Origin of the sequence: Xanthomonas nasturtii (assembly GCF_001660815.1) — a bacterium.
GTDB classification, from domain to species: Bacteria; Pseudomonadota; Gammaproteobacteria; order Xanthomonadales; family Xanthomonadaceae; genus Xanthomonas; species Xanthomonas nasturtii.
Map to the genome: position 1 here is coordinate 1 of NZ_LYMI01000012.1, position 57,671 is coordinate 57,671.

The 57,671-nt window shown below is 65.7% G+C and carries 38 protein-coding genes and 1 pseudogene (1 of these 39 running past the window's edge); 32 read left to right on the forward strand and 7 right to left on the reverse strand.

What is annotated here, in order from left to right; all coding sequences use genetic code 11:
* A partial coding sequence (locus A7D16_RS23880; protein WP_204377168.1) for a hypothetical protein occupies positions 1-194 on the forward strand: 194 nt, incomplete at its 5' end.
* Positions 195-297: 103 nt separating this feature from the next.
* Here the strand turns inward: A7D16_RS23880 and A7D16_RS05760 are convergent.
* Complete coding sequence (locus tag A7D16_RS05760) at positions 298-798, reverse strand: hypothetical protein (protein WP_064630701.1); 501 nt, start codon at positions 796-798, stop codon at positions 298-300.
* A gap of 187 nt (positions 799-985) precedes the next feature.
* Here A7D16_RS05760 and A7D16_RS05765 point away from each other — a divergent pair, with 187 nt between their 5' ends.
* The 20 genes from A7D16_RS05765 (at position 986) to A7D16_RS05860 (ending at position 25,147) form a co-directional block, all read left to right on the forward strand.
* The gene (locus A7D16_RS05765) at positions 986-2,458 is read left to right on the forward strand and encodes a hypothetical protein (protein ID WP_064630703.1); all 1,473 of its coding nucleotides are present in this window, start codon (positions 986-988) and stop codon (positions 2,456-2,458) included.
* A gap of 78 nt (positions 2,459-2,536) precedes the next feature.
* Positions 2,537-5,194, forward strand: a complete 2,658-nt coding sequence (locus tag A7D16_RS05770; RefSeq protein WP_064630705.1) for a TonB-dependent receptor domain-containing protein — start codon at positions 2,537-2,539, stop codon at positions 5,192-5,194.
* Between the two features lie 158 nt (positions 5,195-5,352).
* Positions 5,353-6,171, forward strand: a complete 819-nt coding sequence (locus A7D16_RS05775) for a type II secretion system protein N (RefSeq protein WP_064630707.1) — start codon at positions 5,353-5,355, stop codon at positions 6,169-6,171.
* Complete coding sequence (gene gspD / locus A7D16_RS05780) at positions 6,168-8,258, forward strand: type II secretion system secretin GspD (RefSeq protein ID WP_064630709.1); 2,091 nt, start codon at positions 6,168-6,170, stop codon at positions 8,256-8,258. The genes A7D16_RS05775 and gspD overlap by 4 nt, the downstream gene beginning before the upstream one ends.
* 4 nt (positions 8,259-8,262) lie before the next feature.
* Entirely contained in the window at positions 8,263-9,750 is a 1,488-nt protein-coding gene (gene gspE / locus A7D16_RS05785) for a type II secretion system ATPase GspE (RefSeq protein WP_064630711.1), read from the forward strand.
* Positions 9,737-10,939 carry a type II secretion system inner membrane protein GspF gene (gene gspF / locus A7D16_RS05790; protein WP_064630713.1) on the forward strand — a complete coding sequence of 401 codons (1,203 nt, stop codon included), beginning with the start codon at positions 9,737-9,739 and terminating at the stop codon, positions 10,937-10,939. Before gspE ends, gspF begins: the two co-directional genes overlap by 14 nt.
* A 27-nt stretch (positions 10,940-10,966) precedes the next feature.
* Positions 10,967-11,431: a type II secretion system major pseudopilin GspG gene (gene gspG, locus A7D16_RS05795; protein ID WP_064630716.1), complete on the forward strand. Its 465-nt coding sequence runs from the start codon at positions 10,967-10,969 to the stop codon at positions 11,429-11,431.
* A gap of 48 nt (positions 11,432-11,479) precedes the next feature.
* Positions 11,480-11,944 carry a GspH/FimT family pseudopilin gene (locus A7D16_RS05800; RefSeq protein ID WP_064630718.1) on the forward strand — a complete coding sequence of 155 codons (465 nt, stop codon included), beginning with the start codon at positions 11,480-11,482 and terminating at the stop codon, positions 11,942-11,944.
* A complete protein-coding gene (gspI, locus tag A7D16_RS05805) occupies positions 11,928-12,308 on the forward strand; it encodes a type II secretion system minor pseudopilin GspI (RefSeq protein WP_064630724.1) in 381 nt (126 codons plus the stop codon). Before A7D16_RS05800 ends, gspI begins: the two co-directional genes overlap by 17 nt.
* A complete protein-coding gene (gene gspJ, locus A7D16_RS05810) occupies positions 12,305-12,907 on the forward strand; it encodes a type II secretion system minor pseudopilin GspJ (RefSeq protein ID WP_064630726.1) in 603 nt (200 codons plus the stop codon). Before gspI ends, gspJ begins: the two co-directional genes overlap by 4 nt.
* Complete coding sequence (gene gspK / locus A7D16_RS05815; protein WP_064630727.1) at positions 12,904-13,896, forward strand: type II secretion system minor pseudopilin GspK; 993 nt, start codon at positions 12,904-12,906, stop codon at positions 13,894-13,896. The genes gspJ and gspK overlap by 4 nt, the downstream gene beginning before the upstream one ends.
* Entirely contained in the window at positions 13,893-14,978 is a 1,086-nt protein-coding gene (gene gspL, locus A7D16_RS05820; RefSeq protein ID WP_064630729.1) for a type II secretion system protein GspL, read from the forward strand. The genes gspK and gspL overlap by 4 nt, the downstream gene beginning before the upstream one ends.
* Entirely contained in the window at positions 14,975-15,436 is a 462-nt protein-coding gene (gspM, locus tag A7D16_RS05825) for a type II secretion system protein GspM (RefSeq protein WP_064630731.1), read from the forward strand. The genes gspL and gspM overlap by 4 nt, the downstream gene beginning before the upstream one ends.
* Entirely contained in the window at positions 15,433-16,149 is a 717-nt protein-coding gene (gspN, locus tag A7D16_RS05830; RefSeq protein ID WP_064630734.1) for a type II secretion system protein N, read from the forward strand. Before gspM ends, gspN begins: the two co-directional genes overlap by 4 nt.
* A 426-nt stretch (positions 16,150-16,575) precedes the next feature.
* Positions 16,576-17,298 (forward strand): GntR family transcriptional regulator, encoded by a 723-nt coding sequence (locus A7D16_RS05835; RefSeq protein WP_181920451.1) that lies wholly within the window; start codon positions 16,576-16,578, stop codon positions 17,296-17,298.
* A gap of 43 nt (positions 17,299-17,341) precedes the next feature.
* Entirely contained in the window at positions 17,342-18,619 is a 1,278-nt protein-coding gene (locus tag A7D16_RS05840) for a sugar MFS transporter (RefSeq protein WP_064630738.1), read from the forward strand.
* Positions 18,620-18,659: 40 nt separating this feature from the next.
* A complete protein-coding gene (locus A7D16_RS05845; protein ID WP_064630952.1) occupies positions 18,660-19,727 on the forward strand; it encodes a LacI family DNA-binding transcriptional regulator in 1,068 nt (355 codons plus the stop codon).
* Between the two features lie 6 nt (positions 19,728-19,733).
* Complete coding sequence (locus A7D16_RS05850; protein ID WP_064630740.1) at positions 19,734-20,762, forward strand: SIS domain-containing protein; 1,029 nt, start codon at positions 19,734-19,736, stop codon at positions 20,760-20,762.
* A 2-nt stretch (positions 20,763-20,764) separates the two neighbouring features.
* Positions 20,765-21,919 carry an N-acetylglucosamine-6-phosphate deacetylase gene (nagA, locus tag A7D16_RS05855; RefSeq protein WP_064630742.1) on the forward strand — a complete coding sequence of 385 codons (1,155 nt, stop codon included), beginning with the start codon at positions 20,765-20,767 and terminating at the stop codon, positions 21,917-21,919.
* Positions 21,920-22,477: 558 nt separating this feature from the next.
* Positions 22,478-25,147, forward strand: coding sequence for a TonB-dependent receptor (locus A7D16_RS05860; RefSeq protein WP_064630744.1), 2,670 nt, complete (start codon positions 22,478-22,480; stop codon positions 25,145-25,147).
* A 387-nt stretch (positions 25,148-25,534) separates the two neighbouring features.
* Here A7D16_RS05860 and A7D16_RS05865 read toward each other — a convergent pair whose 3' ends face one another.
* Both A7D16_RS05865 and A7D16_RS05870 read right to left on the reverse strand, forming a co-directional pair.
* The gene (locus A7D16_RS05865; RefSeq protein ID WP_064630746.1) at positions 25,535-26,773 is read right to left on the reverse strand and encodes a multifunctional CCA addition/repair protein; all 1,239 of its coding nucleotides are present in this window, start codon (positions 26,771-26,773) and stop codon (positions 25,535-25,537) included.
* A gap of 456 nt (positions 26,774-27,229) precedes the next feature.
* Complete coding sequence (locus A7D16_RS05870) at positions 27,230-29,203, reverse strand: transglycosylase SLT domain-containing protein (protein WP_064630748.1); 1,974 nt, start codon at positions 29,201-29,203, stop codon at positions 27,230-27,232.
* 259 nt (positions 29,204-29,462) lie between these two features.
* On the opposite strand from A7D16_RS05870, the gene A7D16_RS05875 reads away from it, so the two are divergent.
* Complete coding sequence (locus A7D16_RS05875; RefSeq protein WP_064630750.1) at positions 29,463-32,342, forward strand: TonB-dependent receptor plug domain-containing protein; 2,880 nt, start codon at positions 29,463-29,465, stop codon at positions 32,340-32,342.
* A 540-nt stretch (positions 32,343-32,882) separates the two neighbouring features.
* Positions 32,883-33,074, forward strand: a complete 192-nt coding sequence (locus A7D16_RS23605) for a hypothetical protein (RefSeq protein ID WP_153043134.1) — start codon at positions 32,883-32,885, stop codon at positions 33,072-33,074.
* 41 nt (positions 33,075-33,115) lie between these two features.
* On the opposite strand, the gene A7D16_RS05880 is transcribed toward A7D16_RS23605, so the two are convergent.
* The 3 genes from A7D16_RS05880 to A7D16_RS05890 form a co-directional block, all read right to left on the reverse strand.
* Positions 33,116-36,070, reverse strand: a complete 2,955-nt coding sequence (locus A7D16_RS05880; RefSeq protein ID WP_064630752.1) for a valine--tRNA ligase — start codon at positions 36,068-36,070, stop codon at positions 33,116-33,118.
* Positions 36,071-36,278: 208 nt separating this feature from the next.
* Positions 36,279-36,704, reverse strand: a complete 426-nt coding sequence (locus tag A7D16_RS05885; RefSeq protein ID WP_064630754.1) for a DNA polymerase III subunit chi — start codon at positions 36,702-36,704, stop codon at positions 36,279-36,281.
* 114 nt (positions 36,705-36,818) lie between these two features.
* Positions 36,819-38,300, reverse strand: coding sequence for a leucyl aminopeptidase (locus tag A7D16_RS05890; protein ID WP_064630756.1), 1,482 nt, complete (start codon positions 38,298-38,300; stop codon positions 36,819-36,821).
* 107 nt (positions 38,301-38,407) lie between these two features.
* Between A7D16_RS05890 and lptF the strand changes: the two genes are divergently transcribed.
* From lptF to A7D16_RS05905, 3 genes are all read left to right on the forward strand, one after another.
* Positions 38,408-39,490 (forward strand): LPS export ABC transporter permease LptF, encoded by a 1,083-nt coding sequence (gene lptF / locus A7D16_RS05895; RefSeq protein ID WP_064630758.1) that lies wholly within the window; start codon positions 38,408-38,410, stop codon positions 39,488-39,490.
* Positions 39,487-40,593, forward strand: coding sequence for an LPS export ABC transporter permease LptG (gene lptG, locus A7D16_RS05900; protein ID WP_064630760.1), 1,107 nt, complete (start codon positions 39,487-39,489; stop codon positions 40,591-40,593). Before lptF ends, lptG begins: the two co-directional genes overlap by 4 nt.
* Positions 40,594-40,694: 101 nt before the next feature.
* Complete coding sequence (locus A7D16_RS05905) at positions 40,695-40,892, forward strand: hypothetical protein (RefSeq protein WP_064630762.1); 198 nt, start codon at positions 40,695-40,697, stop codon at positions 40,890-40,892.
* Between the two features lie 258 nt (positions 40,893-41,150).
* Here A7D16_RS05905 and A7D16_RS05910 read toward each other — a convergent pair whose 3' ends face one another.
* Positions 41,151-41,612, reverse strand: coding sequence for an RDD family protein (locus tag A7D16_RS05910; protein WP_064630764.1), 462 nt, complete (start codon positions 41,610-41,612; stop codon positions 41,151-41,153).
* A gap of 104 nt (positions 41,613-41,716) precedes the next feature.
* Here A7D16_RS05910 and xerD point away from each other — a divergent pair, with 104 nt between their 5' ends.
* The 6 genes and pseudogenes from xerD to A7D16_RS05940 form a co-directional block, all read left to right on the forward strand.
* On the forward strand, positions 41,717-42,688 hold the full coding sequence (gene xerD, locus A7D16_RS05915; protein ID WP_064630766.1) for a site-specific tyrosine recombinase XerD: 972 nt from the start codon (positions 41,717-41,719) through the stop codon (positions 42,686-42,688).
* Positions 42,689-42,987: 299 nt separating this feature from the next.
* Positions 42,988-43,791 carry a DsbC family protein gene (locus A7D16_RS05920; RefSeq protein WP_064630768.1) on the forward strand — a complete coding sequence of 268 codons (804 nt, stop codon included), beginning with the start codon at positions 42,988-42,990 and terminating at the stop codon, positions 43,789-43,791.
* Between the two features lie 298 nt (positions 43,792-44,089).
* On the forward strand, positions 44,090-48,181 hold the full coding sequence (gene purL / locus A7D16_RS05925; protein ID WP_064630770.1) for a phosphoribosylformylglycinamidine synthase: 4,092 nt from the start codon (positions 44,090-44,092) through the stop codon (positions 48,179-48,181).
* Positions 48,182-49,473: 1,292 nt separating this feature from the next.
* Positions 49,474-49,812: pseudogene (locus A7D16_RS23705) on the forward strand (PPC domain-containing protein); the annotation flags it as partial.
* 539 nt (positions 49,813-50,351) lie between these two features.
* The gene (locus A7D16_RS05935) at positions 50,352-56,906 is read left to right on the forward strand and encodes an ESPR-type extended signal peptide-containing protein (RefSeq protein WP_064630774.1); all 6,555 of its coding nucleotides are present in this window, start codon (positions 50,352-50,354) and stop codon (positions 56,904-56,906) included.
* A 233-nt stretch (positions 56,907-57,139) separates the two neighbouring features.
* A protein-coding gene (locus A7D16_RS05940) for a diffusible signal factor-reguated S8 family serine peptidase (RefSeq protein ID WP_064630954.1) crosses the window boundary here: on the forward strand, positions 57,140-57,671 show its 5' end (the start). 1,352 nt of this gene lie beyond the right edge of the window; 532 of the gene's 1,884 nt are visible here — the first part of the coding sequence; the start codon lies at positions 57,140-57,142; the stop codon falls past the right edge of the window.

Below are 57,671 nucleotides of genomic sequence, written 5' to 3' on the forward strand. Positions count from 1 at the left end.
GTGCGTATGTGGACTCGACGTTCTCCATCGCTCCAAAGCACAACACACCGCGCGCGGCGCACCAAAGCGGCGTTGCCGTGACGCTTGCGCATCACCGCCTCCAATTCAGCACGCTGTTGGATCGTCAACTTCGTTCTTTGCATGACACACTACCTGGGGATCATGCATCCGATTTCAATGATTCAGTGGACTAGGACTCGACACCCAGTCACAAGGGGCCGACCCAAGAGTTGGGACGGGTCATCTTCAGCAAAATCGTCAGGCACGTCGCAACTGCGTACGCGTTGATCGCCGCCCTCAGCCAGGCATGCGCACTGCGCGCTCGCGCAACCACTTGGTGGCTACCCATTTTTCACCGGCCAAAACAGGTGCGCCGGCGTGCAGGCTACGCGTCATCGGATGCGGGCGGTCGTAGTCCACGGTGCGCGAGCGCGCCAGGCGCGGTTGTGCCAGGGCAATCAATGCATCGCATTCGGCATCGGAAAGAAAACCGCCCAGCACCACCACGCGCGGTAGCAACAGGCTGACCAGTACACGCACCTCGCGGTCGCCCAAGGTCAGCAGCGAGGCATCGTCGCTCTGTTGCAACGCAGGCACGCGCACCGGCACCGGCAAGCCGTTTGCCTGCGCATGCTGCTGGATGTGTGCACGCACCAGCGTCTCGACCGCATCGATGGCGTCCTGCTCGCTCCAGCCTCGATCCAGCAGCGGCTGTAGCGCCTGCTCGGGTGGGTAGCCGGCGACGGCCTGCGCCACGATCCAGTCGGCCAGCGCGGTGGGGATATCGGTATGTGTCATCGCTCTACAGTGCATGCCGGCGTGTGGCCGTTGTATGTCAACTGTGTCGCGGTAAGACAAGTGAAACAGACGCTCGCTATAAAAGTGACGGGGATCTTGAACGTGCTCGCCACTGCAGTGCGCGGAACGCCACCAATTCTTGACGACTCCTCTTCATACCGGACCCTTTGACCTGGAGATCAGCCGCATGGCCGTTCGCAACAGCAGCAAGACACTTCTCATGACGTTTGGTACCGCACTGGCGCTGTCGGCCTGTGGTGGCGGTGCCGACCGTGTCGCATCGCCGGGCGAAGGGGCGTTTCCGCCGGCACCTGCACCCGCGCCGACGCCGGCACCCACGCCTGCACCGACCCCGGCACCCGCACCGACCGGCCCGGCCGCCGATTGCCCGACCGGTTTTTCCAATGTCGGCACCATTGCCAACAACACGCTGCGCGCCTGCCAGTTGCCGGAAACCATCACCGGCAATCTGGTGGTGCCGGCACGCGCGGGCACCGCGTATTCGATCAGCGGCCGCGTCAATGTGGGCACCGACCGCGGCGGCAATGCCACCGCTCCGGCGGCCGGCAGCACGCAGGGCATCCTGACCATCGAGCCGGGCGTGACCCTGTTCGGTTCGGCCGGTAGCGACTACATCGTGGTCAACCGCGGCTCGCAACTCTTTGCCGAAGGCAGCGCGACCGCGCCGATCGTGTTCACCGCGCGCCAGGCACTGGATGGCACGGTCAGCGCCAACACCATCGGCCTGTGGGGCGGCATCGTGGTGCTGGGGCGCGCGGCGATCAACAACTGCCCGGGCACCACCGTGTCCGGCACGCCGGAATGCCAGGCGCAGGTGGAAGGCACCAACGCGTTCTATGGCGGCAACAACGCCACCGACAACAGCGGTTCGATGCGCTACCTGCGCGTGATGTATTCGGGCTTCGAAATTTCGCCCAACAACGAGTTGCAGGGCATCACCCTGGCCGGTGTGGGCAGTGGCACGCGTCTGGACTACGTGCAGATCCATAACAGCTCCGACGACGGGATCGAATGGTTCGGCGGCACGGTCAACGGCAACCACCTGGTCATCACCGGCGCCGACGACGATTCGCTGGATACCGACGCCGGCTGGAGCGGTGCACTGCAGTTCGGCATCGTGGTGCAGCGCGCCGGAGGCGGCGACCGCATGAACGAATGGAGCAGCCTGCGTCGCCAGCCGTATTCGCGCCCGAAGGTGGCCAACTTCACCTACGTGGGCAATGCGCGTGCCGGTGCGGCGATCATGCTCAACCAGGGCACCCAGGCGGCGTTCTACAACTCGGTGGTCACGCGCCCTGCCGGTGGCACCGGTGATGGTCTGGTGTGCTTCAACCTGGCCGATGCCGACACGCTCGGGACCTTCCACTCGGTGTTTTTCGCCTGCCCGACCGCATTCGGCAGCGACGCGCGTGCGGCCACCCAGTTCGCGGCCGGCACCAACAACGTCGCCAACGGCGTGTCCACGTTGCAGAACACCTTCGTCAATGGCGCCAACGAAACGGCCGTGCCGGCGTTCCAGGGCTTGAACGGGGTGAGCAGCTTTTTCCAGCAGGTGAACTACATCGGTGGCGTGCGTGATGCCAACGATACCTGGTGGCAGGGCTGGACCTGCGGCCTGACCGCCGATCGTCCCTGCTGAAGGCACGGCATCGCAAGGCAACCGATCGTCGCCTTGCGATGCGTCCAGCGTCATCTTTCTGTTGCCAGGGCTCCCACGATGCGAACCTCTGCTGTTGCCCGTCTTTCGCGGACGGGCTTGTCTCTTTCCATTTCCACCTTGCTGATGTCCGGCGCCGCCATGGCGCAGTCGACCGGCAGCGATGCGGCCGGCGGCAGCAGTAGTTCCAGCGCTGCCGCCAACAGTGCACCCAAGCAACTCGACCAGGTCGTGGTGCGCGGCGACTACATTCCCGAACCGATGCTGCAGACCTCGGAAGTGGCCTCGTTCGTGACGCGCGAAGACATGGAGCGCACCGGCGACAGCAGCGCGGCGGTGGCGCTGACGCGTGTCACCGGGCTGAGCCTGTCGCGTGGCAAGTATGTGTATGTGCGCGGCCTGGGCGAGCGTTATTCCTCGGCCTTGTTCAACGGCTCGCCGCTGCCCAGCCCCGAGCCGATGCAGCGCGTGGTGCCGCTGGATCTGTTTCCCAGCGACGTGCTGCAAAGCGTGACCGTGCAAAAGACCTATTCGGCCGATTATCCGGGCGAATTCGGCGGTGGCGTGATCGATCTGCAATCGATGGCGATCCCCGACAAGCCGTTCCTGTCGTTGACCGTGGGTGGCGGCGCCAATAGTGTCAGCACCGGCGAAAAGGGCCTGACCTATTACGGTTCCGGCGATGACGAGCGGGGCTTTGATGATGGCACCCGCAAGCAGCCTGCGGCCTTGCGCGATGCGATCAAGACCGGCCGCCGGGTCGATCTGGGTAGCTTCTCGCGCGAGGACATCCGCCGGATCGGGCGCAGTTTGAACAATGCCAACCTGTATGTGCTGCAGGAAAAGGACAGCATCGACCCGGACGTCAACGTGGGTGGCAGTGCCGGCTACAGCATGGAAGTGGGCGAAGCCAGGCTGGGCATCATTGCCGTGGCCAGCTACGACAACGAGTGGCGCACGCGCACCGGCAAACAGCAGGACGGCATCTTTGTCGGCGACAGCGTGGAGTTCAATTCCAATTACGATTTCGCCACCACCCGCAACAACGTGCGCAGCAACGGCATGTTGGGGCTGGGGTGGGAATACGGTCGCCACACCATCGGCTGGACCACGTTGTACGTGCACGACACCTTGAAAGTGGCGCGCAGCCGTGCCGGCCGCGACGAACTGGCCGGCTTCGATGTGCGCGACGACAACACCGAGTGGTACGCGCGCCAGTTGATCAACAACCAGCTGCGCGGCACGCACGCCTTCGGCGAATACGACGATTTGAAGATCGAATGGCGCGCGGCAGTGGCCAACGCCAGCCGCGATGTGCCGTATGAGACCGGCATTCGCTACGAGCTGCTGGATGGTTACTGGGCGCACGACGCCTCGCGTGTGCAGAACTACACGCGCTTCAGCAAGGTCGACGACACCGTCGCCAGTGGTGGCGTGGATGTCACCTGGCGCTTGCCGATGGAGCACGAGCTCACTGTCAAGGGCGGCCTGGCCTATCTGGACAACGACCGTAGCGCGTGGAGCCGCGAATTCCGCTTCCTGGCGCTGGATGGCCCGCTGCCGTTCTTGAACCAGTACCAGCGCGTGGATTATCTGATTTCCGACTACAACCTCAGCAACGATCTGCTGCGTCTGCGCGAAACCACCGGCAGTTTCGGTGCGGCGGCGTATGACGCCACCTTGAAGGTCAAGGCAGCGTATCTGCAGGCCGAAGGCGAGATCGTGCCGACGCTGCGGGCCACCGTGGGGGTGCGTTACGAAGATGCCACCCAGGCGGTGCATCCGTACGACATCTTCAGCGGCACGCGTCAGGACGGCGTGGCACCGTTGGAGAACAGCTATGCGCTGCCGTCGGCCACGGTGACCTGGAATTTTGCCGAGAACCAGCAGCTGCGCTTTGGCGCGTCCAAGACCATTGCCCGCCCGCAGTTCCGCGAAATGGCGCCGCAGCAATATCTGGACCCGGATATCGACCGCCAGTTCTTCGGCAACCCGTTCCTGATCGACAGCGAGCTGGTCAATCTGGATGCGCGCTACGAATGGTTCTTCGAGCCGGGCCAGTACGTCACCGTCGGCGCGTTCTACAAGAACATCGACAAACCGATCGAAGCCATCGTCAACGACGCGCCCGGTGGCGGCATCGTGCAGAGCTTCATCAATGCGCCCAAGGCCACGCTGTACGGTGTGGAGCTGGAGGCCAAGAAGTATCAGGACCTGCCGATCGCTGCCGATTGGTGGGGCGACAAGCGCGTGTTCGTCTCCGGCAATTACACGCGTACCACCTCGGAGGTAAGCGCCAGCGCCGGCGACACGGTGCAGCCGTTCGGCTTCAGCGCACCGGTGCAGGCCAACCTGTTCATTCGCGATGGCTCTGCGTTGCAAGGCCAGTCGGATGACATTGCCAACCTGCAGATTGGCGTGGAAAGCGAGAGCACGCACAGCCAGGCCACCTTGATTGCCAATTACGTGGGCGAGCGGGTGTCGGCACGTGGTCGTCCGGGGCAGCCGGATTACATCGACAAGCCCGGCACTTCGCTGGATCTGGTGATCAAGAAGGGCCTGGTGTGGTCGGGCGATACGGTGTCGGTGAACGTTGCCGCACGCAATCTGCTCAAGACCAAATACCAGGAGTATCAAAAGCTGGGCAGCAACCGGGTGGACCTGTACACCTACCAGCCCGGCATCAGCTATGACATCAGTGTGACAGCGCGCTTCTGATCCAGCGCATCGTCGGCAGTAGCGCAAACGCCCGCTGTGCATCGCATGGCGGGCGTTTGCGTTTTCTCGCGTGGCGCCGTGTGTCGGCCTGTGTCATCAATTTCTTCGAACTGACACATTGCCGCCGCATTCTGTCATCCAATCGAAATCCGCGACGGATGTCCGCTTTGCAGCGCGCCTGGCCCTCATTGAATTCCTTGTTGCTGGCGCCGGGCGTTCGCACTGCGGTGGCGTGCTGCACGATCGCACTGCTGGCGCTGCAGGGCGTGCGCTTGCTGTGGCTGGTACTCACGCCGATCGGGCCGCTGGGCACGGCGCAAACTGGTTCGCCCGGCACTGCCGACGTGTCTGCGCTGAGCCGCGATGTGTTCTATCGCAACGTGTCCGCTGCCACTAGCGAGGGCCTCGTGTTGCACGGCGTGCGCGCTGGTGGCACGCAGGCGGCCGCCTATCTCAGTGGCAGCGATGGCCGGCAAGGCGCATACCGCGTCGACGACACGCTGGCGCCCGGTGTGGTGGTGCAGGCGATCGCAGCCGACCATGTGGTGCTGCGTGACGGCGGCGGTGTACGTCGAATCGCATTGACTGAATCTGCTGCTACGGCGGCACCGCTAGCGCCTGCATCGACGAGCGCCACCGCGCCGGCCGCTGCTGCCGCGGCAGTGCACTCGAATGTCGCAACGGCAGCAGGCGCGACCGCAGCCGCAGCGGTCGATCCGCAGCAGTTGCTCGCCAGTGCCGGCCTGCGCGCAAGCGCCGACGGTGGCGGCCTCACCGTCATGCCGCGCGGCGATGGTGCATTGCTGCGTCAGGCCGGCCTGGCGCCGGGCGATGTGCTGACCCAGATCAACGGCCGCACGCTCGATGCAGAGCATCTGCGCGAGCTGCAGGACGAATTGCGCGATGGCCAGAGCGCCACGCTGACCTACCGCCGCGACGGCCAGACCCACACCATGACCTTGAAGCGCCCGCAATGACTGCTGTTCGCCCGCTCTGGCTGCTCTCGGCCACGTTGTTGCTCGCACTGCCTGCGCTGCCGACGACGGCACTGCATGCTGCCGATGCGCCGGCAGTACGCCTGCAGGACGTGGACCTGCGCGCCTTCATCCAGGACGTCTCGCGCGCCACCGGCATCACCTTCATCGTGGATGCGCGCGTGCAGGGCTCGGTCAACGTGGCGCGTGCGCAGGCGATGTCGGAAGAAGACCTGCTTGGCATGCTGCTGGCGGTGCTGCGCGCCAATGGCTTGATTGCGGTGTCCAGCGGGCCGGCGACCTACCGCATCATTCCCGACGACACCGCCGCGCAACAGCCCGGCAGTGCGGCCAATGGCAATCTGGGATTTGCCACGCAGGTGTTCACCCTGCAGCGCGTGGATGCGCGCAGCGCGGCAGAAATCCTCAAGCCGCTGATCGGGCGCGGCGGAGTGATCATGGCGATGCCGCAAGGCAATAGCCTGTTGATTGCCGACTACGCCGATAACCTGCGCCGCATCCGTACCCTGGTGGCGCAGATCGATACCGACCGCGCGGCCATCGATACGGTGACGCTGCGCAACAGCTCGGCGCAGGAACTGGCGCGCACCTTGACCATGCTGTTCGGGCAAGGCAGCGAGCGCAGCAATGTGCTGTCGGTGTTGCCGGTGGACAGCAGCAACTCGTTGATCGTGCGTGGCGACCCCGCACTGGTGCAGCGGGTGGTGCGCACCGCAGTAGACCTGGACGGGCGCGCCGAACGCCGCGGCGATGTCAGTGTGGTGCGGCTGCAACACGCCAGTGCCGAGCAATTGCTGCCGGTGTTGCAACAGCTGGTCGGGCAGACCCCGGGCAATGAGGCGCAGGCCGGGCAGGACACGCGCTCCACCGCGGTGGATGTCGCCAATGCAGCCGGCGCCGCACAGACCCAGGTGATCACGCCGGCAGCAGGCAAGCGCCCGGTGATCGTGCGCTACCCCGGCTCCAATGCCTTGATCATCAATGCCGACCCGGAGACCCAGCGCGCCTTGATGGATGTGATCCGGCAGCTGGACGTGCACCGCGAGCAGGTGCTGGTGGAAGCGATCGTGGTGGAGATCTCCGACACCGCTGCCAAGCGCCTGGGCGTGCAGCTGCTGCTGGCCGGCCGCAACGGCACCGTGCCGTTGATCGCCACGCAGTACAGCGGCGCATCGCCGGGCATGGTGCCGCTGGCCGCTGCGGCGGCGGGCACGCGCAGCGGCAATACCGACGACGATTCGGTGCTGGAACAGGCGCGCAATGTGGCCGCGCAATCGCTGCTGGGCCTGAGCGGCGGTTTGATCGGGCTGGCCGGGCAAAGCAACGATGCGGTGTTCGGCGTGATCATCGATGCGGTCAAGAGCGACACCGGCTCCAACCTGTTGTCCACGCCCTCGATCATGACCCTCGACAACGAACAGGCACGCATCCTGGTCGGCCAGGAAGTGCCGATCACCACCGGCGAAGTGCTGGGTGCGGCCAACGACAACCCGTTCCGCACCATCCAGCGCCAGGACGTGGGCGTGGAACTGGAAGTGCGCCCGCAGATCAACACCGCTGGTGGCATCACCCTGGCGATCAAGCAGGAAGTCTCGGCCATTGCCGGGCCGGTCAGCGCGCAATCCTCGGAGCTGGTGTTCAACAAGCGCCAGATCGAAACGCGTGTGGTGGTGGAAAACGGCGCCATCGTCGCGCTCGGCGGCCTGCTCGACCAGAACGACCGCCAGACCGTCGAAAAGGTGCCGCTGCTCGGCGATGTGCCCGGGCTGGGTGCGTTGTTCCGGCACAGGTCGCGCAACCGCGACAAGACCAACCTGATGGTGTTCATTCGCCCCACCATCATCCGCGATGCGGCCGATGCGCAACGCATGACTGCGCCGCGCTACAGCTATCTGCGCGACCGCCAGCTGGCCGATGGCGACCCGGAAGCGGCGTTCGATGCGTTGGTGCGCGACTACTTGCGTGCACAGCCGCCGCAGTTGCCGGCCGGCCCTGCGCCGCTTGCACCGACGCCGACGCAAACACCGGCAACCACGCCTGCGCCCAACGCGCGCCCCGCGCAGCGTTGATGCCATGAGCACCGCACGCGCCAGCATTTCCTATGCATTCGCCAAGCGTCACGGCGTGGTGTTGCTTGGCAGCGACACTGCCGCGCAGATCGGCCTGCGCGAAGGTGGCGATGTGCAGGCCTTGATCGAACTGCGGCGTGCGCTGGGCATGCCGCTGCAGGTGCGTACGCTGGCGCCGTCGGTTTTCGACCGGCACGTGTCGGAGATCTATGCCGATGCCGGGCTGGAGCAGGGGGTGCAGGTCGAGGCGCTGGACCTGCACGGCAGCCTGGATTCGTTGATCGACGACATCCCCACTGCCGATCTGCTCGACAGCCAGGACGATGCGCCGATCATCCGCCTGATCAACGGCATCATCGCCGAGGCCGCGCGCCTGGGCGCGTCCGACGTGCATCTGGAATCCTACGAATCGCGCTTGCGGGTGCGCTTGCGCGTGGATGGGGTGATGCGCGAAGCGGCCACCTTGCCCGGGCGCATCGCGCCGTTGCTGGTGTCCCGGGTCAAGGTGATGGCGCGGCTGGATATCGCCGAAAAACGCATCCCGCAGGATGGCCGCGTGTCGCTGGTGATGGGCGCAAAGGCGCTGGACGTGCGCGTCTCCACGCTGCCCACGCGCGGCAGCGAGCGGGTGGTGCTGCGTATTCTGGACAAGGAACAGGGCACGCTGTCGCTGGCACAACTGGCCATGCCGCCGGCGGTGATGCACACGGTGCAGCGCGCCTTGCAGGTGCCCAACGGCATCGTGCTGGTCACCGGGCCCACCGGTTCGGGCAAGACCACCACGCTGTATGCAGCGCTGAGCCTGCTCAACGATGGCTCGCGCAACATCCTCACCGTCGAAGACCCGGTGGAATACGCCATCGATGGCGTCGGCCAGACCCAGGTCAACGCACGTGTCGGCATGACCTTCGCCGCCGGCCTGCGCGCCATCCTGCGGCAGGACCCGGACGTGGTGATGATCGGCGAGATCCGCGACACCGAGACCGCACAGATCGCGGTCCAGGCCAGCCTCACCGGCCATCTGGTGCTCTCCACCGTGCACACCAACGACGCGGTGGGGGCGGTCACGCGCCTGCGCGACATGGGCATCGAACCGTTTCTGCTGGCATCGAGCCTGCGGCTGATCCTGGCGCAGCGGCTGGTGCGGCGCTTGTGCCCGCAGTGCCGCTGCGAGCGCACGATCGATGCGGGCACGCACCAACTGCTGGATGCGCCTGCCGACGCGTTGATCTACACAGCCGTGGGCTGCAGCGTCTGCCACCACAGCGGCTACGCCGGGCGCGTGGGCATCTACGAAGCCATTGCGGTGGACGATGCGATGCGCCGCCTGATCGGCGACAACGCCGACGAAGATGCGCTGGCGGCGGTGGCCTTCGCGCGCGCGCCGCGGCTGGGCGATGCCGCACGTGCCGCCGTGTTGCAAGGCTTGACCACGCTGGAAGAAGCGCTGCGTGTCACCCGCCAGCAGGACGACGCGCATGCCGCAGTTTGATTACACCGTGCTCGATCTGCAGGGGCGCAACCGGCACGGCGTGATCAGCGCCAACAGCGTGCACAGTGCGCGTGCGCAGCTGGAACAGCGGCAATGGGTGCCGGTGCGCGTGGAAGCGGCCGCAGCGACAGCCGGTACGGCCGTGCGCGCAGCGCGCTTCAGCGGCAAGGATCTGGTCCTGTTCACCCGCCAGCTCTCCACCCTCGTGGAAACCGCGCCACTGGAAGAAGCCCTGCGCACCATCGGCACCCAGTCCGAACGCCGCGGCGTGCGCCAGGTCACCAGCCAGACGCATGCGTTGGTGCTCGAAGGGTTTCGCCTGTCCGATGCAATGGCACGCCAGGGCAAGGCGTTTCCCGCGTTGTATCGCGCGATGGTGGCCGCCGGCGAAAGCGCGGGCGCGTTGCCGCAGGTGCTGGAACGCCTTGCCGATTTGCTCGAACGCCAGGCGCAGGTGCGCAGCAAGTTGCAGTCTGCACTGGTCTATCCCGCCGCACTTGCATTGACGGCCGGTGCGGTGGTGATCGTGCTGATGACCTTCGTGGTGCCCAAGGTGGTGGACCAGTTCGATTCGATGGGCCGCACCTTGCCCTGGCTGACGCGTGCGGTGATCGGCGTGTCGCAGTTTCTGTTGCATGCAGGCATCCCGTTACTCATTGCGCTGGCGGTTGCGGCGGTGGCCGCGTTGCACATGCTCAAACGCCCGGCGCTGCGCCTGGCGGCAGACCGCGCGCTCTTGCGTGCGCCCCTGCTGGGCCGGCTGATCCGCGATCTGCACGCCGCACGCATGGCGCGCACGTTGGCGATCATGGTCAACAGCGGCCTGCCGCTGATGGAGGGCCTGATGATTGCCGCGCGCACCGTGGACAACCGCGCGTTGCGGCTGGCCACAGACAACATGGTCACCGCGATCCGCGAAGGCGGCAGCCTGGCCGCGGCGATGAAGCGCGCGGGGGTGTTTCCGCCGACGCTGCTGTACATGGCTTCCAGCGGCGAAAACAGCGGGCGTCTGGCGCCGATGCTGGAGCGCGCTGCCGATTATCTGGAACGCGAATTCGCCTCGTTCACCACCGCCGCGATGAGCCTGCTGGAGCCGGCCATCATCGTGCTGCTGGGCGGGGTGGTGGCGGTCATCGTGCTGTCGATCCTGTTGCCCATCCTGCAATTCAACACCCTCGCGCTTGGTTGAGCGCGGCTGCTTCTTACGGAGATCTTCATGCAGTCCATTCAATACCGTGTACGCATCGACGCATTCACCTCGCCCAAGCGTGCGCGCGGCTTCACCCTGGTCGAGCTGATGGTGGTCATCGTCATCATCGGCCTGCTCGCCACCGTGGTGATGATCAACGTGATGCCCAGCCAGGACCGCGCGATGGTCGAAAAGGCGCGTGCCGACGTGGCGGTGCTGGAACAGGCGCTGGAAACCTACCGCCTGGATAACCTCAGCTATCCGAGCACCGAACAAGGCCTGCAGGCCTTGCTCAACCCGCCGAGCGGATTGACGCGGCCGGAGCGTTATCGGCAGGGTGGCTATATCCGCCGGCTGCCGGAAGACCCGTGGGGCCACGCCTATCAATACCGGCGTCCGGGCCGCAATGGCGGCTTCGACGTGTACTCGTTTGGCGCCGATGGCGCAGAGGGCGGCGATGCCGACAACGCCGATATCGGCAACTGGCGCTGAGTGCCGACAGTGCCTGCCACTGCACAGCGAGCAACCCGGTGCATGCGAATGTACGCGGCGCCAACGCACGCGCGCGGCTTCACCCTGCTCGAAGTGCTCGCGGTACTGGTGATCACCGCGCTTGCCAGCACGCTGGTGGTGATGACCTTGCCCGATACGCAGCGCGATCTGCGCGATCACGCCGATACGCTGGCCAGTGCGCTGATGCACGCGCGCGACGAGGCGATCATGAGTTTGCGCATGGTGGAGGTCAGTATCGATGCCGGCGGCTACGCGTTCCGTCGCCAGGCGCAGCAGCGCTGGATCGCCTTGGATGAAACGCCGTTCGCGGCCATGCGCTGGCCGCAAGGCATCCAGGCGCAGTTGCCCGCCGGCAGCGAGCGACTGAGCGTGCGTTTCGATCCCACCGGTGCGGCCACGCCGCAACGCATCGCATTGGGGGATGGTCGGCAGCAGATGCAGGTGATGGTGGATGCCGCCGGTGTGGTGCAGGTCGATGCGCCCTCGCGCTGACCCACGCGCAGCGGGCGGATTCTCGCTGATCGAGCTGATGGTCGCGCTGGCGATCTTCGGCATGGCGGTGGTCGGTCTGTTGAATCTGTCCGGCGAGAGCACCCGCACGGCGGCGGTGCTGGAAGAGCGGGCACTGGCTGCGGTGGTGGCTGAAAATCAGGCGATCGAGGCCATGCTGGCGCCCGCTGCTGCCGTACGCGCACCGGCGAACGGGCAGGCAGTGCTCGGCGATCGCCGCTGGGAATGGCAACGCCAGGCGATGCCGGCCGGCGCCGCAGGCCTGTTGCGGATCGAGGTGCGCGTGCGCGCCGCAGGCCAGGCGCAGGAGGTTGCCAGCCTGAGTGTGCTGCGGAGTGCCGAATGATCCGCAGGCAACGCACGCGCGGCTTCAGCTTGATCGAACTGCTGGTGGCTCTGGCGGTATTCGCGCTGGTGGCCGCAGTGGCGGTGGTGGTGATGCGGCAGAGCATCGCTCAGCGCGATGCCGTGCGCGCGCGCCTCCAACAGATCCGCGATTTCCAACTGACGCATGGCCTGCTGCGCAGCGACCTGCAACAGGCTGCGGTGCGCCGCACCCGCAACAGCGAGGGCAGTGCCGCCCGCAGCGCATTTGCCGCAAGCGCACCGGGCACGCAGGGGCCGTTGTTCGGCTTCGTGCGGCGTGGCTGGAGCAACCCGGACCAGGCGCCGCGTGCGTCGCTGCAATACGTGGAATACCGCGTGGTGGATGGGCGGCTGGAGCGCAGCGCACGCCCCGCGCTCGACGGCGCAACCGCCGGCACGCCGCAGGTGCTGTTGCGCGGTGTGCGCTCGGCAGTGGTGGCGTTCCATTACCGTGCGCAATGGAGCGATGGCTGGAGCGGCGGGCTGGAAGCAGTGCCGGATGCGGTCGCGCTGGAGTTGGAACTGGACCACTGGGGACGGGTGCGCCAGCTGTTCCTGCTGCCGGAGGGGCGCACATGAGCGCGCTGTGTGTTCCTGCCAGGCAACGGGGCGTGGCCTTGCTCACGGTCTTGCTGCTGGTTGCAGTGATGACCTTGCTGATGGTCGCCGTGCTGGACGATCTGCGCTTCGGGCTGCGCCTTAGCGGCAATGGCGCGGCGATGACGCAGGCGCAGTGGTACGCACTGGGGAGCGAGGCCGTCGCGCGGCAACGGTTGCAGGCCTTGGCAAAGCGCGATCCGCTGCGCACCACCCTGGACGGCGGCTGGAACGACCAGCCGATCCGCTTTCCGTTGGACGACGGTGCCGTGAGCGTGCGCCTGCGCGACCGCGGCGGCTGCTTCAATCTCAACAGCGTGGTTGTCGGTGCGCCCGAGCAATGGCAGCGCAGCGCTGAAGGTGCACGTCAATATCGCGCCTTGCTCGAAGTGCTGGGCATCGCCCCGCAACAGGCGCAGGCGCTGACCGATGCGCTGGTGGACTGGATCGACAGCGACGCGCAGCCCGGTGCGCACGGTGCCGAAGACGACCGCTACCTGCAGGCTGCCGTGCCGCTGCGTACCGGTGCGACCTTGCTGGCAGGCGTCAGCGAACTGCGCACCATCGTCGGCTATACGCCACAGCTGATCGCGCAACTGCGGCCGTATGTCTGCGCATTGCCGGAGGCGCGCTTGTCGCCGATCAACGTCAACACGCTGCGCCTGGAAGACGCGCCGGTGCTGGTCGCCCTGACCGGCGGTGCATTGGCGTTGCCGGCCGCGCGACGCGTCATCGCCGCACGGCCGGCCGGAGGATGGCGCGACGTCAGGACGTTCCTGAGCCAGCCGGCGTTGCTGCAGGCCGAGCCTTCCAATGCAGTGTTGGAGCAGATCGAACTCCGCACCCATTATTTTTCGCTCTACAGCCAGGTGGACCATGCCGGCGCGCAGGTCCTGCTGGAAGCGTTGCTGCAACAGGAAGCGGCCGGCCGTGTGCGGCTGGTGGCGCGCCAATGGAGTTCCGACGAATGAGTAGTTGCTTGCTGTTGCTGCCAGCCGATGCCGCGGCCGAACCCATTGCCGTGCGCGTGGATGCGCAGGGGCACACCGTGGCGCAGCACACGCCCAGCGCACTGCACGAACGCTCCGCGCGCACGCTGCTGGTGGTACCGGGCAGCGCGGTGCATCTGCGCTGGATGACGCTGCCGGGCCGCAGCGTTGCGCAATCGGTGGCGGCCGCGCGGCTGCAACTTGCCGCGCATCTGGCCACCGATGCGCAGGCCTTGCATGTGGCGATCGCTGAACAGGCCGAGCTCGATGGCGCACGCCTGGTTGCGGCCGTGGACGCTGCGCTGATGCACCAGTGGTTGCAGCGCGCCGCGAGTGTGGGTGTGGTGCCCGATGCGGTGGTGCCGGATTGTCTGTTGCTGGACAACGCCGATGCCGAACAGGCACCCACCGTGGTGGAATGGGATGGGTGCTGGCTGCTGCGCGGGCCGCGCCTGGCTTGCAGCCTGGAGCCGCCGCTTGCGCAGCTGCTGCTCGCCGCACAACCGCATGCGGAAACGCTGCCGCCGGAAGCAGATCCGCAGCGCGCCATTGCCCAGTTCGCGCGCCATGCCGCCACAGCGCCGCTCAATTTGCGCCAACACGCTTTCGCAGCGCAGCCGCAAAAACGTTCTGGCTTCAGTTCGCGCACATTGGCAGCGCTGCTTGGAGTGTTGGTGATCTCGCCGCTGCTGTTGCTGCTGGCGCAGACGCTGCGTTACGAGATTGGCGCGCAGCCGTTGCAACGGCGCGCAATGGCAATGCCGGGCACGCGGGTAAGTGCAAGCGCACCACAGCCTCGGCACCCCACACCCTCAGCGACCGCATTCGCTACCGAGCTTGCGACGTTATTTTCCGCCATCGATGCCATCCCCGGTGCAGAACTGGACGCGCTGACGTACCACCCTGCCGGCCCATTGCGCGTCACCTTGCTGCATGGCGATGCAGCGCAGGTGCAGCAGTTGTCGGCGCGGCTGAGCGCTGCAGGCTGGCAGCTGCGGCCCGGCACACGTCAACCCCAGCACGATAAAGTGCGTACCCCGATGGAACTGGAGCCACCGCGATGAGCAGCCTGCCGCAGCGCACGCACGATTGGTGGCAGGCACGCGCGCCACGCGAGCGCATCATGTTGTCGGTGATGCTCATCGCGGTGGCCGCGTTCGTCGCCTGGTACTTGGTGGTGGTGCCGATGCGGCACTGGCGCACCGCCGCGCAGGCCCGCTACGACGTCGCAGCAGAACAGCTGCTGCACGCACGCGCGTTGCAGCGCGATAGCGTGACTGCAGCGGTGCCGCGCGCGCGCGTTCTGCGCAGCGCGCACGAGGCCGGTATCCTCATCGTCACTCCGTCGCCCGGCGCCCCGGGAACGCTCGAACTGCAGATCGATGCAGTGACCAGCACCGTGCTGTTTTCCTGGCTGGAGCAACTCCGCCAACGTGACAACCTGGCACCGAGCGCGCTCGATATCACCCGCCGCGACGGCCAGTTGCAGGTGCGTTGCACGTTTGCGGGCATCGCGCCATGACACGGCTGCGTTGGCTGTTACTCACCGCCTTGCTGGGTGCGTTCGGGGTGATCGCAACGTTCCCATTGCGATTGGCGATGCCGGTCGAGACGTTGCCAGTTGCAGTGCTCGAAGCACAGGGCTCGCTTTGGAACGGCACCCTGCGTGGGGTGACCTGGAACACGCAGGAACTGGGCGATGTTGGCGTGCGTCTGCGCGCGTGGCCGCTGCTGCGCGGCGAGCGCCAGATGCAGCTGACCGCGACCACCGCACAGCTGGTGGTCCTGCAGGGCGCGCGCCACGGCATGGAGCAGGCCAACGGGCGCATGCTGTTGCGTAAGCCGGGCGGGCTCACGTCGATGGATCTGTCGATCGACCTGCGCGATGTCCGCGCCATCTTCGACAGCACGCGCTGCACACAGGCCGGCGGCGACGTCGCAGTACAGGTGCTCCCCACTCCTGCGGGCGAAGCAGCAGGGCTGTTGCCGCTACGCCTGCGCGGTAGCCCCCAGTGCGTGGACGCTGCGGTGGTGCTGGCGCTCACGCCCGATGGCGGCCTGCCCGAGGGCGTCGACCTCAGCGCCGAGCTGCGCCTGCAGCGCGATGGTCACTGGCAATGGCGCACGCAGGTCGAACCGGGCAAGGACAGCGCCCTGCAGCTTGGCTTGCAACTGCTCGGCTTCACGCAGACGCCGGAGCGCTCGCTGGTGCGGGTCGATCAGGGGCGCCTGTAACCGGTTCGGTGGCGCGGCGGCGACCATTGGCGGTGGCTCACTACAGCCGGTAGTCGCAGCGAAGGCGCCTTGACGCCATTCAGTCCAACTGCAGTGCCAGCCAGACAGCACTTAGCGTGTTCCATTCCGTTTATAAATTGGTCTGATCGGTCGGTGCGCGTGTGTCTGTCGCCCATCTGAAACCGGTCCATCACCTGCCTGCCTGCAAGCGCTGCCAAACCCGCGCCGGTCCTGGCTTAGTTCGGCACTCTGATGAGTGCCATGCGATATCCGCCGCTGCCCGTCTCAGCTTTCAGGCAGAGATTTCCTGCCATTCAAGACCACGGGGCTGGTGCCACGCCGCCGATTGGTACTATATTGGACCTATCGAATTCCGGCAGGTAGATACAACCGATGGTCAAGGTCAGGGCGGACGCCGACAAGCGATTGGACGACCTGCACCTGGACGCGTCCGCGCCGACCCCGCTGTATCTGCAATTGGCCGGCAAGCTCACCGACGCCATCCGTGGCGGCCAGTGGAAGGCCGGCGAGGCGCTGCCGGCCGAGCGCCAGCTGTGCGAGCGCCTGCAGATCTCGCGGGTGACCCTGCGCCAGGCGGTGGATGTGCTGGTCGAACAAGGCCTGGTCTCGCGCCGGCAGGGCGCCGGCACCTTCGTCACCACCCAGATCCAGCATCAACTCAGTGGCCTCACCAGCTTCAGCGAGACGCTGCGCATCAAGGGCTACGAGCCCGGCACGCGCTGGCTGGAGCGGCGGTTGCGCCCGGCACACGGTGAAGAAATCCTGCGGCTGGGGTTGTCGCCGGATGCGGCGGTGGCTTCGCTCACGCGCCTGCGCAGCGCCGACGACCGCGTCATGGCTTACGAGAACGCGGTGCTGCCGCAACGCATCGTCGCCGACCCACAGCAGATCGGCGATTCGCTGTACAGCTACCTGGATGCGCAGGGCACGCCGGTGGTGCGCGCGCTGCAGTATTTCCGCGCGATCAACCTGCCGGCGCGGCTGGCCGAACACCTGCGCATGAAAACCGGCGAGGCGATTCTGCACGTGGTGCGCGTGGGCTATGCCCGCGATGGCAGCGCGATCGAATTGACCGACACCTACTGCCACAACGATTTCTACGATTTCGTCGCCGAACTGCGCCGCTGACGCCGCCGGCATTCCTCACGACAACCTCAGAGCCCGCCGATCCATGACTACCGCCAGGCCCGCAAGTCCCGTTGTCTCGATCGCCATCGTCGGCGTGCTGTTTTTCATCATCGGCTTTTTCACCTGGATCAACGGGCCGCTGATCACCTTCGTGCGGCTGGCGTTCGACCTCAACGAGGTCAACGCGTTTCTGGTGCTGATGGTGTTCTACCTGTCGTACTTCTTTCTGGCGTTGCCGTCGTCATGGATTCTCAAACGCACCGGCATGAAGAAGGGCCTGGCGCTGAGCCTGGTGGTGATGGCGGTAGGTGCAGCCGGATTCGGCCAATTCGCCACGCAGCGCTGGTATCCGGGCGCATTGGGCGGGCTGTTCGTGATCGGTAGCGGCCTGGCCTTGCTGCAGACGGCGATCAACCCCTACATCAGCATTCTCGGGCCGATCGAAAGCGCCGCGCGCCGCATCGCGCTGATGGGCATCTGCAACAAGATCGCCGGCATCCTGGCGCCGATCCTGATCGGCTCGCTGGTATTGCACGGGATCGGCGATCTGTCCGCGCAGGTGGCCAGTGCCACGCCGGCCGCCAAGGAACAGTTGCTCACCGCGTTTGCGGCCAAGATCCACGCGCCGTATCTGGTGATGTCCGGGGTGTTGCTGGTGCTGGCCATCGGCGTGCTGTTTTCGCCGTTGCCCGAGCTCAAGGCCTCCGAAGCCAATGCCACGCCCGGCAGCGCGGCCGGCGCGCAGAAATCCAGCATCTTCCAGTTCCCGCATCTGTGGCTGGGCGTGTTGTGCCTGTTCGTCTACGTGGGTGTGGAAGTGATGGCCGGCGATGCCATCGGTACCTACGGCCACGGCTTCGATCTGCCGCTGGACAGCACCAAGCTGTTCACCTCCTACACGCTGGGCGCGATGTTGCTCGGCTACATCGCCGGCCTGGTGCTGATTCCCAACGTCATTTCGCAGGCGCGTTACCTGAGCATGTCGGCGGTGCTGGGCGTGCTGTTCTCGCTCGGCGCCTTGCTCACCCACGGTTACGTGTCGGTGGGCTTCGTGGCTGCGCTTGGGTTTGCCAACGCCATGATGTGGCCGGCGATCTTTCCGCTGGCCATTCGCGGGCTGGGCCGCTTTACCGAAATCGGCTCGGCACTGCTGGTGATGGGCATTGCCGGCGGCGCGATCATTCCGCAGCTGTTCGCCATTCTCAAACAGCACTACGACTTCCAGGTCGTGTTCGCTGCGTTGATGGTGCCGTGCTATCTGTACATCCTGTTCTATTCGCTGCGCGGTCACCGCGTGGGCCTGCCGGCCCAGGCCAAGTGAGCGACGCGGCATGATGCGTCCCGACGAACAAGGCACACCCATGCGCAGGCCCACCATCAAAGACGTCGCCGAGCGCGCCAAGGTCTCGTTGAAGACCGTGTCGCGGGTGATCAACAACGAGCCCTCGGTGATGCAGGCCACGCGCGCGCGCGTGCTGCGCGCCATCGCCGATCTCGACTACGAGCCCGATCCGTCTGCGCGCAACCTGCGCAGCGGCACGCCGTTCGTGATCGGCCTGGTCTACGACAACCCCAACCCGTACCACATCATCGGCATCCAGAACGGCGTGCTGGCCGCCTGCCGCGAAACCGGCTTCGGCCTGCAGATTCATCCCTGCGATTCCACTTCGCCGCTGCTGGCCGAAGAACTGGCCGAATGGGTGCAGCGTTCGCGTCTGGCCGGCGTGGTGTTGACCGCGCCGATGTCCGAACGCCCGGAACTGCTGGCCGGTCTGGCCGCGCGCGGCATCAAGAGCGTGCGCATCATCGCCTCCACCAAAGATCCCGGCGATGGCCCGTGCGTCTACATCGACGACCGCGATGCCGCGTATGAAATCACCGAGCACCTGATCCAGCTCGGCCATCAGCGCATCGGCTTTCTGTGGGGCGGCTCGCAGCACCGTTCCAGTGGCGAGCGCTATGCCGGCTACGAAGCGGCGTTGAAAGATTACGGCATCGGCCTGGACAAACACCTGGTGATTCCCGGCGACTACACCTTCGACGATGGCTTCCGTGGCGCGCGTCGGTTGTTGTCGTTGCGCGAACCGCCCACGGCCATCTTCGGCAGCAACGACGAAATCGCCGCCGGCGTGCTGGCGGCGGCCAAATCCACCGGCATGAACGTGCCGTATCAGCTATCGATCGCCGGCTTCGAGGACAGCCCGTTCTCGCGCCAGTCGTGGCCGGCATTGACCACCGCCAAGCAGGCCACCGAAGACATCGCACGGCATGCCGCACGCTTGCTGATCAGCCAGTTGCGCAGCGATGCCTACGACGACCAGCCCGCGCAATTGCAGAACCGCGGCTTCGTACCGCAACTGGTGGTGCGCGGCTCCACCGCGCCGGCGCCTGCGTCCACCGGCAAACCCCTTCCCCCCGAATCCGCCTGAGCCACGATGAGCCTTCCCACCGAAACCGACACCTTGATGTTCCGCGAGGCGGCGCAGACTGCCGACGTGGTTGCTGCACAGTTCGCCCGCAATGCCGACACCATCGCCGCGCTTGCGCAGTCGCTGCGCGACAATCCGCCACCGTTCGTGGTGACCTGCGCGCGCGGCAGTTCCGATCACGCCGCCACCTACGCCAAATATCTGTTCGAAACCCAGCTCGGCATCGTCACTGCGTCTGCGTCGCCGTCGGTGGGCTCGGTGTATGCAGCGCCGCTGCAACTGCGTGGCGCGCTGTACATCGTGATTTCGCAATCGGGCAAGAGCCCGGACCTGCTGCGCAATGCCGAAGCGGCCAAGGCCGCCGGCGCGCGCGTGATCGCCCTGGTCAACGTGGAAGATTCGCCGCTGGCGCAGCTGGCCGATGTGGTGATTCCGCTCGGCGCAGGCCCGGAAAACAGCGTGGCTGCCACCAAGAGCTACCTCGCCTCGCTGGCAGCGGTGCTGCAGCTGGGTGCCGTGTGGAAGAACGACCCGGCACTGCTCGCGGCAGTGGAGGCATTGCCGCAGCAACTGCGCAATGCCTGGCAGGCCGACTGGTCGGCACTGACCACCGGTTTGACGCCCGCGCATAACCTGTTCGTGCTGGGCCGCGGCCTGGGCCTGGGCGCGGCGCAGGAAGCGGCCTTGAAGTTCAAGGAAACCTGCGGCCTGCATGCCGAAGCCTACAGCTCGGCCGAGGTCAAGCATGGCCCGATGGCATTGGTGGGCCCGGGCTTCCCGGTCTTGGTGTTTGCCCAGCCGGACGAAACCGGTGCCGGCACGCGCGCACTCGCCGCCGAATTCCGCGCGCGTGGCGCGCAGGTGTGGCTGGCCGCGCCCGATGGCGACCTGCCGCTTGCCGATGCCGCGCATCCTGCCTGCGCACCGCTGCTCACCGTGCAGAGCTTCTATCGCGCGATCAATGCCTTGGCGCTGCAGCGCGGCCACAATCCCGATTTGCCGCCGCATCTGAACAAGGTCACGGAAACCGTCTGATCATGCACGCTTTCACGACTCAGGCACTGTGCAACGCACGCGTGCTCACCGACAACGGATTGCAGGATGGCCTGGTCGTGGTGCTGGCTGGCACGCAGATCCAGGCGATTGTGCCGGCAGATGATGCGCGCGTTGCGCAGGCGCATACGCGCGTGGATCTGGGCGGCGCCACCTTGTTGCCGGGCTTCATCGACATCCAGGTCAACGGCGGCGGCGGGGTGTTGTTCAACAACGCGCGCGACCCGCAGGCACTGGCCACCATCGCCGCGGCGCATCGCCGCTTCGGCACCACCGGCATGCTGCCCACGCTGATCAGCGACACTGCCGAGGTGATGGCCGAAGCGATCGATGCAACGCGTGCTGCAATCGCGCAAGGCGTGCCCGGTGTGCTCGGCATCCATCTGGAAGGCCCGTACCTGAGCCCGGCCCGCAAGGGCACGCACGACGCGCACAAGTTCCGCGTGCCGGACGCGCACGAGATTGCGGTCGACACCTCGTTGGATAACGGCGTCACCCTGATCACGCTCGCGCCCGAGCGCGTGCCGCTGGACGATATCCGTGCCTTCGTTGCCGGCGGCGCGATCGTGTTCGCCGGGCATACTGCGGCGACTTACGAGCAGGCGCGCGCTGGCATTGCCGCAGGCGTCAGCGGTTTTACGCATGTGTACAACGCGATGTCGCAACTGGCCGGGCGCGAGCCCAACGCCGTCGGCGCGGCGCTGGAAGACCCCACTGTGTGGTGCGGCGTCATCGTCGATGGCGTGCACGTGCATCCGGCCAGCCTGCGCGTGGCCCTGGCGGCCAAGCCACGCGGCAAGCTGCTGCTGGTCACCGATGCCATGCCGATGGTCGGCAGCGACAGCCCCAGCTTCGATCTGTATGGCGAGACCATCACCGCCGTGGACGGCGTGGTGCGCAATGCCGATGGCGCACTGGCCGGCTCCGCACTGGACATGGCCACCGCCGTGCGCAACAGCGTGCAGTGGCTGGGCGTGGATCTGGCCGAAGCCGCACGCATGGCCTCCACCTATCCCGCGCAATGCATCGGCCTGGGCGACCGCCTGGGACGCATCGCGCCCGGCTATCAAGCCGACCTGGTGTTGGTGGATGCAGATGTGCAGGTGTTGAGCACCTGGGTGGCCGGGCAGCGGGAGTAAGCGTTACGCTTGCGCCGCGCGACCACGCGCGGCGTTCATGGCGTGTCGCATCGTTGCAACCTTCGCCTACGTCGCGCAGTGCGGCGTCTCTTCATCGTCGTTACGCGTTGCCGACGTTTCATGCAAACCACACTCTGCGCGCGCAAACACTCTGCACCGCACCATCGTGCGCGCAGCGGTGTGGCAGTAGGCAGCAAGGCGCAGCGGTCTGCACGCGCGCCGAAAGCAGTGAGACGACGGTCACGCGGTCATCCAGATATCTGCACAAAACACGCTGTTCAGCGCATAAAAAACTGCGTTCGTGCGGATGAGTTGACAGCGCCGCTCACGAAAGGCACCTTCGTTGATAACGTTGTCAGCGAAGAGACGCTGCTCCACGTTCGAGAAAAACATTGCCGGCCGCGCATCTCGCGGCTTGGCGTTACCCGCATGCCGTCATGGAATGCGGGTGGTCGCTCGTATCCGGTACAGGGGGCGGATTGCGGGCATGACACGCGCGTCGCGCGTCGTTGCGCAACCACACGGTTGCCATCCGACATCAGTTACGAGGTCCATGCAATGCTGTTTCCCCATCTGTTCGCTTCATCCCGTTGTGTGCAAGTGCATGCGTCCATCGCTGCGCTATGCCGCTCTCCATTGAGTGCCGCCGTCAGGTGCTTGCTTGTCGGTGGCGCCACCGTTGCCTGCGTTGCAGCGCTTCCCGCATTCGCGCAGGAACAGCCTGCACCTGCGCAGCAACAAACCCCCGCACAAACCAATCCATCGGTTTCCACGCTGGATGAAATCAAGGTGGTGGGCTACCAGGCCAGCCTGGGCAAGGCGCTCAACGTCAAGCGCAATGCCGATGCGATCGTCGATGCGATCAGCGCCGAAGACATCGGCAAATTTCCCGATACCAACGTGGCCGAATCGTTGTCGCGGCTGTCCGGCATCACCGTGGACAGGCAGTTCGGCGAAGGCGAAAAAGTCAGCATCCTGGGCACCGATCCGGCGCTCAATCGCGTGCTGCTCAATGGCCAGACCATTGCATCGACCAGTTGGGGCGGCGACCCCAACGACCCGGACAGCCGCTCGTTCAACTACAGCACGCTGGCGCCGGAGGTGGTCGGCCTGATGGAGGTCTACAAGACCCCGGAAGCGCGGATCGATGAAGGCTCCATCGGTGGCACCGTGATCGTGCACACGCGCAAGCCGCTGGATCTGGATCGCAATACGCTCACCGGCACCGTGAGCTACGGCTACAACGATCGTTCCGACGAAGGCAAGCCGAATGCGTCGGCGTTGTACAGCTGGAAGAACCAGGACGAAACCCTGGGCGTGCTCACCTCGGTGATGCATTCGCAGCGCGTGTTGCGCCGCGACGGCGTGGAAATCTTCGGCTACGACGACGTCGCAGGCGCCGGGTTTCCGCCGGGGGTGGTCGGTAACAACACTGGCGTGTTTCCCACCTCGATCAATACCGCGCTGTTCCAGCAGACGCGCAAGCGAGACGGCGTCAGCGCTGCGCTGCAATGGAAGCCGGACAGTGATTTCGAGCTCAATCTGACCGGCCTGTACGTCAAGGAAAGTTTCGACAACTACAACCAGAGCCGTTACGGCTATTGGGGCTCCAATCCCGGCGACGCGCAGGCGTTAGGCTTCGAAAACGGCGTTGCCACCTCGGGCACCTTCGGCGATCAATCCACCACGTTCCTGGACGGTTACCTGCGTAACAGCGACGTCACCACCGGCAGCATCCATCTGCGCGCCGACTGGCACGGCGATGGCTGGAATGCGTCCAGCCAGGTGGGCTACACCAGCTCCCAAGGCGGTGCCGAGCGCATTTACGGCATCCAGTTCCGCAACCTGGCCGGCTACAGCTACGACATCGACGGGCGCCGCACCGCGATGGACTACAGCACCGACCCCACCAATGCCGCAGCGATGCAACTCAACAACGCCTCGGCCAGCCACAGCCCGCAGTACGACAAAGAGCGCTATCTGCAGCTGGATTTCGACCATGCGGTGGAGTGGGGACCGTTCACGCAGATCCTGACCGGCATCAAGCTCACCAATCACGCCACTGGGCAATCGGCGTACAGCCGTACCTGGACCCCGAACGATGGCAGCACCCTCGCGGCGTTTTCGCCTGGCACCACGCCGTCCGGGTATCTGGACGGCCTATCGACCAGTGCCGACATGCAGCGCTGGTCGACCATCAACAGCGGTGCGATCAGTCGATACATCGGCGGATTGGAGGGCGATGACGGGCTGCCGATCAGTTATGCCGGCAACTACAGCATCGAAGAGCAGAACCGTGCGTGGTTCCTGCAAGGCAACTTCTCCGGCGAGCGCTATCGCGGCAACATCGGTGTGCGCTATGTGCATACGCGCGATTCCACCGATGGTTTCAGCTACGCGCCAGGCGGCGGCTATACGCCGGTCAATTTCCTCAGCAGCTACGGCAAATGGCTACCGGCGTTCAATATTGCGTATGACCTGCGCGACGATCTGATGCTGCGCTTTGCCGCCTCCAAGGTGATCGCGCGGCCGCGTTATACCAACATGACCCCGTATGTGGCCACCGACGACACCACGCTGACCGCCTCCACCGGCAATCCAGGCTTGAGCCCGTACGAATCGACCAACCTCGGCGCATCGCTGGAGTGGTATTTCTCCGACAGCAGCCTGCTCAGTGGCGAATTTTTCTCGCGCGATATCTCCAACTACATCCTGACCACCGTGCAGGACCGCGTGTTCTTCAACAACGCCACCGGCGGGTCCAGCACGTATCAGACATCGGTGCCAACCAATGCCGGCGACGCCAAAGTGCAAGGCGTGGCGCTCAATCTGCAGCACAACTTCGGCAACGGCTTCGGCGTGGTGGCCAACTACACCTACTCCGATTCCAACACCGACGGCGACTACAGCCTGCCGTACAACTCGCGCAATGCCTACAACATCAGCCCGTACTACGAGCAAGGCAAGTGGAGCGCGCGGGTGAATCTGGGCTGGCGTTCGGAATACTTCACCCAGATCGGGCGGCTCAACGGTCAGCAGATGACCGATGCGTTCACCCAGGTGGATGCATCGTTCGGTTATCAGGCCACCGAGCGCCTGCGCGTGGCGCTGGAGGCCACGAACCTGCTGGACGAAACCTACTTCAGCTACATCGGCAACAAGAACCAGCCGTACTACATTTATAAAAACGGCCGCTCCTTCATGTTGAGCCTGAATTTCAAGCTGTAAAGCGCATGGTTCGGGGGAAGCGCACGCACGGCGCGTGGAGGGCGTTGGCCGTCACGCCACTGCGAGGCTGGGTGTGCCTCTTTCGAACCCTGCGGTTTTCGAGTTGCGCAACGACGAGGTGCGCTTGGTGATGCCGATGTACCAGGGAATACCGCCGGCCGCATAGGCGCGAGAAGGCATGCACGATGAAGCGCGTCGAAGACTACTGCGCATCCGCTACCGGATCGTGGCCTGTGCTCGGCATCGGCGTGTGCCACGCCTGCACTCCGGTTTCGCTGCCATCTGCATCCAGCTGACGGCCGCTCGCAACGCTTTTTGCCGCTCTACTTGCTGCCTCGGCGATCCGCCACGGGTATGGACGCCAGCGGCCCAGCAGGCAACCAGCGCTCACTCCTCGCGCTTTAAACTGCGCGCGGCGGCAATGGCCGCAATGCGCGCCTTTGCCAATGCTTCACCGATCTGCGGGCCTTGCAGGCCATTGGCTGCCAGGTCGCGCGCGTTGATTGCCAGGGCAGCGGCGTGCAGTCGCTTGAGTTCTTCGCCTTGTGGGTACGCGTCATCTTCGCTACCCAGGCGGCCACGCTTGTCGGCTTCGCATACCAATGCCAGCTGCGCGATGCGCTCGGGGCGGCGGAAGCCATCGCAGCGCACCAGTAGCTCGTGCACGGTGCGGTCGCGCAGTTCGGCCAGGCGATGCACGTTCAAGTGTTCGCGGCAGGCGGTGACGGCAAGCTGGCGGTAATCCTGCGGCACCTTGAGGCGTTCGCACAGCGTCTGCAGCGGAGCGACGCCGCGTTGTTCGTGCATGACGTGGCGCGGCCATTCCTCCGGCGGTGTGAATGCCTTGCCCAGATCGTGAGTAAGTGCAGCAAAGCCGACCAACGCATCGCCTGGCGCCAGCTGCGCGGTCATGTCGCTGACCATTTCCTGGTGGATGCCGGTATCCACTTCCGGATGGAACTCGGCGCGCTGCGGCACGCCATACAGCGCATCGAGCTCGGGCAGGATGACGCGTAGCGCATCGGTCGCGTGCAAGGTGCGCAGGAATGCCGATGGCTGCGCGCAGGTCAATGCGCGACGCAGCTCCTGCCACACGCGCTCGGGCACCAGGCTGTCCAGCTCACCGCTGGCTGCCATTTCCCGCATCAGTGACGCAGTCTCCGGCGCGATGGCAAAGCCCAGCGGCGCCAGCCGCGCCATGAAGCGCGCAGCACGCAACACGCGCACGGGATCTTCGACAAATGCCGGGCCAACATGCCGCAGGACGCGCGCCTCCAGGTCGCGTGCGCCGTTGTACGGGTCGAACAGCTCGCCCGTGTCCTCGTCGCGCGCGATCGCATTGATGGTGAAATCGCGGCGCAGCAGATCTTCTTCCAGCGTCACCGACGGATCGGCATCCACCACGAAGCCGCGATAGCCGCGGCCGGACTTGCGCTCGGTGCGCGCCAGTGCGTATTCCTCGCCGCTGCGCGGATGCAAAAACACCGGGAAATCCTTGCCAACCGGTTTGAAGCCCTGCGCTTCCATCTGCGCCTGATCGGCACCCACCACCACCCAGTCGCGGTCGCCAGCCGGCTGGCCAAGCAATGCATCGCGGACTGCGCCGCCAACGAGATAGATCTTCATGCGCACATGATGCCCGATGCGGTGTACGCGTCGAAACACTACGCGGCCGTTGCTGTCGGACGTTTGGCCGGGCTTTGCGGTGGCCAAGTCATTGCGTCAGCAAATCTTGATCGCTTAGAGAGGGTTGGACGGAATCGATGGATCAGTTGTAGCACTCTAGAGCTGCAGGTCTTCGCAGTTGCTGCAGGGCCCTTGCCCGCCCACCATCGCGGCACACGCTGCAAGTACCTCCATGTAGCTCCTTGGCGGCATCCATGCCGCCAAGGGTCCCGCGACGGTGCGCGGGCAAGGACCAGGCGAGATGGTCGGTGGGCAAGTTTTCAACACAGCAACCAGCGACCACAAAACCGTGCGAAGCAGTGTCCTCGTCCTTCAATAAAGCCACCAGAACAGTGTCTGGCGAGCGCGCCGCGCGCACCACCGAATCAGCAAGTGATGCAGGTCGATTAACTCGACTCAATCCTGCGCCGCGTTGTTCGCCGCCTGGCCCGGCGTGCACACCGGCTTGAGGCGCTTGTCCACCAGCTTGCCCATCAGTCGGTCGCTCAGCGGCAGCATGTCGCCGTTGAGGCGCCAGTCGTAGATCACGCTGAAGGCCAGCACGCGCGCAACGTATTCGCGGGTTTCCTTGTAGCTGATGGTCTCGATCCAGAAGTCCGGCTCAAAGCCCGGGCGCTGCGATTGCCAGCGCCCGGTCGGGCCGGGCCCCGCGTTGTAGGCGGCGATGGTGAGGTAGGGCAGTCCATAAGTGTTGAGCAACTGACGCAGATACGCCGTGCCGATGGCGATGTTGGTATCCGGCTCGTACAGGCTGGTGGCGCCCGCATAGCCGGGCAGGGCAATGCCCTTGGCGACGGCAGCGCCGGTGCCGGGCAACACCTGCATCAGTCCCATTGCGTTGGCCGGCGAACGCGCGCGCGGATTGAAGATGCTTTCGGCACGGATTTCCGCGGCCACCCAGGCCGGGTCGATCGCATTCCTGGCGGCTTCGCGGCGAATGCTGTCGTCGTGATGCAACGGGAAGCGCAGCGCGTACAGGCGTTGTTCGTCCGGCTGCTTGCCAAGCGCGAACACCGCGCGGTCGAACCAACCGTTGTCGCTTGCCACTTCCACTGCCAGGCGGCGTTGGGTGTCGTCGAAACGGGTGGCGGCATCGTTCCATTCGGCCACTGCCCAGCCGGGGCGGTCGATCTGGAACAAGGCGATGGCGCGGATCAAGGCCGGGTCGCGTGCGACGGCCGCCTTGGCCTGCGGGCTGTCCTTGGGCTCCCACGGACACAGCCGGTACGGCTGCTGCAGGCGGTCGGCGGCCAGGAAGCCGTGGAAGGTCGGCGATTGCGCGGCTGTGCGATACAGCGGCTGTGCGGCCGCGGCAGCGCCGGTCTTTTCGGCGAGGCGCGCTTCGAAATACTGCCAGCGCGAATCGCTGCGCTGGGCTGCCGGCATCTTGCGAATGGCAGCCAATGCCGCCGGCCAGTCGCCACGCGACATCGCCTCGCGCGCGCGCCATTCGTGCAGGCGTTCGTCGTAGGACGCATCCGGCACGGCGTTGAGCCGGCGCGCCGAATCCGGCAGATACGAGGCCACCGTCCACAGCGCGATCTGGTACAGCACCTGCCCGCGTTGCGCTTCGCTGAAGCCGAGCGCGCCGGCAAGCTGCGGTAGCTGCTGCTCGGCGGCGTCCGGGTCGCTCTTGGCCAGTTTGGCCAACCCGTCGACTGCAATGCGGCGGCTGCGCTCGGTCCTGGGCCAAGCCAGTGCACGTGGGTGGACCTTGTCGAGAAAGGCAGCGTAATCGGTGGCCAGCGCCAGATCGGCCGCCGGCAGGCCACGCGCGGCGGTGCGCATCACCGCAGGCAGCTGCGCATCGGCAGCGGCTTCCACGCGCTCCCACCGCAAGGCCGGCGTCAGCTCGCCGCGCGATTCCAGCCCGGCAACCACCGTATCGCAGGCATCGGGTAGCCCCTTGCCGGTGCGCCACAGCGTCAGCGCATCGCGGCTCCACTGCGCGTCCGCCTTACCGGTGCCCAGGCGCGCGCTCAGCTGTGCGCAGCGCAGGCCCACATTGTCGGTGGACTTCCAGTTGGCCAGCAGCGTGTTCCAGTCCTGCCGGCGTGCCACCGCCGGCAACCAGGTGCTGCGGAAGCTTTCGGCCACCGGCTGGCCCGCATAGCGCTGCAAAAATGCTTGTGCCTGCGCATTGGAGACGTTGTCGATATTGCGCTTGAGCGTGGCAAATTCCAGCCAGCCGTAGAGCGGGTGGCGGCTCAATGCGCCGAGCTGACCGGCATCGGCCTGGCCGCGCTCTGCGGCTGCGATGGCATCGCGCACGGCGGTCAATTGCGGGTCGAGGGTTTGCGCATGCAGCGCGGTGCTGCCAAGGCACAGCAGGCCGATGAAAACAGTGGCAAGGCGGGGGGCATAAGTCATGCCGCGATGATACCGAAGCACGCCTGAGCGCCTGAGTGAATACGCAGCGTGGCGCTGACCACGCGGCGGCACGCACCTGCCAGCGCAGGAGCGCCACGCCCGCATCCGCGCTTGCACGCCTGCAGCATTCACCGCTGCAGGCCGCAGCGTACTGCTGCATTGCCAGTTGCAGCGCGTTAATGTTTCGTTTAAAAGTTGGGACGGACCGCAGGGCACGGGGGCGTGCGGACACTTACCTATCCTTCTGGAGAGAGAAAGGATGAAGCGTCTGATTGGCCCCACGCGGTCATGCCTGGCCGTGCAGTTGTCGTTGTGTCTGATTCCCACGCTCGCCTGGGCGCAGCAGCCCGAGGCCGCTCCGAGCACGCGCACGCTCGACAGCGTGCAGGTCACCGGTACGCGCATCAAGACCGCCGAATTGCAGGGCCAGGTGCCGATCCAGACGCTTAACCGCGCCGACATCGAACGCACCGGGCTGACCTCCATCGGCGAAGTGCTGCAGGAACTCACTGCATCGGGTTCGGCACTCAATGCCAAGTTCAATTCGTCCGGCAACTTCGGTTTCCCGCCCGATGGCGGCGGCGTGGGGGCGGGCTCGGCGCAGGTGGATCTGCGCCATCTCGGTTCCAAGCGCGTGCTGGTATTGGTGGATGGCATCCGTTGGGTCAATGAATCCTCGGCGTCCGGCGTGGGTTCCTCGACCGATCTCAACACCATTCCGCTGGCGATCGTCGAGCGCATCGAAGTGCTCGAAGACGGCGCTTCATCGCTGTACGGTTCGGATGCGATCGCCGGTGTGGTCAACATCATCACCCGTCGCAGCTTCGACGGTGCGCAGGTCACGCTCAACTACGGGCAGTACGGCAAGGGCGATGGCGCCAACCAGGGCATGGACCTGGCCTGGGGCACCAGTGGCGAGAATTTCAGCCTGTTTCTCGGTGCCAGCTACGTCAAACAGGATCCGATCTATGCGCGCGACCGTGCGCAGGCGCGCTTCCCGATTCCGGGCACCGGGCTGACCTTCGCCAGCTCGGCAACGCCGGATGGCCGCTTTCAATTCGTCGACCCCAACACCGGCGTGCGCCAGAACCTCACGCCCAACGCCGGCGTGGGTACACCGCAATACGATGGCAGCGGCGGATGTACGCGTAGCGACGACTATCACTGCTTCGGCACCGCAGACCGCTATAACTTCGCCGAGCAGAATCTGTTGCTGACGCCATCCGAGCGCAAGGGCGTGTTCGCGCAATTTCGCTACTACTTCAATGACGACGTGCAGTGGTACGTCAAGGCGTTGGGCAACCGGCGCGAATCGACCAACCAGGCCGCACCGGAGCCGATCTTTCTCGGCCCCGACGCCGGCACCGGCAACCCGTTGGCCGACAACATCGTCATTTCGGCGCTCAATCCGTTCAACCCGTTCGGCTTCGAGTTGAATTCGGCGACCAACCTGATCCAGATCGGCCGCCGCCCCGTGGAAGGCGGGGCGCGTCGCTTCGAGCAGCAGGTGGACACGCAATACTTCGGCACCGGCCTGGTCGGCACCTTCGAAGGTGCAGGGCGGACGTGGTTCTGGGACGTCAACGGCATGTACAGCAAGAACAAGGCCGAACAGACCAACTACGGCAGCTACAACCTGTTCAACATCAATCTGGGGCTGGGCGACCCGGCGGCATGCGCGGCGGTGGCAGGTTGCGTGCCGCTGGATATCTTCAGCGGCGCCGGCAGCATCACGCCGGAGATGTTGCGCTGGATCCAGCCGGTGGTGCGCGACCGTAGCCAGAACGAATTGAGCCTGTTCACCGCCAACCTGAGCAGCGAGCTGTTCCAGCTGCCCGGCGGTGCGGTGTCGTTCGCCACCGGCTACGAATACCGCAAGTACGAAGGCTCGTATCAACCCGATCCGCTCACCGTGGCCGGGCGCTACAACGGCGTGCCGTCGTTGCCTACCTCGGGCAGTTACGACGTCAACGAGGCCTATCTCGAACTCAATATTCCGATCTTCGCCAACTCGGCCCTGGGCGACAAACTCGATCTGAATATCGCCGGGCGTTATTCGGATTATTCCACCTTCGGTGGCGAGTTCACGCCGAAGTACGGCCTGCGTTGGCAGGTCACCGATGAGTTCGTGTTGCGCACCAGCTATGCGGAAGGCTTCCGTGCGCCGACCATCGGCGAGTTGTTCGGTTCGGCGGCGCGTGCGGACCTGCAGTTGTCGGACCCATGCTCGATCGGCCTGGGCGGCACCGCACCGCGTGGTAGCGCGGCCAACTGTGCAGCGCTCGGCGTGCCTGGCGGTTATCAGCAGGCCAACCAGCAGATCTCGGTCACCACGGGCGGCAACGAGCAGCTGGACCCGGAACGTTCGCGGAGTTTCAGCGCGGGGTTCGTGTTCAGCCCGGGCTTTGCGAGCAACGCAAGCTGGTCCGATCGCCTCGATCTGGAGGTGACGTTCTACCGTCATCATGTGGACGGTGCGATCCAGGCGATCAATGCGCAGACGCAGCTGGATCTGTGCGTGGATACGCTGGATGCGTTGTACTGCAACGGGATCGGGCGGGCATCCACCGGCGGCATCAACGCCTTCAACAATCGGTTGACCAATCTGGGCTCGATCAAGACCGACGGGTGGGACGTGGATCTGTTCTGGACCTTGCCGGAAACCGCGTTCGGGCGTTTCAAGCTGTCGTGGCAGAACACCTTGGTGGGCCGGTACGAGGCGCTGGGCGCAGCAGGTCAGCGGCAGCCGCAGGGGCCGGGTATCGAGGTGGTCGACAGCGCGATTCCGGAGTGGACCAGCAACGCGGTACTGGACTGGTCGCTGGGCAACTGGACGGCATCGTGGACCGCGCGGCACATCTCCAGACTCACCGAGCAATGCGGTGACGCGGTGGAGTTTGCGGTGTGTTCTGATCCATCAGTGGGCACCAACCGGCTGGATGCGATCACCTACCACGATGCGCAAGTGGGTTATCGGGTCGATTGGCTCAAGGGACTGCAACTCACGGCCGGCTTGAACAACGTGTTCGACAAGGATCCGCCGATCTGCCTGTCGTGCTCCCTCAATGGCTACGACGCGTCCACCTACGACATCCCCGGTGGACGGTTCTGGTATGCGCGTGTGGATTTGAAGTTTTAGTCCGACAGCACAGGCGTAGCTGGCAGCTGCGGTGAATTGGCGCCGGTATTTGAGGTGTCACTTCACCGCAGGCCCTTGCCCGTCCACCATCGCGGGACACGCTGCAAGTACGTCCGTGTAGCTCCTTGGCGGCATCCATGCCGCCAAGGGTCCCGCGACGGTGAGCGGGAAAGGACCAGTGGAGATGGTCGGTTTGCAAGTTTGCAAGCAGGGCACGAAGGGTATTGTTGGAATGGCTGCGTGGCGTATCAGCTTCCCAATCAGGCCGAGCCCCCGTAGAGCCTTTAGGAAAACAACCGACTAACTTTCTGGTGCGGTGTCCTCACCGATTGCCGGACCGTTGGCGGCATGGATGCCGCCAACGAGCCCCCATGGCGGGTTAACGGCGTGTCCCGCGAGCGGCGAGGTCGACGTCTTTGTGTTTGCCGCAGGGCCCTTGCCCGCCCACCATCGCAGGACACGCCGTGAATCCGTCCCTGGAGGCTCTGGCGCGGCATCCATGCCGCTCAAGGTCCCGCGACGGTGGGCGGGCAAGGACCAGTGAAGCTGGTCGATGCGCAACGGTTTCAACAAGCGGCCAGCAAGCCGCGTTATGCGGTGTTCTCGTTCTTCAATAAAGGCACCAGCCAACTGTCTGGTGCGGTGCCCTCGCCGATTGCGGGACCGTTGGCGGCATGGATGCCGCCACCGAGCCCCCATGGACGGGTTAACGGCGTGTCCCGCGAGCGGTGAGGGCACTGCGCACTCGACACACTAGAAGCTGATCGATTTTCTCAGATCTTCGCGCGCTGCTCGCGCAAACCGGTCAACTGCGTGGTCCAGTCGTTCAAGCGCGCACGTTCCTGTTCGACCACGGCGGCGGGGGCGTTCTGCACGAACGTGGCGCTGCCGAGTTTGCCGTTGCACTTGCCGATCTCGCCTTCCACACGCTTGATTTCCTTGTCCAGGCGCGTGCGCTCTGCGTCCATGTCGACCAGGCCTTCCAGCGGTACCAGCAGGGTGAGCTCGCCAACGATGGCAGTGGCTGCCGGCGGTGTGTCCTGGCCGGCGTCCAGCCAGTCGATGCTTTCCAGCTTGAGCAGGAACGACAGCTGCGAAGCGAAGCGGGCAACGCGCGGGCGGTCGTCGGCCGTGCCGGCTTGCAGCAGCAGGCGCACCTGTTTGGATGGCGGCACGTTCAACTCGCTGCGCACGCGGCGCAGCGCCGACACCATCGACTTCAACCATTCGACATCGGCTTCGGCAGTGGCATAGCCGCTGGTGTCCACATCGTCGGCCTGCGGAAACGCCTGCAGCGAAATCGTCTGCTCGGTGATCCCCAGGCGCGGCGCGACCTGCTGCCACAGTTCTTCGGTGACGAACGGGGTGAGCGGGTGCAGCAGGCGCAGCAACGATTCCAACACATACAGCAGGGTGTGGCGGGTGCTGGCGGCCGCGTCGGCGTCCTGGTTGTTGAGCGCCGGCTTGGCCAACTCCACGAACCAGTCGCAGAACGCGTTCCAGGCGAATTCGTACAGCGACTGCGCCAGCAGGTCGAAGCGGTAGTTGGCGTAATGCGCATGCGTTTCTGCAGTGACCTTGTCCAGGCGCGCCAGGATCCACTTCTCCGCTTCGGTACGCGGCTGCGGCACGCCGTTGAAGCGTGCGCCCTCGGTGTTCATCAGCACAAAGCGCGTGGCATTCCACAGCTTGTTGCAGAAGTTCTTGTAGCCCTCGGCGCGGCCCAGGTCGAACTTGATGTCGCGGCCATGCGTGGCCAGCGCGGCGATGGTGAAGCGCAGCGCGTCGGCGCCGTGGGCGATGATGCCGTCCGGAAATTCCTTGCGCGTGGCTTTTTCGATCTTTTCGGCCATGCGCGGTTGCATCAAGCCATGCGTGCGCTTGGCAACCAACGCTTCAATGCTGATGCCGTCGATGATATCGAGCGGGTCGAGGACGTTGCCCTTGGATTTGGACATCTTCTGGCCTTGCGCATCGCGAATCAGGCCGGTGATATAGACATCGCGGAACGGCACCTGGCCGGTGAAGCTGTCGGTGGCCATGATCATGCGCGCCACCCAGAAGAAGATGATATCGAAACCGGTGACCAGCACGCTGGAGGGCAGATAGCGCTCAAAGCCGCGCTCGGCCATCGCGTTCGCCTCCGGCCAGCCCAGTGTGGAGAACGGCCACAGCTGCGAGGAGAACCAGGTTTCCAGCACGTCTTCTTCCCGCCGCAACGGGTAGTTTTCTGCGAGACCATTTTTCTCGCGGACTTCTTCAATGGACCGGCCAACGAAGATGCGATGCTCTAAATCGTCGTACCACGCCGGGATTCGGTGGCCCCACCACAGCTGGCGGCTGATGCACCAATCCTGAATGTTCTCCATCCAGTGGCGATAGGTGTTGATCCAGTTCGGCGGCACGAATTTGATCTGGCCGCTTTCGACCAGCTCCAGGCCGCGCTTGGCCAGCACGTCCATCTTCACGAACCATTGACTTGTGAGATAAGGCTCGATTACTTGACCGGTGCGGTCACCACGTGGCACTTGCAACTTGTGCGCTCTGGTTTCAACTAGCAGCCCTTGCTCTTCCAGTTCTGTTAGCACGAGCTTACGAGCTTCAAAACGATCCAACCCCTGAAATTTCAGTGGTATTTCATCGACGACTCCATCGGGTAAGAATTCTGCTCCGAGCGAAATCCGATTTTCTATCAACAAGCTGCCATCTTGTTGAACGGTATCGCCTTGGGGCTGCGCGCCATCTTGCCAGCGACTCCACTTGATGCGGGCATCCTTAGTAAATATGTTGATCATCGGCAGCGAGTGCCGCACGCCTACCTGATAATCGTTGAAATCATGCGCAGGCGTGACCTTGACCACGCCAGTGCCGAACGCGCGGTCCACGTAATCGTCGGTGATCACCGGCACTTGCCGGCCGGTGAGCGGCAGCACGATGCGTGCGCTGTGCAGGCTGGCATAGCGCGCATCGTCCGGGTGCACCATCACCGCGGTGTCGCCCAGCATGGTTTCCGGGCGCGTGGTGGCCACCACCAGATAATCGCGGGTTTCGCGCAAGGTCTCCACGCCATCGGCATCGTGCTCGACGTGTTCGTAGGTCACGCCATCGGCCAGCGGATAGCGGATCGACCACAAAAAGCCGTCTTCTTCGACGTTTTCCACTTCCAGATCGGAAATGGCGGTCTTCAGCACCGGATCCCAATTGACCAGGCGTTGGCCGCGATAGATCAGGCCCTGCTCGTACCAGCGCACGAACGCTTCATTCACTGCCGCCGAGGGCTGCGGGTCCATGGTGAAGGTGCTGCGCGACCAATCGCTGGAGGTCCCCAAACGGCGCATCTGGCGCTCGATGGTGTCGCCGGATTCGGCCTTCCATTCCCACACCTTGGCGATGAAGCCTTCGCGCCCGAGCGAGTCGCGCGTTTCACCGTTGCCTTCCAGCGCCAGATTGCGCGACACCACCATCTCGGTGGCGATGCCGGCGTGGTCGGTACCCACCTGCCACAGCGTGTCGTAGCCGCGCATGCGGTGATAGCGCACCAGCGCATCCATCAGCGTCTGCTGAAACGCATGGCCCATGTGCAGCGTGCCGGTGACATTGGGCGGCGGCAGCAACACGGTATACGGCTCGCCCTTGCCGGACGGCACGAAATAGCCAGCCGCCTCCCACTGCGCATACAGGCGCGATTCGAAGGAAGCGGGGTCGTAGCTGGAGGCGAGGGTGGTCATAGTGTGGCTGGGATTCGTTGATTCGGGATTCGGGATTGGTTGCGTCATGGGGCCGGCGAGAGTCACTGGCAATCCACTCGTCAATGTCGGTGTTGGTGCTGCGAAGCGAAGATCGGCTGGCTTGGATTGGCCGTTGGATGCAGCCCAGGGAGAGGCAAACATCTGCTGTTACGAATCCCCAATCCCAACTCCCCAATCCCAGCCCCTCTCACATGTCGTACTTGGTCAGTTCCAGGCCCAGGGCCTTGTACTGCTTCCAGCGTTCGCGCAGCGGTTCGCGGGCGGCGGGGTCGGCCGGTACCACTTCCAGCACGCGGTCGCAGGCGCCCAGGTAGGGGTCGTCGCGCAGGTTGATCACCAGCGGGCGCGAGGGCGCGGCGAATTCGGGGGCGGCAATCAGCACCGGCGCCAGTTCGTCTTCCTCATCGGTGCCGGCGATCTGGTGCGGTACATAGGCCTCGTCGTCGAACGCCCACAACAGGTCGTCCAGCGCCTCGGCCTGTGCGGCATCGCGCGCCAGGATCAGCGTGGACAGGTTGGCATCGTTGGCCTTGCGCGCCAGCTCGCAGACCAGCCGCAGCGGTTCGTTGAGGAAGCGCGGTTTGGCGATCAGGTAGAAGTCGGCACGGGGCATCAGGGCAGGGAATCGGGAGAGGGGAATCGGGAATGGTCACGGCATCGCCGCGACCTCGAAGGTCGCGGCGATGACTGAGAGGAGAAGGGTTTCACAATTCCCGATTCCCGATTCTCAATTCCCACCCGCGGCGCGGTCCAGCAACCACTGTGTCAGCAGGCCCACCGGGCGGCCGGTGGCCATGCCGCGCTTGCCTTCGTCGCTGGCCACGCCGGCGATGTCCAGATGCGCCCAACGCTGGTTTTCGGTGAAGCGCGACAGGAAGCAACCCGCCGTGATCGCACCGCCCCAGCGGCCGCCGATGTTGTAGACGTCGGCGAAGGTGGAATCCAGCAGGCCCTGATACTCGTCCCACAGCGGCAGGCGCCAGGCGCGGTCGAACACTTGCTCGCCGGCGCTGAGCAACTCGTTGGCCAGGTCGTCGTGCTTGCTCATCAGGCCAGCGGTCTGGTGGCCCAGGGCCACCATGCAGGCACCGGTCAGCGTGGCCACGTCCACCAGCGCTTCGGGGTTGAAGCGTTCGGCGTAGGTCAGCGCATCGCACAGGATCAGGCGGCCTTCGGCATCGGTATTGCCGACTTCGATGGTCTTGCCCGACATGCTGGTGATCACATCGGAGGGACGGTACGCGTTGCCGTCGATGGCGTTTTCCACCGCCGGTACCACCACCACCAGGTTGATCGGCAGCTCGGCCTTGACCGTGGCCACGAAGGTGCCGATGACGTTGGCGCCACCGCACATGTCGTACTTCATTTCCTCGATGCCGCCCTGCGTCTTGAGGTTGACGCCGCCGGTGTCGAAGGTAATGCCCTTGCCCACCAGTACGTAGGGACGCGCGTCGCCGCCGCCGTTCCACTTCAGCACGATCAGGCGTGGGCGGTTGGCCGAGCCGCGCGCCACCGACAGCAGCGAGCCCATGCCCAGCGCTTCCATCTGCGCCTCGTCCAGGATCTCGGCCTCGGCGCCCGGGAACTTGCCGGCAAATGCCGCGGCAGTGTCGGCCAGGTAGGCCGGAGTGCAGTAGTTTGGCGGCAGGTTGCCCAGCTCGCGCGCGAATTCCACGCCTTCGGCGGTGGCCACGGCTACGGCCAATGCGCGGGCGTCGTCGCCGGCGATGGCCAGGGTGGTCAGGCCGCTCTCGTCGACCTTCTTCTTGCCCAGGGTGGCGGTGTAGCGATAGGCCGCATGGTCGCCGACGATGACTGCCTGGCGGATGTTCCAGGCTGCGTCGCGGGCCTTGACGGGCAGTTCGGTCAGGGTGAGCAGGGCGGTGCCGACCGCGCCGGTCTTCAGCGCGCGGGTCGCATCGCCGATCGCCTTGAGGTAGGGCGCCACGCCGAACTTGCCGGTCTCGCCCAGCCCGACCACCAGCACGCGCGGGGCGGTCACGCCGGGCAGGTCGTGGACCAGGGTGGTGCTGCCGGTCTTGGCAACCACGTCGCCGCGTGCCACCAGGGCCGTCAGGCGACCCTGGCTGGCGCTGTCCAGCGCCTGCGCAGCGGGCGAAAGGGTGTTGTCGGCGAACACGCCAACCACGATGCAGTCGACGTGGGCGCTTGCCGGCGCGTCTTGGTTCAGGATGAATTGCAGGGCCATTGATCAGATTCCGTAGGCAAATCCGTACAATCGCGGGCTGTTTACGCCAACCGGACTAGGCTGGCGCCGCCGCGAACGAATCCGAGAGTTTAAAACAAGCCCACCCCATGCCGAAGCTCGATCGATACCTGCTCAGCGATTTCACCCAGAGCTTCCTGGCCACCTTGATCGTGCTGCTGGTCGTCAGCGTCGGCGGTGTGCTGGTGGATATCCTCGGCAATATCGCCGACGGCCGCATCCCCGCTCGCTTGCTGCTGTCGCAGGTGGGCCTGCAGTTCGTGGCCTACCTGCCCATCATCCTGCCGCTGGCGCTGATGCTGGGACTGTTGTTGGCACTGGCGCGGCTGTACCGCGATTCAGAAATGGCCGTCATCACCGCCATAGGCGTGGGCCCAAAGCGCATGTTGCGGCCGATGCTGATGCTGGTGGTGCCGGTGGTGGTCATCATCGGGCTGTGTTCGCTGTGGTTGGGGCCGTGGGCCAGCCGTACCGCCGAGACCATGCTGGAAGACGCAAACCGCAGCGTGCTGATGGCCGGCCTGGAGTCGGGCAAGTTCACCCCGCTGTCCGGCGGCGGCGTGGTCTACCTGACCACCATCTCGGCCGATGGCAAGAACCTGGGCAAGGTCTTCATGCAACGGCAGAAGGACGACCGCATCGATGTGGTCACTGCCGACCGTGGCGCAATGTTCTTCGAAGGCAAGACCGACCGTTACTTGCGCCTGGAGGACGGTTACCGCATCGAAGGGCCGGCTGCCGGCACCACCCTGGACTACCGCCTGATGAAGTTCGCCAGCAACGACGTGGTCTTGCCCGACCGCACCCGGACCCACGACGCCAACGACCCGGAGGTGATGTGGACCACCCAGCTGCTGTCCGATGAGCGCCCCGCTGCCCGCGCGCAGCTGCATGAGCGCCTGGCGCCGCCGCTGCTGGCGTTGGCCTTCGCCTTGCTGACCCTGCCGCTGTCGCGCAGCGCGCCGCGGCAACAGCGCTATGGCCGGATCATGCTGGCCTTCCTGGCCTATATGGTGGGCACCAATTTGATGATCGTCGGCACCCAGTGGATCGCCAACGGCAAGACCCCGGCAGCACTGGGCCTGTGGTGGCTGACGTTGCCGCTGTTGGCGGTGGCGATCTGGGCCTATGCCCGCGATGGCCGCGTGCGTCGACCGAGGGCGGGCGCATGAGGCTGATGCCGCGGGTCCATGATTGGTACGTCGGGCGCGTGGTGTTGTTCACCGTGCTGCTGACCTGGGCGGTGCTGCTGGGGCTGGATCTGGTCAACGCCTTCGCCAGCGAGGCCAAGAACATCGGCCAGGGCAGCTACAGCTTCGGTCACGCGGTGGCCTTTGTGGCCTACACCGTGCCGCGGCGCGCCTACACCTTGTTCCCCACCGCCGCGGTGATCGGCGCCCTGATGGGCCTGGGCCAGCTGGCGGCCACATCCGAGCTGACCGCGCTGCGTGCGCTGGGCGTGTCGCGCAAGCGCATGTCCGCCTCGGTGGTCGCCGCGATGGCGCTGTTGACCGCCAGCATGGTGATCAGTGGCGAAACGGTGGGCCCGTGGGCGCAAAACCAGGCCGATACGCTCAAGACCAGTGCCCGTTATAACAGCAACATGGCGATGGCCCGCTATTCGGGTCTGTGGGCACGTGAAGGCACTACCTTCCTCAATGCGCTTGGCGGCGAAGAAAAGCTGCTCGATGGCGGCGGCACCGCGCTGATCTTGCACGATGTGCGCTTGTACAGCATGGATGCCAACGGCAGGCTGCAGCAGCTCACTTATGCCTCCGTGGCCGAGCACCGCGACGGCCACTGGACCCTGCGTCAGGTGCGTCGCGATACCTTCCAGGAACGTTCGGTGCAGCGCGAAACCTTCCCCGAGCTGCCCTGGCAATCGCAGCTGAGCCCGTCGGCGCTTGCGTCCGGCTTGGCCAAGCCGCGTAACCTCTCCGCGCACGAGCTGGAGCAGAGCATCGAATACCGCCGCCGCAATGGACTGGATTCGCGCGACTACGAAGATCAGTACTGGAGCCGTTGGTTCTACCCGCTCAATGTGCTGGCGCTGTGCATGGCGGCAATCCCGTTCTCTTTCGGCTCGCTGCGCAGCGGCGGCCTGGGCAAGCGATTGTTCCTGGGCATTTTGTTCGCGCTGGGGTTCTGGTTGCTGCAGCTGTTCTTCGGCCGCATGGCCGGCGCGCTCAAGCTCGATTACCGCATCGCCTACGCGCTGCCGCCGATGGTGATGCTGGGCGTGTCGGCGTGGTTGTTCCGGCGGCGGAGTAGTTGAGCCGCGCAGCGCAGGCCTTGCCCGATGCCGACCAACGTGCGCTTGCGCAGGCGGTCAGCGAAGTACTGTAGTACCTGTGGGATCCGATCGGCGTTGCGGGCGTGCCGCAGGCGCGCGATGAGTACGCCAGCTATGTTCCCGAAATATGCACGCTGCTCTGGCAGGGTGCTGATCAGGCAACGGTCGCCACGACCCTGCGTGAGATTTCCGGGCAGCGCATGGGTCTTGATGAAACGGATGCTTTAGCCGAGCCGGCGGCCCGCCGTTTGATGGCGTGGCGCGAGGTCATCACCCGTTAGAAGTGGGGAAATCCGTCAGGCGTATTGGCTGGCCGGTTTCGGCAGCCGGACGCGCCGGCCTTCATTAGGTGAGCGGGTGTTCGACCTCTCACGTGCGGGCAGGTCCCCCGAGGCGGCTGCGTAGTACCCTTGCCAGCGCATGCCGCTGAGACGCTCACAGGAGCTCGCTGGCATCAGCAATCGGCATATCGCAAGACGGCCACTCAACCGCAGCACATTCCCCTAACCAGCATTAGCTGGGCGACGTGTTGGTTGTGGCTAATGCTTGGGAATGCGCTCCAGCCGGGTGCCACTCGCACGGTCATGCCAGGTCAGGCGCTCGCGATCCAGCCATGCCCACCAGAAGCCGGCGCCGCCCAGCGCCAGCGCCAGCGTGCCCACTGCGTAGCGGATCCAGGCTTGTTGCCAGGTGGGTTGTGGCCCTTGCAGTCGCAGCCGCCATGGGCGCATGCCCAGGGTCTGCCCACCGCGGCGCCAGCTCACCGTGGCGTAGACGCCTGCGGCGAGCCAGCAGCACACCCACAACAGCCATTGCCAGCCGCTGAAAGGAGCGATGTTCTCGCGCGCCGGGTGCCCGGCCAGCGTGAATCCCAGCGTGAACGCAGCGGAGATCAGCATCGACAGCGCCAGCACCGGCCAGAGGTCGTAGCACAGCGCCAGCAGCCGCCAGCCCACCAGGGCAGGGGGGCGCGCAACCCGAGGCAAAGGGATCGAAGTCATGGCGCGAGCATAACGGTCGCCAGGCATGGAGCAACGCCGCGCTGCGGTAGCTGTGCTCGTTTTGTTAGCCGCTCAAAACCCGCGCGGCGTTTTATGCTGTGGCGATGTCTGCCAGCAGCCCTGCCGAACGCCGCCAACTCACCCGCCAACTGCCGCCGGTGCAGGCCGCCGATGCTGCAGTGATCGAACGGTTCCTGGACCGGTTCTGGGCCGAGCAAGGCGTGGCGCGGCAAACCCTGGACAGCTATCGGCGCGATCTGGAAGGGCTGGCGCGCTGGCGCGACGGCGCTGGCGGCGGATTGCTGGGTATCGATCGCGCGGCGTTGTTCGACTATCTGCGCTGGCGTACCCAGGCCAATTACTCTCCGCGCAGCACGGCGCGGTTGTTGTCGACCTTGCGTGCGTTCTATGGGCTGTGCCTGCGCGATGGCGTGCGCAGCGACGACCCGACCGCATTGATCGACCCGCCGCAGCTGCCGCGCTCGCTGCCCAAGGCGTTGACCGAAAGCCAGATCGAGGCGCTGCTCGGCGCCCCTGACGTGGAGGCCCCAACCGGTCTGCGCGACCGCGCCATGCTGGAGCTGATGTACGCCGCGGGCCTGCGCGTGAGCGAGCTGGTCAACCTGCCGGCGGTGGGGGTGAATCTGCGCCAGGGCGTGCTGCGGGTCACCGGCAAGGGCAGCAAGGACCGCCTGGTACCGCTGGGCGAAGAATCCCAGCACTGGCTGGAGCGGTATCTGCACCAGGCGCGCCCGCTGCTGGCCGAGCACAAGCCGGTGGCGCCGGTGGAGGGGCAGGTGCCATTGTTCATCGACGCCGCCCGTCACCCGCTCAGCCGCCAGCACTTCTGGTCGCTGGTCAAGCGCTATGCGGTGGTGGCCGGCATCGACCCGGCAACGGTCAGTCCACATGGCCTGCGGCACAGCTTCGCGACCCATCTGCTCAACCACGGTGCAGACCTGCGCGCGCTGCAGATGCTGCTGGGCCACAGCTCGCTGTCCACCACCCAGATCTATACGTTGGTGGCGCGGCAACACCTGCAGAAACTGCACGCCGCGCACCATCCGCGCGGTTAGCCGGTTAGCCGGTTAGCCGGTTTGGCGGGGAAGGCCCGTCGCGTGAGCGCCTCCCTGCGACGGCTTCAAGGTGCATGGGGGCACGCGTGGGGGAGCGCACCTTTTCCCGGCAAGACCGCCGCGCAAGCGCCTCAGATCCCGCCAGGGACACGACCTACGGCGCCGCGCGCCGTCCGCATGTCCGACCCGTGAACGTTACGAACGCAGCATTGGGCAAACAAACAAACAGTGGCGGCCGGTGCCAGGCTTCATCCACCCTGTGCGAGAATCCGGCCACCCCAATTCCACTGGATGCGTAAATGTATCGTCTTGCTATCGCCGCGCTGCTGGGCGCGCTCAGCCTTACCGCCTGCGCACAATCGTCGCAGCCTGCGGCGGGCAACGCCGGCGCCAAGCCAACCGCCGCTGCCGCCCCCGCCGCAACTGGCAATGTGGATCAGCGCGTCGGCGCCGCCCTCAAGGCCCTGGACCCGGACTTCAAGCCCGATTACATCGGTGCTGCGCCGTTCCCTGGGTTCCGCGAGGTAGTGGTCGGTGGGCAGGTGCTGTACGTCAGCGACGACGGCCGTTACCTGATCCAGGCGCAGCCGTTCGACATCCAGAACAAGCAGTTCGCCGCCAGCCCGGGCCTGCTGGCCTACCGCCGCAAGCAGCTGGAAACCGTACCCAAGGCCGACCGCATCGTGTTCGCGCCGGCCAACCCCAAGTACACCGTGACCGTGTTCACCGACGTGGAATGCGGTTACTGCCGCAAGCTGCACAGCGAGATCGGCGAGCTCAACAAGCAGGGTATCGCGGTCGAATATCTGGCCTTCCCGCGCATGGGCCTGGGCAGCCAGGACCACAAGGAAATGATTGCCGTGTGGTGCGCTGCCGACCGCAAGCAGGCACTGACTGCGGCCAAGTCCGGCCAGCCGGTGAATTCCAAGGACTGCAAGAACCCGGTGTCGATGGAATACACCCTGGGCCAGCGCCTGGGCGTCAACGGCACCCCGGCGATCTTTGCGCCGGACGGCACCCAGCTCGGTGGCTACCTGCCGCCGGCGCAGCTGCGCGAAGCACTGGAAAAGCGTGCCGTGACCACAGCGGGCGGCAGCCGCTGAGGCGGGCTCAGCCCTGACCATCGCGGCGCGTCGCTGATGGCGTCGTTGTGGTGATGGTCCGTGCAATGACAAAGGCCGGGGTGCGTCCGCATCCCGGCCTTTGCCGTTTCCGAGGGGGCGCCATCTGACCACGTTCCCTGGTGCCGCCCGGCGCAACACGCCGGCATGCGCATGGGCCAGCGTCAAGGCCTGCCTGACGATTCCCCATTCCCCATCCGTACTGCCGCACCCCCGACCGACGCCGACCCATCGGCTCCGTTACAATCTGCAGCCCCGTTTCTGACACGGTTCCCCGGACATGATGGTCCTCGAGGGCGCTTCCGCCCTTTCGCCGTTCCGCCGCGCTCGGCTCGAAACCCGCCTGCAAACCCTCGTCCCCGCGCTGCGCATCACCGGCGCCTGGCACGTGTACTTCATCCGCGTCGAGGCCGGGCAAGCGCCCGATCAGGCCACCTTGCAGCGGATCCTGCAGGCCGACGCCGCCCCCGCGCCGCGCGATGCCGATGCCTCCTCGCGCTACGTGGTCCCGCGGCTGGGCACGCTGTCGCCGTGGTCCAGCAAGGCCACCGAACTGGTGCGCGGCGCCGGGCAGCCGATCCAGCGCGTTGAACGTGGCACCCGCATCGACCTGGCCGGCTGGCCGGAGGACGCGCCCGCGCAGGCTGCCGTGGCCAAGCTGCTGCACGACCCGATGACGCAGTCGCTGCTCGGCTCGGCCGCCGCTGCCGAGGCGCTGTTCAACGTGCCCGACCGCGGCCACTTGCAGCGCGTGCCGCTGGACGGGCTGGAGCAGGCCAATCGCGACCTGGGTCTGGCGCTGGCGCAGGACGAGATCGATTACCTGCGCGAACGCTTCGCCGCGCTGGGGCGCGACCCGGCCGATGTCGAATTGATGATGTTTGCGCAGGCCAATTCCGAGCATTGCCGGCACAAGATCTTCAATGCCAGCTGGACCATCGACGGCAAGCCGCAGGAACGCTCGCTGTTCCGCATGATCAAGCACACCCACCAGCAGACCCCGCAGCACACCTTGTCTGCCTACAGCGACAACGCGGCGGTGGTGGAAGGCGTGCCGGCCGCGCGCTATCGCCCGGACCCGGCCAGCGGCGAATACCGCAGCGAAGCGGTGCTGCCGTCGGCCTTCGCGATCAAGGTGGAGACGCACAACCACCCCACCGCGATCGCGCCGTTCCCCGGTGCGGCCACTGGCGCAGGCGGAGAAATCCGCGACGAAGGCGCCACCGGTCGCGGCGGCAAGCCCAAGGCCGGCCTGACCGGGTTTTCGGTCTCGCACCTGCGCATTCCCACCCTGCCGCAGCCGTGGGAAGCGCCGCGCGCGCTGAATCCGCGCATGGCGCCGGCGTTGGACATCATGCTCGATGGCCCGCTCGGCGGCGCAGCCTTCAACAACGAATTCGGCCGGCCCAATCTGCTTGGCTACTTCCGCAGCTTCGAGCTCGCCGAAGGCCCGGGCCTGACCCGCGCCTACGACAAGCCGATCATGCTGGCCGGTGGCTTGGGCGCGATCGATCGTAACCAGGTCGAAAAGCTGCGCCTGCAGCCGGGCGATGCGGTGATCGTGCTGGGCGGCCCGGCGATGCTGATCGGCCTGGGCGGCGGTGCGGCCAGTTCGGTGGCTGCCGGCGACAGTGCCGAAGCGCTGGATTTCGCCAGCGTGCAGCGCGAAAACCCGGAGATGGAGCGCCGCTGCCAGGAGGTCATCGACCGCTGCGTGGCGCTGGGCGTCGACAACCCGATCCGCTGGTTCCACGACGTGGGCGCGGGCGGCCTGTCCAACGCGATCCCCGAGTTGCTGCACGACTCCGGCGTGGGCGGCATCATCGACCTGGGTCGCGTGCTCACCGACGACCCCTCGCTGTCGCCGCTGGAACTGTGGTGCAACGAATCACAGGAACGCTACGTGCTCGGCGTGCCGCAGGCGCGCCTGGAAGAATTCGCCGCCATCTGCGCCCGCGAACGCTGCCCGTTCGCCGCGGTCGGCGTCGCCACGGCGGAGGAACGGCTGGTCGTGGGGTATGGGACGCTGGATGGCGGGACCGGGGACCCGGCACCGGGGACCCGGGGAGGGCAAACGCAAGAGCGCGATTCCGCTTCGTCCGCCGGCGGTGTGTCCGTCGCCGCCGATCCTGCTTTCCCGGGTCCCGGGTCCCCGGTCCCCGGTCCCACTCCCGACCTCCCAATCAACCTCCCCATGGACGTGCTCTTCGGCAAGGCACCGAAGATGCATCGCGATGCCGTGCATCTGCCCGCGCCGCAGTGGCCGGTGTTGCCGACCGCGTCGCTGGACCTGCAACAGGCCGGCTTGCGCGTGCTGGCGCATCCCACCGTGGCGTCCAAGAGTTTTCTGGTGACCATCGGCGACCGCAGCGTGGGCGGGTTGACTGCGCGCGAGCAGATGATCGGGCCGTGGCAGCTGCCACTGGCCGATTGCGCGATCACCCTGGCCGGTTTCGACACCTTCGAAGGCGAGGCGATGTCGATCGGCGAGCGCACGCCGCTGGCGCTGTTGAATGCGGCCGCGTCCGCCCGCATGGCGGTGGGCGAAGCGATCACCAACCTGTGCGCCGCCCCGGTGCAGCGGCTGGACAGCATCAAGCTCTCGGCCAACTGGATGGCCGCCGCCGGCCACAGCGGCGAAGACGCATTGCTGTACGACGCAGTGCGCGCGATCGGCATGGAGCTGTGCCCGGCACTGGAGCTGAGCGTGCCGGTAGGCAAGGACTCGCTGTCGATGCAGGCGCAGTGGGTCGAGGCCGGGATTCGGGATTCGGCATTCGGGATTGGCGAAACACCGGGTTCCTCCGTTGTTGCCAATCCGCAATCCCCAATGCCCAATTCCATCGCTCACAAGAGCGTGTCACCCGTCTCGCTCATCATCAGCGCCTTCGCGCCGGTGGGCGACGTGCGCACGCAGCTGACGCCGTTGCTGCGCAGCGATGAAGAGAGCGAGTTGTGGTTGATCGGGTTGGGCGGTGGCAAGCAGCGCCTGGGCGGGTCGGTACTGGCCCAGGTGTATGCCGATGATGCGGCGCTTCCTGCGTTCGGCGGCGAGGTGCCGGATCTGGACGACGCGCAGCGCCTGCGCAGTTTCTTCGAGTTGATCCGCGACGCGCGCGAAAGCGGGCTGTTGCTGGCGTATCACGATCGCAGCGATGGCGGTGCGTTTGCGGCGCTGTGCGAGATGGCCTTTGCCTCGCGGCAGGGCCTGGATATCACGCTGGATGCGTGGGGCGACGATGCGTTCCGCAGCCTGTTCAATGAAGAGCTGGGCGCGGTGGTGCAGATCGCCAGCGAAGATCGCGCCGCGTTCGCCGATCTGGTCGAGCGCCACGCGTTGACCGAATGCGCGCAGCGTATTGCGCGGCCCACCGGTGCGCCGCGCATCCGCGTGAGCGGGCAGGGCCGCGTGCTGGCCGAGTGGCGTTGGGAAGAGTTGTTCGATGCGTGGTGGTCGGTGACCCATGCCATGCAGAAGCTGCGCGACAACCCCGATAGCGCCGACGAAGAGCGCGCGCTGGCGCGTGATTTCAAGGCGCCGGGCCTGCGTCCGACGCTGGTGTTCGACCCCTCGGAAGATGTGGCGGCGCCATTCGTGGCCACCGGTTCACGGCCCAAGGTGGCGATCCTGCGCGAGCAGGGCGTCAACGGGCAGATCGAAATGGCCTACAACTTCGAGCGTGCCGGTTTCCGCGCCTACGACGTGCACATGAGCGACCTGATCGAAGGCCGCGTGGAGTTGAGCGAGTTTGTCGGTTTCGCAGCGTGCGGCGGTTTCAGCTACGGTGACGTGCTGGGTGCCGGCCGTGGCTGGGCGACCTCGATCCTGGAACGTTCGGCGCTGCGCGACGCGTTTGCCGCATTCTTCGCGCGCAGCGATACGTTCGCGCTGGGGGTGTGCAATGGCTGCCAGATGCTCAGCCAGCTCAAGGACATCATTCCCGGCGCCGAGCATTGGCCGCGCTTTTTGCGCAACCGCAGCGAGCAGTTCGAAGCACGCACGGCGTTGCTGGAAGTGGTGGAGTCGCCTTCGATCTTCCTGCGTGGCATGGCCGGTTCGCGGATTCCGGTGGCGGTGGCGCATGGCGAAGGCCGTGCAGAGTTCGACACCGGCGTGGACCAGGCCGCTGCACGCGTGGCACTGCGTTACATCGATGGCGACGGCGTGGTGGCATCGCAGTACCCGCTCAATCCGAACGGTTCGCCGGACGGTATTACCGGGCTGACCAATAGCGACGGCCGCGTCACCATCCTGATGCCGCATCCGGAGCGCACGCCGCGCAGCGCAAATCTGAGCTGGCATCCGGCCGACTGGGGTAACGACTCGCCGTGGTTGCGGATGTTCCGCAACGCGCGCGTGTGGTGCGGTTGAGTCGGTGACCCGTGGCCGCGTGCGCTGAGTGCGCGGCGACGACCTCCCTGACGGCCGTGTGCAGCGTGCACACGGCCGTTTTTGTTTGTGGTGGTCACGCTTCTGATGCCACCTCGTTGCAAGATGCCTGCGCGACGTTCTGGATGGATTGGGTTGCATCGTGCATCGTGCATCGCCATGCAGAGGTGCGGCGATGCTGACGCTGAAAGAGGCGTGTAACCGGTGTGTTCTGGCCGGCTGCTAGCGCGTCCTGGTCGGTCCATCCATGTGTCCCGGTCGTGCGCCGCAGCAACGCGGCCCGCGTGCTGCAGCTCGGCGATCGACAATGTGTCGCGCCTGGTCATGCCGCCCTGGTTGTGCAGTCGTAACTAGGTTCTGTTAAAAAAATAAGGGTTGCTTGTAGTAAATGTAAGAGTTTTTAGGTATTCGCATAAAAATATTTTTGCGTGCGTGCGTGCGTGCGTGCTGTGCTCTGCATTTAGTTGTTCGGGCGTTAAATATATTCATAAAGCGTTGCGTCTTCATCACATTCCGCACGTCTTATAAACACTTAATTTTGCTTATTTTCCGGGTAAATCCTGGTGAAGGGGGGGTGCTGCACTCTATAAGGCCTCACGGGGGGGGGCAATCAGGTGAGCGGCGGTCGGTTCTTACGCGCCAGACCATAATCGAGAGTAGGCGTTTAATGAAGAATATCGAAGATGCCGAGGTGCGGTCGCTCTCCGGTAAGGCGAATATTATCCGATTATCTCGAAAATGCAGGTGCAGTGCCGTCTGCAGGCGGGCAGTGGTCTGGCCGTTTCCATCTGCATGGTGCTGGTGGGCGGTGGCACCACAGCCACTGCAATGGCGCAGATGCGCACTTCGGCGACTCCGTGCAGCGTAGTCGATGGCCAGCGTCTATGTGCGCAGCACTGGCTGCCGCTGATGCGTCGATGGGCTTTGTTGCCCGTGCAGCGGCGTCGACATCCACGCCAATTGCATCAGTGCCGGCCGAAGACGATGCCGAGTTGCCTCCATTCGTCGACGGGCAAGATGCCATTGCCCTGGGGCGGCAAGTAATGCGCTTGTCGATGGCACCAGCGCGCTGGGAGCGGGCAGCCTGACATTGGAGCGCGATGCGAGCGCGGTGGTGATGCGTTGATGATCAGCACATCTGCGGCGGCGGTTGGCGGGGTTGCAGTGGTGTACGACTACGGCGCGTTCTGCTTTGTCGTCGGTAGCAGCGAGCAAGCCACCGAGGCCACCGGCGTTGCCTCCACTGCGATCGGTGGCGGGGCCAATGCGGTCGACGCGCGCATGACGGCGGTGACCTGGGTTGCACTCTGGATGCCCAGGTGCTGCAAAACGGCACGATCCAGCGTGGTGTGTCCAATGTGGCAGGGGATGCCGGCGTGTTCACTTTCCAGGCGTCCGCAGGCCAGGTACTGAGCTTTCTCAGCTTTGGTGGCATCGGACAGGCATCGCTGTACGTGGCACTCGGGCGCGTACAGCGCTGACGACAACGACGGCGCCTCCATGCGCAGCGGCACAGCCAGACAGTGCGCTTCACCGCGCCGCGCGCAGGCACCTACGTGCTCAAACTGGAGGGCGCCAGCTTCGATGGCGCAAGCCTGTTGGCGCGCCAATGAGTCGACGTCCGGCATCGGCGCCTGGAGTGATCGTCATTTCCTTGGCGCACCCGCGCCTGGCGCCAGCGCCGGCAGGCCAGCCAGGCAGCGGTTGCCGGTACCCGAGGCACTGACCCGCCATCTGACCCCTTTCTGCTGCGGTTTTGCGCAACCAAGCCCGCTGGCGTCTCGCCAGCGGGTTTTTTTTGTCCACAACGGACACGGCTATTCAGCTTTTAAATGTCTTGAGAGACATGATCTAGGTCGCTGTTTTCCAAAGGTTTATCAAAAATCTAATAAAAGCAAGCAGAAGTGTGATGGAAAGCGCACTTATCTTCGCTTTCTGTCAAAAACTTGACGCCTGAAATGACGGCTGTTAACACTTTGCTCAGTTCTATGGTTGGGTAGCGTTCACTTTTTGACTATCCAGGGAGCAGGTGAAAGCCGCTCCCGCCGCAAGGCCCATGGCGCGAACACCTGCGGGGAATCTCAGGCTGGAACGCCTTTCGCAGGCGGGTGTTCGCCAAAAACCAGTCCAACAACTCAGGAGTCGTGCGTCGATGAATCGGATTTATCGCAAGGTCTGGAACAAATCACTGGGCGTGTGGGCCGTGGCCTCGGAATTGGCCAGCGGTGACAGCCCCGGAGCCGTTGCATCAGCCTCGCTCATCGACCGCCGCCAGAGCCTCGCACTGGCCGCCGCCATCGCCCTGGCACTGGGTGGCGCCGGATTCGCCACGCCGCTTCCCGCCAATGCGCAATCGGTCGAAGTCGGCCGCGGCGCATCCGCCCCGGTCAGCAAGGCCACCGCAATCGGCGCCAACAGCCGCGCCAGCGCGACCGGCGCAGTGGCCACCGGCGCCGACAGCAGCGCCAGTGGCGTCAACAGCAGCGCGATCGGCCGCCAGACCAATGCCATCGGCGAGAACGCGGTGGCCATCGGCTACAACAGTTTCGTGCGCCAGGCCGGGGAAAACGGCGTGGCGCTGGGCGCCGATGCAGGTGTCACCGGAGCAAATTCGGTAGCGCTGGGCGCAGGCTCGCGCACCCACGAAGACGAGGTGGTGTCGGTGGGTAGCGGCAATGGCCGCGGTGGCCCGGCAACGCGCCGCATCACCAATGTCACTGCCGGCGTCAACGCCACCGATGCGGTCAACGTGGCGCAGCTGCGCGACGTGGCCGATGTGGCCGAAGACACTGCGTTGTTCTTCAAGGCGACACCAGGCGACGACAGCGTGGGCGCCTATGTCGAAGGCGAGCGCGCCCTGGCCGCAGGCGATGGCGCCAATGCAGTGGGCACCGCCACCACCGCGCTCGGCACCGGTGCCAATGCCGTGGCCGAGAACGCAACGGCGGTGGGGTTCAATGCACTGGCATCGGGCCAGAACAGCGCGGCTTTCGGCCATAACGCACAGGCCAATGGCCCGGGGAGCGTCGCCGTTGGCGGCGCGGCGGTGAACGAAGATGGCGAGCCGTTGATCACCAATGGCGGCGTGCCGGTCGATACCGGCGCCACCAGTGCCGGCGTCGGTGGAACCGCGGTCGGCGCCAGCGCCAATGCCGACGGGTTTGCGGCTTCCTCGTTCGGCGTCGGCGCGTATGCGGCCGGTGCGCAGTCCTCTGCGTTCGGCGCGGTGGCCAATGCGGCCGGCGATTACGCCACGGCCGTGGGCACGCAGACCAGTGCCAGCGGCACCAGCAGCACCGCTGTCGGTGGCCCGGTCGATCTGATTCCCGGTCTGGGCTTCTTCGTGCAGACCCAGGCCAGTGGCGAAGCGGCCACTGCGCTCGGCGCCGGTGCGATCGCATCCGGCACCTACACCACGGCCGTGGGCACGCTCAGCGAAGCCTCCGGCACCGAAGCCACCGCCGTGGGCTACTTCGCCTATGCGCCGGGCGAAGGCGCCACCGCGGTTGGCCCGGAATCCTGGGCCAGCGGCGAACTCAGCACCGCGCTCGGCTACTACAGCACCGCGCGCGGCGCCAACTCGGTTGCGTTGGGTGCCAACTCGGTCGCCACGCGCGCCAACACCGTATCGGTGGGCGCGGCCGGCGATGAGCGTCAGATCACCAACGTGGCCGCTGGTACCGAGGGCACCGATGCGGTGAATCTCGACCAGCTCAGCGCAGTGTCCGATGTCGCATCCACCACCGCACGCGCGTTTGTCGCCACCGGCGAGGGCGCCGCGATTGCAGAAGGCATCGACAGCGTCGCTGCCGGTTCCAACGCGTCGGCCTTCAGCGATTACAGCACCGCGCTGGGTTCGAGCAGCCTGGCATCTGCGCAGGGCGCAACTGCCGTTGGCAGTGGCGCCAATGCCACCACCGACAACGCCACGGCGGTGGGTTTCAACAGCGCCGCAATCGCCGAAAACACCACCGCGCTCGGTGGTAACAGCAGTGCAGCGGGCGACTCCAGTACGGCAGTGGGCGGCGCAAGCCAGGCCACCGCCAGCGGCGCGACTGCGCTCGGTTACGAAAGCATCGCCAACGGTGCGGACTCCACTGCGCTGGGCGCGGGCAGTGTGGCGTTCGGCGACACCAGCACCGCCGTGGGCGGCGCGAGCGTTGCATTCGGCGATGATAGTGCCGCCTTCGGTGCCAATGCCGCCGCTGGCGGTACTGCCTCCACCGCCGTCGGCGCAGGCAGCAGTGCGTTCGGCGAGCGCACTGTCGCGCTGGGCGGCGCCAGCAATGCATCGGGCGACGACAGCATCGCGCTCGGTGCAAGCAGCCAGGCCTCTGCGCTGGGCACCACGGCCGTCGGCAGCAATGCCAACGCCAGCATCGCCAATGCCACGGCGGTGGGCTTCAACAGCAGTGCCGGCGACGACTACGCCACTGCGCTCGGCAGCGACAGCAATGCCTCGGGATATTTCAGCACCGCCGTCGGCGGCAACAGCATTTCCAACGGGCGTGGTGCAACGGCAATCGGTTACGAAAGCATCGGCAACGGCAGCGCATCGACTGCGCTGGGCTTTGCCAGCGTGGCATGGGGTAACGGCGGCACCGCCATCGGCACCGAAAGCTTGGCCTACGGTGACGACAGCACGGCGCTTGGCGCGAATGCGTCCGCAGCCGACACCGGCTCGATTGCCGTTGGCACCTACGCAAACGCATATGGCCCGCGTGCGATTTCGCTCGGCGGCCAATCCAATGCAACCGGCGATGAGAGCATCGCGCTGGGTTGGGAAGCCACCGCCGTGGGCACGCAGAGCGTCAGCCTCGGTGGCGGGGCATTGGCATCTGCCGACAACAGCGTTGCGCTGGGTGCAGGCGCTGTCGCCGATCGCGCCAACACGGTGTCGGTGGGCACGGCCGGCAGCGAGCGCCAGATTGCCAATGTTGCGGCCGGCACCGAGGGCACCGATGCGGTGAATCTCGATCAGCTCAACGCCGTGGCTGGCGCTGCGGAAAATACCGCGCGCCTGTATGCAGGCACCGGTGACGGCACCGCTTTCGCACAGGGCGACGACGCGACCGCGGCCGGTTCCAATGCCACCGCAGACGGCGATTACAGCAGCGCGTTCGGTGCCGGCAGCCAGGCCACCGCAATCGGTGCGGTGGCCATCGGCAGCGGTGCCAGCGCCACGGCGCAGTACGCCAATGCGGCCGGTTACAACGCAGCGGCCAGCGGCTTTGGCAGCGTGTCCAATGGCGCCTTCAGCCAGGCCAGCGGCGACTACGCGGTGGCCTTGGGTGGCGAGAGTGAAGCGGCGGGTGCGCAAAGCACGGCGCTCGGTGCAGCGGCAGGCGCGTACGGCGATGGCTCGCTGGCAGTCGGCGCGCTGAGCGAAGCGCAGGGTAGCGAATCCATCGCGATGGGTTATTTCGCCAGCGCCAGCGGCGAGTCGGCCACCGCCGTAGGTGCGGAGAGCATTGCCAACGGCACCACCGCGGCGGCCTTCGGCTTCGGTGCTGAAGCCACGTCCAACTACTCCACTGCCTTGGGTGGCTATTCCACCGCGAGCGGTTTCAACAGTACTGCGCTGGGTAATTTCAGCACCGCCAGCGGCTCCAATACGGTGGCGGTGGGTGGCGATGCCACCGCCACTGGCGCGTACAGCGTTGCAGCCGGTCAGGGCAGCGTGGCCAGCGGCTACAACAGCGTGTCGGTCGGTGGCGCCTTGCTCGGCTTGTTGCCGACCGAAGCATCCGGCGATTACTCCACCGCCGTGGGTGGCGCGGCGTGGGCGCCGGGCCTCAACAGCACCGCGCTGGGCAATTTCTCCGAATCCACCGGCGAAGGCAGCGTGGCATTGGGCGCCGATTCGGTGGCCGATCGCGACTTCGCGGTGTCGGTGGGCAGTGCCGGCAACGAACGTCAGATCACCAATGTGGCAGCCGGCACGCAAGGTACCGATGCGGTGAATCTGGATCAGCTCACCGCGGTTGCCGAAGCCGGTGCAGCCACCAGCAAGTACTTCCAGGCCAGCGGCAGCGATGACAGCGATGCCGGCGCGTATGTGGAAGGCGATGACGCATTGGCCGCTGGTGAAGGCGCCGCTGCCACCGGTACAGGCACCACCGCGTTGGGTGCAGGGGCGAAGGCAGTGGTCGACAGCGCCACCGCAGTTGGTGTCGCCGCGTTGGCTGGCGGCATCGGCGCGGCAGCGGTGGGCAACAACGCTCAGGCACTGGGCGAAAACAGCAGCGCGGTCGGCAGCAACGCATTGGCCAGCGATATCGGTGCCACCGCGAACGGTGCCGGTGCGCAGGCGATTTCGACCTACACCACCGCACTCGGCAGCGAAGCGGTGGCCTCCGACAATCAGGCGACTGCTGCGGGTTTCCGCAGTACCGCCTCCAATATCGGTAGCGCCGCATTCGGTGGCTATAGCGAATCCAGCGGCCGCCTGTCTTCGGCACTGGGCTATGGCGCGGTTGCATCCAGCGACTACAGCACCGCCGTCGGTGCCGTGGCGCTGGCCTCCGGTGCCAGCGCGGTCGCCGTTGGCGAATTCAGCGAAGCCACCGGCGATGAGAGCGTGGCCGTCGGCGGCAGCACGTTCTTCGGGTTCATTCCGGCGCGTGCGTCCGGCACGGGGGCAGCCGCCCTCGGTGCCGGTGCCTGGGCTACCGCCGACTACACCACTGCCATCGGCTGGAATTCGTATGCCGACGGCGTCAATGCCACTGCGTTGGGCCAGAGCGCAGCCGCGCTTGCCGACAACACGCTGGCATTGGGTGGCGGCAGCCGCGCCGATGCGGTCGGTGCCAGTGTGGTCGGTGTGGATGCATCGGCCACCGGCATCAACAGCACCGGCGTCGGCCGTCAGGTCAACGTGATCGGCGAAAACGCGGTCTCGGTGGGCTACAACTCGTTCGTGCGCCAGAGCGCGGTCAACGGTGTAGCCCTGGGCGCCAACGCCGGTGCAACCGGTGCCGATTCGGTTGCGTTGGGCTCCGGTTCGCGTACCTATGAAGCCGACACGGTGTCGATCGGTAGCGGCAATGGCCGCGGCGGTCCGGCCACGCGCCGCATCGTCAATGTCAGCGACGGCCAGGCGGCTACCGATGCGGTCAACAAGGGCCAGCTGGATTCCCTGGCGGCCGATATGCAGACCACCAATGGCATGGTGCGCACCACCGGTGAAGGCGTGGCGTCGGCAACCGGCGATCGCAGCAGTGCGGTCGGCGCGGGCGCCACCGCCAGTGGCGCACGCAGCGTGGCAATTGCCTCCGGCAGCCGCGCCTCGGCCACCGGTGCCAGTGCGATGGGTGTGGACAGCAGCGCCAGCGGCGCGAACAGCACCGCGATGGGCCGGCAGACCAATTCCATCGGCGAAAACGGTGTTGCACTGGGCTACAACTCCTTCGTGCGCGAAAGCGGCAGCAATGCGGTGGCACTCGGTGCCAATGCCGGTGCCAGTGGCGCCGATTCGGTGGCCCTGGGCTCGGGCTCGCGCACCTATGACGCCAACACGGTGTCGGTGGGTAGCGGTAATGGGCGTGGCGGTCCGGCGACACGTCGCATTGTCAATGTGGGTGCCGGTGCGATTGCCAGTGCCAGCCTTGAGGCGATCAACGGCGGGCAGTTGTTCCAGTCGTTGAGCAATGCCGCCAGCTTCCTTGGTGGCGGTGCGGCGATCGGCGCGCAAGGCGTGTTCGTCGCGCCGACCTACGTGATCCAGGGCGCCAGCTACAACAACGTGGGCGCGGCATTGACCGCGCTGGACACCAAGGTCACCCAGCTGGATGCACGTGGCGGCACTGCGCTCGCCAGCACCACGTCGCTACGCACCGCCACGGTGCCGGCTGTCGCTGCACCTGCTACGAGCGATGCAGCAGGCAACGTCAGCACCGCTACGGTCACCACCGGCGTGCAAGGCACGCCGACCGCAGCCGTGGTCGGCAGCATCACGCCAGCGGCCACGTCCACCGCGGTCGGCACTGCAGCAGTGGCCAATCACGTCACCGGCACCGCAATCGGCGGCAGCGCGTATGCGCATGGCCCCAACGACACTGCCATCGGCAGCAATGCACGCGTCAATGCCGATGGCAGCACGGCGGTGGGTGCCAATACGCAGATCGCTGCGGTCGCCACCAATGCGGTGGCGATGGGCGAGGGCGCGCAGGTGACTGCAGCTTCCGGCACCGCTGTCGGCCAAGGCGCACGTGCCACGGCACAAGGTGCGGTCGCACTGGGTCAGGGTTCGGTTGCCGATCGTGCCAATACGGTGTCGGTGGGCAGCGTCGGCGGCGAGCGTCAGGTGGCCAACGTGGCTGCCGGTGTGCGCGCCACCGATGCGGTCAACAAGGGCCAGTTGGACAGCGGCGTTGCCGCAGCCAACAGCTACACCGACAGCCGCTACAGCGCGATGGCCGACAGCTTCGAAAGCTACCAGGGCGATATCGAAGACCGTCTGCGTCGGCAGAACCGTCGCCTGGATCGCCAGGGCGCGATGAGCTCGGCGATGTTGAACATGTCCGCCAGCGTGGCGGGTATCGCTTCGCAAAATCGCATCGGTGCCGGTGTCGGTTTCCAGAACGGCGAGTCGGCGTTGTCGGTGGGGTATCAGCGCGCCATCAGCCCACGCGCCACGTTGACCGTGGGCGGTGCGCTGAGCGGGGACGACAGCTCGATCGGCGTGGGTGCCGGTTTCGGCTGGTAAGCGTTGGCAAGACTGCGGTTTGCATCAAACGCGGCGGCGCCGGTGTGCGCCGCCGCGGCAAGGCAAGGCCTGAGGGGGCGGGCAAGGACCGTGGCTAGGCCAGGCAACGGATTCGCATGGAGTGATGGCCGTACCAGGAGCGATCGATCAATGCCGCAGGCCAGTCATGGCTGCGTGGCGTGCTCGACCCCGTTCCAAGCCTGATTCACGAAAAACACGAAGAGGATTTCACCGTGATCGACAAGACTTTCCGCCTCACCCCGCTGACCGGCGCCATCCTGATGATGGCTCTCGGTGCATCCGGCACCCTGGCTGCCGCACCGAAACTGCTGGTCAAGGAACCGACCCAGGCAGCTCCGGCCGGCGCTGCATTCAGTAGCCGCCTGATCGTGCGCTACAAGGACAACACTGCCGCTGCGACCGATCGCAGCAGCAAGCTCAATGCCGTGCAGGCCGCTGTCGGCCGCGTCGGCGCGAGCACCGGCGCACGCAGCAGCGCAGCCGCCGCCAAGGCGACGTATGTGCGCAAGCTCGGCATCGGCTCGGACCTGATCAAGCTGTCCAGCACACTGACCACCGCGCAGGTGGACAAGGTGGTGGTCGAGCTCAGGAACGACCCGTCCGTGGCCGACGTGCAGATCGACCGCATGCTGCGCCCGATCGACATCAGCAAGCGTGTTCCCGCCACCGATGTCAGCCCGCAGCTGGTTCCCAACGACCCGCTGTACGCCCAGTACCAGTGGCACCTGAGCAACCCCAACGGCG

Coding starts and splice junctions, on each gene's coding strand:
- A7D16_RS05760 (WP_064630701.1), bottom strand. CDS start 798: ATGACACATACCGATATCCCCACCGCGCTGGCCGACTGGATCGTGGCG.
- A7D16_RS05765 (WP_064630703.1), top strand. CDS start 986: ATGGCCGTTCGCAACAGCAGCAAGACACTTCTCATGACGTTTGGTACC.
- A7D16_RS05770 (WP_064630705.1), top strand. CDS start 2,537: ATGCGAACCTCTGCTGTTGCCCGTCTTTCGCGGACGGGCTTGTCTCTT.
- A7D16_RS05775 (WP_064630707.1), top strand. CDS start 5,353: ATGTCCGCTTTGCAGCGCGCCTGGCCCTCATTGAATTCCTTGTTGCTG.
- gspD (WP_064630709.1), top strand. CDS start 6,168: ATGACTGCTGTTCGCCCGCTCTGGCTGCTCTCGGCCACGTTGTTGCTC.
- gspE (WP_064630711.1), top strand. CDS start 8,263: ATGAGCACCGCACGCGCCAGCATTTCCTATGCATTCGCCAAGCGTCAC.
- gspF (WP_064630713.1), top strand. CDS start 9,737: ATGCCGCAGTTTGATTACACCGTGCTCGATCTGCAGGGGCGCAACCGG.
- gspG (WP_064630716.1), top strand. CDS start 10,967: ATGCAGTCCATTCAATACCGTGTACGCATCGACGCATTCACCTCGCCC.
- A7D16_RS05800 (WP_064630718.1), top strand. CDS start 11,480: ATGTACGCGGCGCCAACGCACGCGCGCGGCTTCACCCTGCTCGAAGTG.
- gspI (WP_064630724.1), top strand. CDS start 11,928: ATGCGCCCTCGCGCTGACCCACGCGCAGCGGGCGGATTCTCGCTGATC.
- gspJ (WP_064630726.1), top strand. CDS start 12,305: ATGATCCGCAGGCAACGCACGCGCGGCTTCAGCTTGATCGAACTGCTG.
- gspK (WP_064630727.1), top strand. CDS start 12,904: ATGAGCGCGCTGTGTGTTCCTGCCAGGCAACGGGGCGTGGCCTTGCTC.
- gspL (WP_064630729.1), top strand. CDS start 13,893: ATGAGTAGTTGCTTGCTGTTGCTGCCAGCCGATGCCGCGGCCGAACCC.
- gspM (WP_064630731.1), top strand. CDS start 14,975: ATGAGCAGCCTGCCGCAGCGCACGCACGATTGGTGGCAGGCACGCGCG.
- gspN (WP_064630734.1), top strand. CDS start 15,433: ATGACACGGCTGCGTTGGCTGTTACTCACCGCCTTGCTGGGTGCGTTC.
- A7D16_RS05840 (WP_064630738.1), top strand. CDS start 17,342: ATGACTACCGCCAGGCCCGCAAGTCCCGTTGTCTCGATCGCCATCGTC.
- A7D16_RS05845 (WP_064630952.1), top strand. CDS start 18,660: ATGCGCAGGCCCACCATCAAAGACGTCGCCGAGCGCGCCAAGGTCTCG.
- A7D16_RS05850 (WP_064630740.1), top strand. CDS start 19,734: ATGAGCCTTCCCACCGAAACCGACACCTTGATGTTCCGCGAGGCGGCG.
- nagA (WP_064630742.1), top strand. CDS start 20,765: ATGCACGCTTTCACGACTCAGGCACTGTGCAACGCACGCGTGCTCACC.
- A7D16_RS05860 (WP_064630744.1), top strand. CDS start 22,478: ATGCTGTTTCCCCATCTGTTCGCTTCATCCCGTTGTGTGCAAGTGCAT.
- A7D16_RS05865 (WP_064630746.1), bottom strand. CDS start 26,773: ATGAAGATCTATCTCGTTGGCGGCGCAGTCCGCGATGCATTGCTTGGC.
- A7D16_RS05870 (WP_064630748.1), bottom strand. CDS start 29,203: ATGACTTATGCCCCCCGCCTTGCCACTGTTTTCATCGGCCTGCTGTGC.
- A7D16_RS05875 (WP_064630750.1), top strand. CDS start 29,463: ATGAAGCGTCTGATTGGCCCCACGCGGTCATGCCTGGCCGTGCAGTTG.
- A7D16_RS05880 (WP_064630752.1), bottom strand. CDS start 36,070: ATGACCACCCTCGCCTCCAGCTACGACCCCGCTTCCTTCGAATCGCGC.
- A7D16_RS05885 (WP_064630754.1), bottom strand. CDS start 36,704: ATGCCCCGTGCCGACTTCTACCTGATCGCCAAACCGCGCTTCCTCAAC.
- A7D16_RS05890 (WP_064630756.1), bottom strand. CDS start 38,300: ATGGCCCTGCAATTCATCCTGAACCAAGACGCGCCGGCAAGCGCCCAC.
- lptF (WP_064630758.1), top strand. CDS start 38,408: ATGCCGAAGCTCGATCGATACCTGCTCAGCGATTTCACCCAGAGCTTC.
- lptG (WP_064630760.1), top strand. CDS start 39,487: ATGAGGCTGATGCCGCGGGTCCATGATTGGTACGTCGGGCGCGTGGTG.
- A7D16_RS05910 (WP_064630764.1), bottom strand. CDS start 41,612: ATGACTTCGATCCCTTTGCCTCGGGTTGCGCGCCCCCCTGCCCTGGTG.
- xerD (WP_064630766.1), top strand. CDS start 41,717: ATGTCTGCCAGCAGCCCTGCCGAACGCCGCCAACTCACCCGCCAACTG.
- A7D16_RS05920 (WP_064630768.1), top strand. CDS start 42,988: ATGTATCGTCTTGCTATCGCCGCGCTGCTGGGCGCGCTCAGCCTTACC.
- purL (WP_064630770.1), top strand. CDS start 44,090: ATGATGGTCCTCGAGGGCGCTTCCGCCCTTTCGCCGTTCCGCCGCGCT.
- A7D16_RS05935 (WP_064630774.1), top strand. CDS start 50,352: ATGAATCGGATTTATCGCAAGGTCTGGAACAAATCACTGGGCGTGTGG.